This is a genomic window from Pseudomonas sp. NPDC089401 (assembly GCF_044749485.1).
Taxonomy (GTDB): domain Bacteria; phylum Pseudomonadota; class Gammaproteobacteria; order Pseudomonadales; family Pseudomonadaceae; genus Aquipseudomonas.
Map to the genome: position 1 here is coordinate 28,797 of NZ_JBIVIA010000015.1, position 57,671 is coordinate 86,467.

The 57,671-nt window shown below is 65.1% G+C and carries 46 protein-coding genes and 1 pseudogene (1 of these 47 only partly in view); 21 read left to right on the forward strand and 26 right to left on the reverse strand.

Annotated elements, in window-relative coordinates; genetic code table 11:
- Positions 1-292 precede the first annotated feature (292 nt).
- Positions 293-1,630 carry a DUF1329 domain-containing protein gene (locus ACIP21_RS25615; protein WP_400693769.1) on the reverse strand — a complete coding sequence of 446 codons (1,338 nt, stop codon included), beginning with the start codon at positions 1,628-1,630 and terminating at the stop codon, positions 293-295.
- Positions 1,631-1,778: 148 nt separating this feature from the next.
- Between ACIP21_RS25615 and ACIP21_RS25620 the strand changes: the two genes are divergently transcribed.
- Complete coding sequence (locus ACIP21_RS25620) at positions 1,779-2,744, forward strand: LysR family transcriptional regulator (protein WP_400693771.1); 966 nt, start codon at positions 1,779-1,781, stop codon at positions 2,742-2,744.
- Positions 2,745-2,864: 120 nt separating this feature from the next.
- On the opposite strand, the gene ACIP21_RS25625 is transcribed toward ACIP21_RS25620, so the two are convergent.
- The 8 genes from ACIP21_RS25625 to codB form a co-directional block, all read right to left on the reverse strand.
- On the reverse strand, positions 2,865-4,169 hold the full coding sequence (locus ACIP21_RS25625) for an MFS transporter (protein ID WP_400693773.1): 1,305 nt from the start codon (positions 4,167-4,169) through the stop codon (positions 2,865-2,867).
- Positions 4,170-4,320: 151 nt separating this feature from the next.
- Complete coding sequence (locus ACIP21_RS25630; RefSeq protein WP_400693777.1) at positions 4,321-5,484, reverse strand: acyl-CoA dehydrogenase family protein; 1,164 nt, start codon at positions 5,482-5,484, stop codon at positions 4,321-4,323.
- A 14-nt stretch (positions 5,485-5,498) separates the two neighbouring features.
- A complete protein-coding gene (locus ACIP21_RS25635) occupies positions 5,499-7,046 on the reverse strand; it encodes an AMP-binding protein (RefSeq protein ID WP_400693779.1) in 1,548 nt (515 codons plus the stop codon).
- Positions 7,047-7,261: 215 nt separating this feature from the next.
- The gene (locus ACIP21_RS25640; protein WP_400693781.1) at positions 7,262-7,987 is read right to left on the reverse strand and encodes a hypothetical protein; all 726 of its coding nucleotides are present in this window, start codon (positions 7,985-7,987) and stop codon (positions 7,262-7,264) included.
- Between the two features lie 79 nt (positions 7,988-8,066).
- A complete protein-coding gene (locus ACIP21_RS25645) occupies positions 8,067-8,810 on the reverse strand; it encodes a sulfite exporter TauE/SafE family protein (RefSeq protein ID WP_400693783.1) in 744 nt (247 codons plus the stop codon).
- A 152-nt stretch (positions 8,811-8,962) separates the two neighbouring features.
- Positions 8,963-10,201 carry a cytosine deaminase gene (codA, locus tag ACIP21_RS25650; RefSeq protein WP_400693786.1) on the reverse strand — a complete coding sequence of 413 codons (1,239 nt, stop codon included), beginning with the start codon at positions 10,199-10,201 and terminating at the stop codon, positions 8,963-8,965.
- Between the two features lie 6 nt (positions 10,202-10,207).
- Positions 10,208-11,425 carry a PucR family transcriptional regulator gene (locus ACIP21_RS25655; protein WP_400693788.1) on the reverse strand — a complete coding sequence of 406 codons (1,218 nt, stop codon included), beginning with the start codon at positions 11,423-11,425 and terminating at the stop codon, positions 10,208-10,210.
- Positions 11,422-12,687, reverse strand: coding sequence for a cytosine permease (gene codB, locus ACIP21_RS25660; protein ID WP_400693791.1), 1,266 nt, complete (start codon positions 12,685-12,687; stop codon positions 11,422-11,424). Before codB ends, ACIP21_RS25655 begins: the two co-directional genes overlap by 4 nt.
- Positions 12,688-13,178: 491 nt before the next feature.
- Here codB and ACIP21_RS25665 point away from each other — a divergent pair, with 491 nt between their 5' ends.
- The 5 genes from ACIP21_RS25665 to ACIP21_RS25685 all read left to right on the forward strand — a co-directional run bounded on the left by ACIP21_RS25665 (position 13,179) and on the right by ACIP21_RS25685 (position 18,321).
- On the forward strand, positions 13,179-14,570 hold the full coding sequence (locus ACIP21_RS25665) for an amino acid permease (RefSeq protein ID WP_400693793.1): 1,392 nt from the start codon (positions 13,179-13,181) through the stop codon (positions 14,568-14,570).
- Positions 14,571-14,699: 129 nt separating this feature from the next.
- Positions 14,700-15,236 carry a 2,4'-dihydroxyacetophenone dioxygenase family protein gene (locus ACIP21_RS25670; RefSeq protein ID WP_400693796.1) on the forward strand — a complete coding sequence of 179 codons (537 nt, stop codon included), beginning with the start codon at positions 14,700-14,702 and terminating at the stop codon, positions 15,234-15,236.
- 59 nt (positions 15,237-15,295) lie between these two features.
- Positions 15,296-16,201 (forward strand): LysR family transcriptional regulator, encoded by a 906-nt coding sequence (locus tag ACIP21_RS25675; RefSeq protein WP_400693799.1) that lies wholly within the window; start codon positions 15,296-15,298, stop codon positions 16,199-16,201.
- A gap of 34 nt (positions 16,202-16,235) precedes the next feature.
- Positions 16,236-17,483, forward strand: coding sequence for an aspartate aminotransferase family protein (locus tag ACIP21_RS25680; RefSeq protein WP_400693801.1), 1,248 nt, complete (start codon positions 16,236-16,238; stop codon positions 17,481-17,483).
- 214 nt (positions 17,484-17,697) lie between these two features.
- Complete coding sequence (locus tag ACIP21_RS25685) at positions 17,698-18,321, forward strand: glutathione S-transferase family protein (RefSeq protein ID WP_400693804.1); 624 nt, start codon at positions 17,698-17,700, stop codon at positions 18,319-18,321.
- Here ACIP21_RS25685 and ACIP21_RS25690 read toward each other — a convergent pair.
- From ACIP21_RS25690 to ACIP21_RS25715, 6 genes are all read right to left on the reverse strand, one after another.
- The gene (locus ACIP21_RS25690) at positions 18,318-19,616 is read right to left on the reverse strand and encodes a serine hydrolase domain-containing protein (protein ID WP_400693807.1); all 1,299 of its coding nucleotides are present in this window, start codon (positions 19,614-19,616) and stop codon (positions 18,318-18,320) included. The genes ACIP21_RS25685 and ACIP21_RS25690 overlap by 4 nt on opposite strands.
- A 21-nt stretch (positions 19,617-19,637) precedes the next feature.
- Positions 19,638-21,470, reverse strand: coding sequence for a DUF1302 domain-containing protein (locus tag ACIP21_RS25695; protein WP_400693810.1), 1,833 nt, complete (start codon positions 21,468-21,470; stop codon positions 19,638-19,640).
- Positions 21,471-21,732: 262 nt separating this feature from the next.
- On the reverse strand, positions 21,733-24,120 hold the full coding sequence (locus ACIP21_RS25700; protein ID WP_400693813.1) for a TonB-dependent siderophore receptor: 2,388 nt from the start codon (positions 24,118-24,120) through the stop codon (positions 21,733-21,735).
- A gap of 65 nt (positions 24,121-24,185) precedes the next feature.
- Positions 24,186-25,130, reverse strand: coding sequence for a FecR domain-containing protein (locus tag ACIP21_RS25705; RefSeq protein ID WP_400693816.1), 945 nt, complete (start codon positions 25,128-25,130; stop codon positions 24,186-24,188).
- A complete protein-coding gene (locus ACIP21_RS25710) occupies positions 25,130-25,606 on the reverse strand; it encodes a sigma-70 family RNA polymerase sigma factor (RefSeq protein ID WP_400693992.1) in 477 nt (158 codons plus the stop codon). The genes ACIP21_RS25705 and ACIP21_RS25710 overlap by 1 nt, the downstream gene beginning before the upstream one ends.
- 74 nt (positions 25,607-25,680) lie before the next feature.
- Complete coding sequence (locus ACIP21_RS25715; protein WP_400693819.1) at positions 25,681-26,850, reverse strand: MFS transporter; 1,170 nt, start codon at positions 26,848-26,850, stop codon at positions 25,681-25,683.
- A gap of 96 nt (positions 26,851-26,946) precedes the next feature.
- On the opposite strand from ACIP21_RS25715, the gene ACIP21_RS25720 reads away from it, so the two are divergent.
- The gene (locus tag ACIP21_RS25720; protein ID WP_400693821.1) at positions 26,947-27,861 is read left to right on the forward strand and encodes a LysR family transcriptional regulator; all 915 of its coding nucleotides are present in this window, start codon (positions 26,947-26,949) and stop codon (positions 27,859-27,861) included.
- Positions 27,862-27,994: 133 nt separating this feature from the next.
- On the opposite strand, the gene ACIP21_RS25725 is transcribed toward ACIP21_RS25720, so the two are convergent.
- The gene (locus ACIP21_RS25725; protein WP_400693824.1) at positions 27,995-28,615 is read right to left on the reverse strand and encodes a TetR/AcrR family transcriptional regulator; all 621 of its coding nucleotides are present in this window, start codon (positions 28,613-28,615) and stop codon (positions 27,995-27,997) included.
- Positions 28,616-28,740: 125 nt separating this feature from the next.
- Between ACIP21_RS25725 and ACIP21_RS25730 the strand changes: the two genes are divergently transcribed.
- Both ACIP21_RS25730 and ACIP21_RS25735 read left to right on the forward strand, forming a co-directional pair.
- Entirely contained in the window at positions 28,741-30,420 is a 1,680-nt protein-coding gene (locus ACIP21_RS25730) for an amidohydrolase (RefSeq protein WP_400693827.1), read from the forward strand.
- 23 nt (positions 30,421-30,443) lie between these two features.
- Complete coding sequence (locus tag ACIP21_RS25735) at positions 30,444-31,595, forward strand: MFS transporter (RefSeq protein ID WP_400693830.1); 1,152 nt, start codon at positions 30,444-30,446, stop codon at positions 31,593-31,595.
- Between the two features lie 152 nt (positions 31,596-31,747).
- Here ACIP21_RS25735 and ACIP21_RS25740 read toward each other — a convergent pair whose 3' ends face one another.
- Positions 31,748-33,121, reverse strand: a complete 1,374-nt coding sequence (locus ACIP21_RS25740) for a spinster family MFS transporter (RefSeq protein WP_400693833.1) — start codon at positions 33,119-33,121, stop codon at positions 31,748-31,750.
- A gap of 143 nt (positions 33,122-33,264) precedes the next feature.
- Here ACIP21_RS25740 and ACIP21_RS25745 point away from each other — a divergent pair, with 143 nt between their 5' ends.
- The 5 genes from ACIP21_RS25745 to ACIP21_RS25765 all read left to right on the forward strand — a co-directional run bounded on the left by ACIP21_RS25745 (position 33,265) and on the right by ACIP21_RS25765 (position 38,728).
- Positions 33,265-34,242: a D-2-hydroxyacid dehydrogenase family protein gene (locus tag ACIP21_RS25745; protein WP_400693836.1), complete on the forward strand. Its 978-nt coding sequence runs from the start codon at positions 33,265-33,267 to the stop codon at positions 34,240-34,242.
- Positions 34,243-34,313: 71 nt separating this feature from the next.
- Positions 34,314-34,814, forward strand: a complete 501-nt coding sequence (locus ACIP21_RS25750; protein WP_400693839.1) for a sigma-70 family RNA polymerase sigma factor — start codon at positions 34,314-34,316, stop codon at positions 34,812-34,814.
- A gap of 5 nt (positions 34,815-34,819) precedes the next feature.
- Complete coding sequence (locus ACIP21_RS25755) at positions 34,820-35,755, forward strand: FecR domain-containing protein (protein ID WP_400693995.1); 936 nt, start codon at positions 34,820-34,822, stop codon at positions 35,753-35,755.
- Between the two features lie 110 nt (positions 35,756-35,865).
- A complete protein-coding gene (locus ACIP21_RS25760; RefSeq protein WP_400693841.1) occupies positions 35,866-38,352 on the forward strand; it encodes a TonB-dependent siderophore receptor in 2,487 nt (828 codons plus the stop codon).
- Positions 38,353-38,422: 70 nt separating this feature from the next.
- The gene (locus ACIP21_RS25765; protein ID WP_400693844.1) at positions 38,423-38,728 is read left to right on the forward strand and encodes an NIPSNAP family protein; all 306 of its coding nucleotides are present in this window, start codon (positions 38,423-38,425) and stop codon (positions 38,726-38,728) included.
- A 14-nt stretch (positions 38,729-38,742) separates the two neighbouring features.
- On the opposite strand, the gene ACIP21_RS25770 is transcribed toward ACIP21_RS25765, so the two are convergent.
- The 3 genes from ACIP21_RS25770 to ACIP21_RS25780 all read right to left on the reverse strand — a co-directional run bounded on the left by ACIP21_RS25770 (position 38,743) and on the right by ACIP21_RS25780 (position 44,607).
- Entirely contained in the window at positions 38,743-39,531 is a 789-nt protein-coding gene (locus ACIP21_RS25770) for a formate/nitrite transporter family protein (protein ID WP_400693847.1), read from the reverse strand.
- A 267-nt stretch (positions 39,532-39,798) separates the two neighbouring features.
- On the reverse strand, positions 39,799-43,080 hold the full coding sequence (locus tag ACIP21_RS25775; protein WP_400693850.1) for a patatin-like phospholipase family protein: 3,282 nt from the start codon (positions 43,078-43,080) through the stop codon (positions 39,799-39,801).
- 69 nt (positions 43,081-43,149) lie between these two features.
- Positions 43,150-44,607 (reverse strand): phospholipase effector Tle1 domain-containing protein, encoded by a 1,458-nt coding sequence (locus ACIP21_RS25780; protein WP_400693853.1) that lies wholly within the window; start codon positions 44,605-44,607, stop codon positions 43,150-43,152.
- Positions 44,608-44,846: 239 nt separating this feature from the next.
- Here ACIP21_RS25780 and ACIP21_RS25785 point away from each other — a divergent pair, with 239 nt between their 5' ends.
- The 6 genes and pseudogenes from ACIP21_RS25785 to ACIP21_RS25810 all read left to right on the forward strand — a co-directional run bounded on the left by ACIP21_RS25785 (position 44,847) and on the right by ACIP21_RS25810 (position 50,755).
- Positions 44,847-45,989: an MBL fold metallo-hydrolase gene (locus tag ACIP21_RS25785; protein WP_400693856.1), complete on the forward strand. Its 1,143-nt coding sequence runs from the start codon at positions 44,847-44,849 to the stop codon at positions 45,987-45,989.
- A 234-nt stretch (positions 45,990-46,223) separates the two neighbouring features.
- Positions 46,224-46,964 (forward strand): hypothetical protein, encoded by a 741-nt coding sequence (locus ACIP21_RS25790; protein WP_400693858.1) that lies wholly within the window; start codon positions 46,224-46,226, stop codon positions 46,962-46,964.
- A gap of 17 nt (positions 46,965-46,981) precedes the next feature.
- On the forward strand, positions 46,982-47,347 hold the full coding sequence (locus tag ACIP21_RS25795) for a hypothetical protein (protein ID WP_400693861.1): 366 nt from the start codon (positions 46,982-46,984) through the stop codon (positions 47,345-47,347).
- Between the two features lie 79 nt (positions 47,348-47,426).
- Positions 47,427-47,615: pseudogene (locus tag ACIP21_RS25800) on the forward strand (5'-nucleotidase); the annotation flags it as partial.
- 370 nt (positions 47,616-47,985) lie between these two features.
- Positions 47,986-49,602 (forward strand): ATP-dependent nuclease, encoded by a 1,617-nt coding sequence (locus ACIP21_RS25805; protein WP_400693864.1) that lies wholly within the window; start codon positions 47,986-47,988, stop codon positions 49,600-49,602.
- Between the two features lie 151 nt (positions 49,603-49,753).
- A complete protein-coding gene (locus tag ACIP21_RS25810; protein ID WP_400693867.1) occupies positions 49,754-50,755 on the forward strand; it encodes a 5'-nucleotidase in 1,002 nt (333 codons plus the stop codon).
- On the opposite strand, the gene ACIP21_RS25815 is transcribed toward ACIP21_RS25810, so the two are convergent.
- The gene (locus ACIP21_RS25815; protein WP_400693870.1) at positions 50,724-51,917 is read right to left on the reverse strand and encodes an ATP-binding protein; all 1,194 of its coding nucleotides are present in this window, start codon (positions 51,915-51,917) and stop codon (positions 50,724-50,726) included. The genes ACIP21_RS25810 and ACIP21_RS25815 overlap by 32 nt on opposite strands.
- 365 nt (positions 51,918-52,282) lie before the next feature.
- On the opposite strand from ACIP21_RS25815, the gene ACIP21_RS25820 reads away from it, so the two are divergent.
- The gene (locus tag ACIP21_RS25820; RefSeq protein WP_400693873.1) at positions 52,283-53,053 is read left to right on the forward strand and encodes an SDR family NAD(P)-dependent oxidoreductase; all 771 of its coding nucleotides are present in this window, start codon (positions 52,283-52,285) and stop codon (positions 53,051-53,053) included.
- Between the two features lie 7 nt (positions 53,054-53,060).
- Here ACIP21_RS25820 and ACIP21_RS25825 read toward each other — a convergent pair whose 3' ends face one another.
- The 5 genes in view from ACIP21_RS25825 to ACIP21_RS25845 are tightly spaced (at most 36 nt apart) and all read right to left on the reverse strand, a layout consistent with a single transcriptional unit that may run on beyond the window.
- On the reverse strand, positions 53,061-53,864 hold the full coding sequence (locus tag ACIP21_RS25825) for a cyclase family protein (RefSeq protein ID WP_400693876.1): 804 nt from the start codon (positions 53,862-53,864) through the stop codon (positions 53,061-53,063).
- Position 53,865: 1 nt separating this feature from the next.
- Positions 53,866-54,858, reverse strand: a complete 993-nt coding sequence (locus ACIP21_RS25830; protein WP_400693878.1) for a fumarylacetoacetate hydrolase family protein — start codon at positions 54,856-54,858, stop codon at positions 53,866-53,868.
- Positions 54,855-55,814 carry a VOC family protein gene (locus tag ACIP21_RS25835; protein ID WP_400693997.1) on the reverse strand — a complete coding sequence of 320 codons (960 nt, stop codon included), beginning with the start codon at positions 55,812-55,814 and terminating at the stop codon, positions 54,855-54,857. The genes ACIP21_RS25830 and ACIP21_RS25835 overlap by 4 nt, the downstream gene beginning before the upstream one ends.
- Before the next feature lie 27 nt (positions 55,815-55,841).
- Positions 55,842-56,999 (reverse strand): alpha/beta hydrolase family protein, encoded by a 1,158-nt coding sequence (locus tag ACIP21_RS25840; RefSeq protein ID WP_400693881.1) that lies wholly within the window; start codon positions 56,997-56,999, stop codon positions 55,842-55,844.
- 36 nt (positions 57,000-57,035) lie between these two features.
- Positions 57,036-57,671, reverse strand: partial view of a carbohydrate porin gene (locus ACIP21_RS25845; protein ID WP_400693884.1) — the 3' portion only. It continues 717 nt past the right edge of the window; 636 of the gene's 1,353 nt are visible here — the last part of the coding sequence; its start codon lies beyond the right edge, outside the window; the stop codon is at positions 57,036-57,038.

Below are 57,671 nucleotides of genomic sequence, written 5' to 3' on the forward strand. Positions count from 1 at the left end.
CCCTGAGGCCAATGCAGTACCTGTGGGAGCACAGGAAATGCACAACCCCTGAGGCCAATGCAGTACCTGGGGGAGCACAGGAAATGCACTACCCCTGAGGCCAATGCAGTACCTGGGGGAGCACAGGAAATGCACAACCCCTGAGGCCAATGCAGTACCTGTGGGAGCACAGGAAATGCACAACCCCTGAGGCCAATGCAGTACCTGTGGGAGCACAGGAAATGCACTACCCCTGAGGCCAATGCAGTACCTGTGGGAGCGGGTTTACCCGCGAAGAAGCACACGCCGGTCTTCAGCGAACACTGCGGCTGCGAAGCGCCCCGGGCGAGAAGTACGACGCCGTGACCGGCACGTTGAACTCGAACGGCCGCGCCTGCTGGTTGGTCAGCCCCGACACCTGGTAGCGCCCGTTGCGCAGGTCGTAGATCACTTCCATGGCATTCACCGCCGCCTCACCCACCACATGGTAATAACTATGCGCCTGCGCCGTGCGCCACAGCTTGCCCTGGGCATCGAAGAAGTCCGCCTCGAGGATCGCCCAGCTGTCTTCGTCCACGTAGTAGCGCCGGCTGGCATACACATGGGCCATGCCCGGCTTCAGCGTGCCGAGCACTTCCCAGACCCGGTGCAGCTCGTAGCGGGTCGGCGCCGGCTGCACATGCCCAGGGCCGATCAGCGCGCCATAGGCCAGCATCGGCGAGGCCAGCCGGTAGCTGTTGTAGGGCACGTACAGCTCGCGCTTGCCCACCAGCGTCCAGTCATAGCGATCCGGCGCGCCATTGAACATGTCGCGGCTGTCGGCGGTGCGCAGGCCGGCGGTGCCCGGGGTGATGCTGTCGTAGTCGATGCCCGGGGCGCGCCGGACCCGGCGCTGGCCGGTGCTGTACAGCCACGACAGGCGCGGCTCGGCGACCTGGTCGAGGGTTTCGTGCATCACCAGCGCTTCGCCGGCGACCCGGGCCGGCGCGGTCATCTGGTGGCTGAAGTAGTACAGCACGTTGCCCGACGCCCCCGGCTGCCAGCCCGGCAGCGCATCGGGGCGGGCGAAGGCCTGGCGCACGCTGCTCTGCACGTAGCGGCCATTGCCGCGCGGGGTCAGGCTGTCCGAGGCCTGGTTGAAGCTGGCGTTGCGTGGCCGGGTGAGGTGGTTCCAAAGCACTTCGAGGCCGTTGCGCGGCTGCGGGAAGGCCACCACGCCAGCGAAGCCTTCGACGCGGTTGCCGTCGTGCGCCAGGTGCGCACGCCCGGCATTCTGGCGCGCCCACTCGGCCACCTTGGCCGGCACCGCGATGCTGCGGTGACTGGGGTAGACCGGCAGCTGGTAGGTCTTGGGGAAGCGTTCGAGCAAGGCCACCTGCCCTGCCGTGAGCTGGCCCCGATAGCGTTCGAGGTTGGCGGCGCTGATGACCCGCAGCGGCTGTTCGTCGGCATAGGGATCGAGCGGCGTACCATTGGGCGCCAGCGACACCTGCGCCGCCGTCAAGCCACCGTTCCAGGCGGGGATCTGCCCGTCGGGGCTGGCACCGCGCTCGGCGCCCAGCGGCGTCAACGGGGCGGGTTCGCCGGCGGCGAACAGGGTTGGGGCGATGGCCAAGGTGCAGGCGGCGAGCAGCGAGATGGGCAGGTGCATGGCAAGTCCTCGAAGACCTTCTTCTTGTTGTGCGACAGGCTTGCCTGTCGGCGCCGGTCCCGGGTGATACTAGGCGCCACGCGCCGGGGCCGACCAATAGCGAGTTCCGATGCGCGCCATAACGACACGGCATAGCCTGGATGCAGCCATGACCCTGAAACAGCTACGTTACCTGATCGCCATCGTCGAGGCCGGCAGCTTCTCCAGCGCCGCCCGCCGCTCATACATCGCCCAGCCCGCCTTGAGCCGGCAGATGGGGCTGCTGGAAAGCGAGCTGGAGATGCAGCTGCTGGACCGCCAGCACGACGGCATCGCCCTCACCGACGCCGGCCGCCAGCTGTACGAGGTGGCGCGCCAGGTGGTGCAGAAGCTCGATTCGGTGAAGGACGAACTCAAGTCCAGCCGCGGCAACCCCAAGGGCCATGTGGCGATCTCCATTCCCGCCACCGCCGCCAACCTGCTGCTGCCGGAGATCCTGCGCCGGGCCGAGCAGCGCTTCCCCGGGGTGACCCTGACCGTGTGGGACGGCCTGAGCCGCGAAGGTGGCCAGGCCATCGAGCTGGGCAAGGTGGACTTCGGCGTGGTGCCCAACGCCGAGGAGCTCGAGTACGTCGAAGCCGAGCCGATCCTCAGAGAGGCGCTGTACTGGGTGAGCCTGGCGGCCCCGGGCACGGCGGACACCATCACCCTCGCCGAGGCCGCCGCCACGCGGCTGGTGCTGCCACCCAAGGCCCTGCACCTGCGCCGGCGCATCGAGCAGGCGGCGATGGAGGCCGGGGTGACGCTCAACGTGGCCTACGAACAGCAGTCCGCGCCGGGTATCACCAGCCTGGTGCGCGGCGGGCTGGCGGCGACCATCAGCAACTGGCCGCCCTTGAGCGACCGGCTGGACCCGACGGCGGCGCGGCGCATCGTCGAGCCGGAGATCAGCCGCACCATCGCCCTGGCGCATTCGCGGCACAAGCCGCTGTCGTTTGCCGCAGCGTGCATGCGCGACCTGGTGCGTGGGGTGGTGGTGGAGCTGGTGCGCAGTGGGCAATGGCAGGGGGAGTTGATTGTCGATGAGGCCGCTGAGCCATCGAGCCGCAATGAGGGCTTGCGGTTTGCCTGGTAGACCGCATCGCCTGATTCGCGGGCAAGCCCGCTCCCACAGCGACCGCACGGGCTTCGAAACCGGTGCAGTACCTGTGGGAGCGGGCTTGCCCGCGAAGAGGCCTGCCCAGACAACACAGGGCTAATGGTTCAACACTGCCCTGGCATCATCAGCCAAAGGGTCCTGAAGTCGCGCCAAAGTCCGCTGCGGGTTCAACACTTTCAGCCCGACCACCCCCGCTGCCACCAGCACCACCCCGCACACCAGGAACCCCTGGGCATACCCCGCCGGGTGCCCGGCCCCGGCCCCCTGCACCAGCACCCCGGTCACCACCGGCGCTGCCAGCCCCGCCAGCGAAGCGATGGCATTGCCGATCGCCAGCACCCCGCCGCGCTGGCGGCTGGGGGTGAACTCGCCGAGCATTGCCGGCCCCACCGAATACATCACCAGCGCCAGGCCACCGCTGAAGGTCAGCGCCAGCACCCGCTCGACCGTGCCCAGCCCGGGCAGGATCAACGCCGCCGAAAGCAACCCGCTGAGCATCAGGCAGACCGAGACGAACACCCCGCGCGCCACCCGCGACGACCAGCCACGGCGCATCAGCCGTTGCGACCACCAGGCCATGAACAGGCTCAGCGGCGTGGTCACCACCACGAACAGCACGAACAGCCGGCCGGTGGTGAGCGGGTCCAGGCCGAGGCCGACCTGCAGGTAGCTGGGCACCCAGGTCAGGGTCAGTGCCAGCGACCAGTTGGCGGCGAAATGGCACAGGTAGTTGCCCAGCACGGTCGGGTCGAGCAGCAGGCGCCGGTAAGGCACTGCCGGTTCGTCCGCCGGCAGCTGGGTGGCGCGCAGGCGGTCCAGGCTGCCTTCCTGGCCCAGGCGCCACCACAACAGGCACCACACCGCACCGATCGCGGCCAGGACGATGAAATTCATGCGCCAGCCGTAGTGCACGCTGATCCACGGGATCATCGCCCCGGCCACCAGCAGGCCCATGGCGCTGCCGCCGTGCAGCAACGCCACCGGCAGGCTGCGGCGGTCGTTGGGGAACCACTTGTACAGGGCATGGGTGGCCACTGGCGAGGCCGGGCCTTCGCCGATGCCCAGCAGCACGCGGCAGGCGACCACTGCCCACAGCGAGGTGACGAACAGCATCGGCAGCTGGATCAGTGCCCAGAACAGGCCCATGCCCAGCAGCAGGGTACGGGTCGGGCGGCGGTTGGCCATGAAGCCGCCGACCACGGCGGAGACCGCGAAGAACCAGTGCAGGGCACCGCCGACCAGGCCGAACTCGGTGGGGCTGAGGCCCAGTTCGGCGCTCATGGGCACGGCGACCAGGCCGATGACCACCTTGTCGAGGAAGTTGACCAGCATCAGCAGGGCCAGCAGCAGGGCGATGAGCCAGGCGGTGCGGGGGTTGGGCAGTGAGGGTGAGTTGGACATCGTGGTATTCCCTTATTGTTCTTGTCTGGGAGTTCTCTATTTGCAGGCCTGGCCTCTTCGCGGGTGAACCCGCTCCCACACAGGCCTGCGGTAATCCCTGTGGGAGCGGGTTTATCGAGGCGTCGAACCGCCGCGAAGAAGCCAGCACCGATCAGCCAGGCATCAAGATCCCCTTGGCGATGGTATTACGCTGGATCTCGCTGGTCCCGGTGAGGATGCGCATCATCCGCGTGGCGCGGAAGATCCACTCCACCGGGTGTCCCTGCATCAGCCCGGCCCCGCCATGCACCTGCACCGCCTTGTCGGCGATGCGGAACGCCGCCTCCGAGACGAACAGCTTGCACATCGGCGCCTGGGTGCGGATGTCGCCACCGGCATCGTTCAGCGCCGCCGTGGCATACACCATGCTGCGCGCCGCGTGCAGCTCGGTGGCCATGTCGGCGATCTGGTGGCTGACCGCCTGGAACATGGCGATCGGCTGGCCGAACTGGGTGCGCGTGCGCACATGCTCGATCGACAGGTTCAGCGCGTGGCCGGCCATGCCCAGCAGGGTCGGGCAATGCAGCAGGCGGTTGAGGGTGATGCGCCCCATCGCCAGCTTGAAGCCCAAGCCCTCCTCGCCGATCAGGTTGGCCGCCGGCACACGCACTTCATCGAGGTAGATATCGCCGTGGGCACCACCGCCGGACATCACCGAGTAGTCGCTCTCGACGCGCACGCCAGGCGCCCGGAGGTCGACGAAGAATGCCGAGATGCCCTGGGCGCCACGGCCCGGGCCGGTGACCGCGAGCAGCACGGCGAGGTCGGCGTAGCTGGCGCCGGAGATGTAGCGCTTGCAGCCACTGAGCACATAGTCGTCGCCGTCGCGGCGCGCCACGGTCTTGATCGCGCTGGCATCGGAGCCGGCCTCGGCTTCGGTCAGGGCGAAGCACACCGCCTGCTCGGCGCGGCACACCGGCTGCAGGAAAGCTTCGACCTGATACGCGCTGGCCACCTTGAACAGGTGCCCGACCCGCGGCGGCCCGGACAGCTCGCCGAGCACGTGGGGCGCCAGCATCGAGCCGGTCAGGTGGGTGGCCTCCTTGACCGCGCACAGGTCGGCGACATTGAGGCCGGCGCCGCCCAACGGCTCAGGCAGCATCAGGGTATACAGGCCCTGCTCGCTGGCACGGCGCCACACCTCGCGCAGCACCGGCAACGGGTGCGGGCGTGCCCAGCTGAGATTTTCGCCCTGCTCCAGGGGTTTGACCTGGTCACGCACGAAGCCGTCGATGGCTTCGATGATCTGGCTGGCTTTGGCACTGGGTTGGTACATGTGTGTTCTCCTGGTCAGATCCGACGTTCGCTGTGTTGCCAGTAGGCGTCGCGCACCAGGCGCCGGACCACCTTGCCATTGGGGTTCTTCGGCAGTTCCTCGACGAAGTCCACCGCCCGCGGTTTCTTGAAGCCGGCCAGGGCGCGGCCGCAACGCTCGATCACTTCGGCCTCGCTCAATTGCATGCCCGGCTTGAGCACCACCACCGCGCGCACCGCTTCGCCCCACTGCTCGTCGGGCACGCCGACCACGGCCGCCTCGAACACCTCGGGCAGGCTGTAGAGCACCTGTTCGACCTCGCTCGGGTACACGTTGAAACCGCCGGAAATGATCATTTCCTTCTTGCGATCGACGATGAACACGTAGCCCTGGGCATCGACCGTGGCCAGGTCGCCGGTGAGGTAGTAGCCGTCGCGCATCACCTCGGCGGTGAGCTCGGGGGCGCGCCAGTAGCCCTGCATGATGTCCGGGCCCTTGACCACGATCTCGCCGACCTGGCCGGGGCCGACATCCTCGAAGGCCTCGTCCACCACCCGCAGGTCGGTCTCGAAATAGCAACGGCCACAGGACGCCAGGCGCTGGTAGTCGCCGTCCTCGACCAGGTGATCCTGCTCGGTCAGCACGGTCACCAGCGAGCAGGTTTCACCGGCGCCATAGCCTTGCGCGAGGATCGGCCCGAACAGTGCGATGGCTTTTTTCACCAGTGCCGGGGCCATGGGCGCGGCACCGTACATCACCAGGCGCAGGCTCGACAGGTCGAAGCGCTCGACGCCGGGGTAGTTGACCAGCCGATTGATCATCGCCGGCACCAGGAACAGCCGGGTGACCCGCTCGCGCTGGATGGTCTCGAGCAGCAGGCGATCGTCGTAGCGGTCGAGCAGCAGGTTGCAGGCCCCGACTGCCAGCAGCGGCATGACCTGCATGCCGCTGGCATGGGTGATCGGCCCGACATGGGCCATCACGTCGCCGGGCGCGGCGCGGCGGGTGGGGCTGGCGATGCTCTTGCGGATCAGCGCCTTGCGGTTGCCGAAGCTGAGCATGGCGGCCTTGAGCACGCCGGAGCTGCCGGAGGTGTAGTGCAGCACGGCCAGGGCGTCGTCGGCCGGGTCCTGGCACGGCCAGGCTTCACTGGCATCGGCCAGCAGCGCGGGGTAGGCGATATCGCCCGCCTCGCCTTCCAGCGCCAGCACATGGCGCAGCAGCGGCAGCTCGCCACGGCGCCCGGCCAGCGCGGCGGCGAAGCTGGCGTCGGTGATCAGGGCCACGCTGCACGAGTCCTGCAGGACACTGACCACCTCGTCCACGGACAACCGGGCGTTGATCGGCACCTTGACCAGCGCCGCCTTGTAGAAGGCCACTTCCGCCTCCACCAGCTCGACGCGGTTGGCGGCCAGGATCGCCACGTGCTCGCCGCTGGCGACGCCCAGGCTGGAAAGGCCCGAGGCCAGGCGATTGCTGCGGGCTTCGAGCTGGGCGAAGGTGATGCGGGTGTTGGCATCCGCCACGGCGGTGCGCGCGGGCCAGTAGCGGGCACTGCGACTGATGATCTTTCCGAGGTTCACGTTGTTGTTCTCGTCGACAGGAAGACCTGGACGATGCTAATCAGCCTCGGCGGGGGTGGCGTAATACCAGATGTGGATGCGCGCCATAACGAAATTGGCTGGGGGGAGTCGTGCCAGCCTGCACCGGCCTCTTCGCGGGTAAACCCGCTCCCACAAGGGAACTGCATACCCCTGTGGGAGCGGGTTTACCCGCGAAGAGGCCGGTGCAGGTCAAGTCAGACCAGGGACCGGCGCCGGCTCAGGCAGGCATACCCCAAGCCCAGCAGCGCGACCGCCAGCAGCCCCAGCAAGCCCACCAGCTCACGGCTGTAGCGCGCCACCAGCGCCGGGAACCCGGTGAACTCGCGCAACACCCGCACATCCGCGGTGCCGCCGTCGAAGCTGACACTGAAGCCACCCTGACGGATCTGCGAATAGTCCGCGTCGAAGTACACCCAGACCTTGCACGCCCTGCCCGCCTCGACAACCGGGATCTCCACCTGCGAAGTGGCCGTCTCGATGATGCGGTCGTTGCCGGCGGCGTCCCGGACCTGCACCAGGCCCTTGGCCGGCAGGCGGATCTTCACTTCGCGCACGTCGCTGTCGCCGCTGTTCTGCAGGTCGATGAGCAGGCCGGTACGATGATCCACCAGCCCCGCTTCGAACGGCTTGGCGAACAGTTGCGCATACGGCGCCTGGGCCAGTTCGATCAGCTTGTCGACCTGGTACTGGCTCAACGCGCCCTCGCCGATGTGGTTGATGCGTGGCTGCAACTGCTCGTACTTGAGCTGCTCGCTGGCCTGGCTGATACGTTCGCTGAACTGGCTCGGGTAGGTCAGGTAGGCATAGGTCAGGGTCGCCTCGAGACGTGGGTTGTCCTTGAGCGCCACGTAGCCCACCAGCAAGGCCATGATGCCCAGCAGCAAGGCCACGAGCAGTTTGCCGACTTTTTCCCAACTCAACGGTACGGTTCCTTCTGTTGCGCCACGGAAGATCGAAGGGGCTCAAAGGGTGCCAAGTTCGAGGCCGTCAGGCAAGCGCTCAGCGACTCAGCAGTACAGGCAACGACGCCAACAGCATCGCCACGCCGGACGCGGTCAGCAGGCTCAGCACCACCCGGCGAAACGCCAGCTCGCTGATGCCCAGGTATACCCGCGTGCCCACCAGCGCCGGCACGGCCATGGCCAGCAGCACCACGGCAAGCGACGGCAGCATGTCGCGGGTCACCACGCCTGTGCCCAGGTAGGTGAGCAGGGTCACCAGCAGCATCGACAGGTTGAAGTTCTGGATCACCGCACGCTGGGTGTCGCGCTCGAAGCCGCGCAAGGTACACCAGAGTGTAGGCACTGTGCCGGTAAAGCCGCCGATACCGCCCAGGGCCCCGCCGATCATCCCCACCGTGCCATCGGCCAGGCGGTTGCCCGGCAGCCGAGGCAGACGCGGCGCCAGCAGCATCAGCGGGCACCACAGCACCAGCAGCGTGCCGAACACGGCCTTGAACCAGAGCATGTCGAGGTACGGCAACACCCACACACCCAGCGGGATGCCGGCCAGGCCGCCGAACACGAACGGCCACAGCAGCGCCCAGCTGAAGCCGCGGCGCACGCTGAACACGGCAATGAGCTGGCCGCAGAGGCTGCCGAACACGGTCAGCGAGGCGGCCAGGCGCGGCTCCAGGCCCCAGGCCCAGAACGACATGGCGACCATGCCGAAGGCGAAGCCAGAGAGGCCCTGGACGAAACCGGCGACGACGGCGCCGAGGGCGATGAGGTAGATGCTATCCATGGGGGCTACCTTGCCAGAGCCTTGAATCGATGTCTGCATCGGGGGCTGCTGTGCAGCCCTTTCGCGACACAAGGCCGCTCCTACAAGCACCGCGATGTCCTGTAGGAGCGGCCTTGTGTCGCGAAAGGGCCGCAAAGCGGCCCCCTACGATATCAGCCGAAACGCTCGACCTTGGCCGGCGTACGCTGCATCAGCACCTTCCCACCCCGGATCGAAACCAGCGCATGCCCCTGGCTGCGGATCATCTCGTAGTCGTCCGGCGCCGACAGCACCAGCAGGTTGGCCGGGCGGCCGACTTCGATGCCATAGCGCTCGCCCAGGTTCATGGTGCGTGCGCTGTTATCGGTGATCAGGTCCAGCGAACGCTGGATGTCTTCGTAGCCGAGCATGTGGCAGATGTGCAGCCCCGCCTCCAGCACACGCAGGATGTTGCCGTTGCCCAGCGGGTACCACGGGTCGACGATCGAGTCCTGGCCGAAGCACACGTTGATGCCGGCACGGTCCAGCTCGCCCACGCGGGTCACGCCGCGGCGCTTCGGCCAGGTGTCGAAACGGCCCTGCAGGTGGATGCTCTCGGTCGGGCAGGAAACGAAGTTGATGCCCGAGCGCTTGAGCAGGCGGAACAGCTTGGAGCAGTAGGCGTTGTCGTAGGACCCCATGGCCACGGTGTGGCTGGCGGTGACCCGCTCGCCCATGCCGCGCACGCGGGCTTCCTCGGCCAGCACTTCGAGGAAGCGCGACTGCGGGTCGTCGGTCTCGTCGCAGTGCACGTCCACCAGGCAACCGGTGCGCTCGGCCAGGTCCATGAGGAACTTGATCGACGACACGCCCTGGTCGCGGGTGTTCTCGAAGTGCGGGATGCCGCCGACCACGTCGGCGCCCAGGGCCACCGCCTCGGTCATCAGTTCGCGGCCGTTGTCGTAGCTTTCGATGCCTTCCTGCGGGAAGGCGACGATCTGCAGGTCGACCAGGTGGCGCACTTCCTCGCGCACCTCGACCATGGCCTTGAGCGCGACCAGGGTCGGGTCGGTGACGTCGACGTGGGTGCGCACGTGCTGGATGCCGTGGTCGACCAGCATGCCGATGGTCTTCTTGGCGCGGGTCTTGATGTCCTCGTGGGTGGTCATGGCCTTGCGCTCGGCCCAGCGCTCGATGCCTTCGAACAGGGTGCCACTCATGTTCCAGGCCGGCTCGCCGGCGGTAAGGGTGGCGTCGAGGTGGATGTGCGGCTCCACGAACGGTGCGGTGACCAGGTTCTGGCCGGCGTCGATGTCGCCGGCGCTGGCGGCCACCACTTCGGCCTGGGCGTGGATCGCGGCGATGCGCTCCCCGGCCAGTTCGATGCGGTGCAGGCCGGGTTTGCCGCGCAGGCGGGCGTTGACGATGTTCATCAGGCGTTACTCCTTGTTATTGGCTTCGGACATGCGCCAGATCAGCAATGCGACCGAGGCGTTCATGCGAAACAGGGGGTCGTCGAGCGACAGGCCGCTCAGTTGTTCGATGCGTTGCATGCGCTGGTTGATGGTGTTGCGGTGCAGGCCCAGGCGCTGGGCGGCGCGCTGGGCATTGCCGTTTTCACCGAGCAGCGCGTCGAGGGTGTGCAGCAGGGCGTGAGGGTGCTTGCGCCCGGTTTCGATCAGGGAGCCGAGGGTCTGGGTGACGAAGGCATCGATCACCGCGCGGTCGCCGATGCCTTGCAGCAGGCGCAGCACGCCCAGCTCGCTGAAGTCGCATAGGCCCGTGGCCGGGCGCAGGTTGTGCGCCACGTCCAGCGCCTGGCGCGCTTCGTTGAGGGCCTGGCGGTAGTGCGCGCAGTCGTGCACGGTGGTCGACAGGCCCATGAACAGGTCCAGCTCGCCGGCAGGCTCGGCCAGCTTGCTGTACAGCTGCGCCAGCGCCTCGCGCAGGTCGCCCCGGGCGGGCAGCAGGAGCACGAACAGCTCGCCCGGCAGCACCGCGTGCATGGCGCCGGGCAAACGCCGGCACCAGGCTTCGAGGTGCTCTTCGAGGGCCTGGCGGGCCCGCTGCCAGAGGCGCTCGCCCTGCTCCGCGCCGTGCCGGGCGAACAGCGCCTCGACCGCCGACAAGCGCAGCGCCACCAGGCGCTGCGGTTGGTCCAGCGGCAATTGCAGGTGGGCGGCGCGCTGGCGGGCGATGGCCAGGCTCGGGTAGTCGCCGGTGAGCAACTGGCCGAGCAGGTCATGCCGCGAGCGGCGCACCTGGCCCATCTGCACCAGGGCGGTACCGATCAGGTGGGTGACCAGCACCATCTTCAGCGCATAGGGCTGTTCGATCAGTGGCAGGCCGAGCTGTTCGGCGCGGGCGATCACTGCAGCCGGTATTTCATGGATGTAGCCGCCGCCGGTGAGGATCACCAGCCCGGCGATGCCCACCGCGTCGCCGTCCTCGACCAGGCGCAGCAGGTTGGCCTCGTCGCGCGGGTGGTTGATGCCGGTGACGAACACCAGTTCGCCGCCCATCACCCATTCGGCGATGCCTTCGTTCTCCGCCACATAGGGCCAGCGCACGCTGCGCTGCAAGTTGCGGGCGCCAGCGCGCACGGCCATGACTTCAAGGCCGGGCAGGCTCAGCAGCGCCTCCAGTGCCAGGCTCACGACTCGGCCTGCCCCGCGGCGGCCAGCTTGCGCTTGCCGCTGAGTTCGAGCAGCACGATGTAGCACAGCGCCGAGGCGCCGATGCCCACCAGCGGCGCGACCCACGGCGAGCTGTAGGCCAGCACCGCACCCACGGCATAGGCCAGCAGGCCAAGAAGGTTGTAGCGCGGCAGGCTGACCGCGGCCAGCGCCGGGTATTTACCACGGTGGCGGTACCAGAAGTCGGCCATGATCACCCCGCCCACCGGCGGAATGATCGAGCCCAGCAACACCAGGAACGGGATCAGCATTTCATACATGCCGCCCACTGCCAGCACGATGCCTACCCCGGCGGCGGCCAGGGTCATGGTGCGCCGGCGCTCGCTGCGCAGCAGGTGGCAGGCCGCGGCCGAGACGTTGTAGATGGTCGGGCCCTGGATGGTCCAGAGGTTCAGGCAGAGCATCACCACGGCCGCGAACGACAGGCCCTGGAGCATCATCACTTCGACGATGTCGGCCTGCTGGTAGACCATCGCGCACCAGGCGCCGGCCACCACCATCAGGCCGTTGCCGAGCAGGAACGCGACCACGCTGGCGGTCACCGCCACCCGGCCGCTGCGCGACAGGCGCGTCCAGTTGGTGGCCTGGGTGGCGCCGCTGGCGAAGGTGCCGAAGACCATGGTCACCGCCGCCGAGAAGGTCATCGCCTCGTGCGGCACCAGCGCCGCCAGCTGTTCCAGGCCGCCGACATGGCGGGTGGCCAGGACCATGGAGACCACCAGCAAGCCGAACATCAGCGGCACCGAGACCCGCGACAGCAGGTCCAGGCCCTTGAAGCCGATGATCGCGGTGAGGCTGAAGCCCAGGCCGAACAGCACCATCAGCGGGACGGTGAAGCCTTCGGCCAGGCCGAGCATCTTCACCAGCACGATGGCCACGGTGGCCGTGCCCCAGGCGTACCAGCCCAGTTCCGCGAAGCCCAGCAGGAAGTCCGAGAGCCGGCTGCCTGCTTCGCCGAAGCAGAAGCGGCCCATCAGTACCGTGTTCAGCCCGCTGCGCGAGGCGATGAAGGCCAGCGCCGCGGCATACGCCGCCAGCAGGCTGTTGCCGATAGTGGCGATCCACAGCATGTCGACGAAGTTGAAGGCCATGCCGAGCTTGCCACCGGCGAACATGGTGCCGGTGAAGAAGGTGAAACTGAACAACACCATGGCGATGGGCAACAGGCCCTTGCGTGAGGACGGCGGGGCTTCGGACAGCGGGAATTCGCTGGGGGCGGTCATGGGTGGGGCTCCGAGGGTTGGTCGATGGCGCTCAGACAGCAAGATGCGGGCCGCTTCAGGCCTTTGGATTATTGGAAGAAAAGCGGGCAGCCGAAATAGGAAAACCTGTGCATGCTGCACAGTCTTCCAGTCATTACGGCTCTGAGCTGTGCATTATGACTTAACTTGAGGCGGGCATGCACCAAAGCGGGACGGCTGTAGGGATATTTCATCGTGGATCGCGCAGGCCTGCATATCTCCCTGTAGGAGCGGGTTTACCCGCGAACACCGGCGAAGCCGGTGCCAGATGCTGCAGTGCATGGCACCGGCTTTGCCGGTGTTCGCGGGTAAACCCGCTCCCACAAAGGTCGCGCACTGCTGTGAACCCTCGTCACACCCGCTATGCCGCCGCACTGTCTAATCCTCCGCCCGTTTGCCCCTTAAGGTTGCCATCAAGGCCTTCTCCACGACGGCCCATGACAAAAACAAGCGTGCAACCGAGGTGAAAGCCGATGCGTGGCGAACAACACACACAGAATGACAAGCTGGGCACCGGCCTGAAGGGCCGGCAAGTGACGATGATCTCGATCGGTGGCGTGATCGGCGCCGGGCTGTTCGTCGGCTCGAGCAACGCCATCGCCGCCGCCGGGCCGGCGGTGCTGGTGGCCTACGTGATCGCCGCGGCGATCGTGGTGCTGGTGATGCAGATGCTCGGCGAGATGGCCACGGCGCGGCCGGACACCGGTTCGTTCTCTTCCTACGCCGACCAGGCCCTGGGCCGTTGGGCCGGGTTTTCCATCGGCTGGCTGTACTGGTGGTTCTATGTGCTGGTGATCGCCATCGAGGCGATCGTCGCCGGCCACATCCTCGGCGACTGGCTGGGCCTGCCCCACGCCCTCACCGCCTTCGCCATCACCCTGGTGCTGATCGGCTGCAACAGCCTCAGCGTCGGCTCGTTCGGCACCCTGGAATACTGGCTGTCGCTGTTCAAGGTGGTGTCGATCGTCAGCTTCATCGGGCTCGGCGTGCTGGCCATCCTCGGCCTGCTGCCCGGCTCGTCGACCAGCGGCATCAGCAACCTGTGGGCCAACGGCGGCTTCGCGCCCAAGGGCAACGTGGCCATCGTCGCCGCGCTGCTGACCGCCATGTTCAGCTTCCAGGGCAGCGAGGTGGTGACCATCGCCGCCGCCGAGTCCCGCGACCCCAAGGCCAACATCAAGAAAGCCATCCGCGCCGTGGTGTGGCGCCTGGGCCTGTTCTACCTCGGCTCGATGTTCGTGGTGGTGTGCCTGATCCCGTGGAACGCGCCAGGCCTGGCCCAGGGTTCGTACCAGGCGGTGCTGAGCGCCATGAACATCCCCTGGGCGCCGGCGATCATGAGCATCGTGGTGCTGGTGGCGGTGACCAGCTGCCTGAACTCGGCGATCTACACTGCCTCGCGCATGGCCTACTCGCTGGCCCGCCGCGGCGACGCGCCGAACGCAGTGTCGCGCACCACGGCCAAAGGCGTGCCGCTGCTGGCGGTGGCGCTTACCGCCGGCGCCGCGCTGGCGGCCCTGGCGGCCAACTACCTGCTGCCCGCCGAGGTGTTCCAGTTTCTGCTGGCCACCAGCGGCGCCCTGGCCCTGCTGATGTACCTGGTGATCGCCGTGACCCAGTTGAGCATGCGCCGCAAGCTGGTGGCGCTGGGCAAGCCGCTGGAGGTGCGCATGTGGCTGTTCCCCTGGCTGACCTGGCTGACCATCGCCTTCATCGCCGGCGTGTTCGTGGTCATGGCCGCGTTCCCCGGGCAGCGCGCCGAACTGCTCGCGACCCTGGGCTTGACCGGCGTGCTGGTGTGCATCGGCGCCTACCTGCAAAAAAGCCAGCCGACCCTTTCGGCCCAGCGCGCCGCTTTCGCCTGAGCTGTGCCGCCGCGTCACAGCGGCTGTGCCCCGCAGGGCCTTTTTCCGCTGCCGGCGCAGCCCTAACCTGACTTCACTCCCGGGGCGCACCGCCCCGGGCATTCCAAGAAAACCAATGTGGAACTCCCCATGACCGTAGCCCGCAAACCCGACGAACTGGCCATCCCCTACCAACTGCCGCAAGTCCCCTTCATGTCGCCCGACATGGTCCACCCCGGCGTACTCGGCAAATGGCTCGAAGACGACCAGCTGTGGGTCCCGGTGACCGCCTCGGTGTCGTTCAAGCCGCTGCTGCTGAACGTCTCCGGTGGCTACTACATCAACCTGCTGCGGGTGCGCCAGAGCGGCGTGCTGTCGCGCCATCGCCACACTGGCGGCGTGCATGCCCTGGTGCTCAAGGGCCGCTGGTACTACCTGGAACACGACTGGGTCGCCGAGGAAGGTTCGTTCGCCTACGAGCCGCCGGGCGAGACCCACACCCTGTTCGTGCCGGAAGATGTCGAAGAGATGATCACCTGGTTCCACGTCCAGGGCGGCTACACCTACGTCGACCCGCAAGGCGTGGCGGTGGGCTACGAGGATGTGTTCACCAAGCTCGAAGCCGCCCGCGCCCACTACAAGGCGCTGGGCCTGGCCGACGACTACATCGAGCAGTTCATCCGCTGATCGGGTTGCCAGTGCACCGCTGCGCTGCCAGTCTTCCGCTCAATCAACGGAGGCAGGACATGGACAACTACACGCAACTGCTGGCGTTTCTCTGGGCTACCGAGCACGGCAACTTCTCTGCCGCCGCGCGGGCCTGCGGGATGACGCCCTCGGCCATCAGCAAACTGATTTCCCGGCTCGAGGACCGCCTGCAGGTGCGCCTGTTCCAGCGCGGCACGCGCAGCCTGACGCTGACCGAGGAAGGCAGCGCCTACCTGGTCAGCGCCCGCGCCGTGGTCAACGCCATGGCCGAGGCCGACTCGCTGGCCGAGGCCTTCCCGACCCGGGTCAGCGGCAGCCTGCGCGTGCACACCATGACCACCTTCGCCAAGCACCAGATCATCCCCTGGCTGCCGGAGTTTCTCGCCGCCTACCCCGGGCTGAGCGTGGACATCCAGGTCGGCGCGCAATTCGTCGACCAGTTCGACCAGGGCCTGGACGTGGCCATCCACAGCGGCGTGCTGCCCGACTCCACGCGCATCGCCCGCAAGATCGGCCAGAGCCGCTGGCTGCTGTGCGCCTCCCCTGGCTACCTGGCCCGCCACGGCACGCCCAGCCACCCTGCCGAGCTGCTGGCGCACACCTGCTTCTCGTTCGGGTTCAGCAGCGTGTGGAACACCTGGAGCTTCGTCGTCGATGGCCAGGCCATGACCGTGCCGGTGCTGCCCAAGGCCACCTTCGCCCAGGGCGACCTGCTGCGCGACCTGGCCCTGGGCGGCGCCGGCATCGTGCGCCTGGCCGAGTTCCATATCGGCCAGGACATCCAGGAAGGCCGCCTGGTGCCGTTGCTGGAGGCGTTCAGCAGCGACAGTGTCGAACCGATCTACCTGATCTACACCAATCGCAAGCACCTCAGCCCGCGTATCCGCGTGTTCCGTGACTTTCTCGAACACAAGCTCGCGCAGAGCCCGTGGAATACCCGCTGAGCCCAAGCCCCCGACCAGAACATTGAGGTACCCCATGCGCAATCTCGTAGGCGATGTTTCCAGCGCCGCCCGTATCCTGCCCGACCTCGACGGCCAGGCCCTGTTCATCCGCAACGGCAAGGGTGCGTACCTGCACGACGACCAGGGCCGCCGCTACATCGACACCGCGCTCGGCTTCGGCGCCGTGCTGCTCGGCCATGCCAACGACCGGGTCAACGCCGAGGTGGCCGCCGCCCTTGCCGACTCCGCCTCGCCATCCTGGGCCCATGTGCGCGAACACGCCGCCGCCACGGCCCTGGCCGCCCACACCGGCAACCTGAGCAAGGTGATCTTCACCAACTCCGGCAGCGAGGCGGTGCACCTGGCCTGCCGCGCCGCCCGCGCCCACACCGGGCGCGGGCGCATCGCCAAGATGGCGGCCGGTTTCGATGGCTGGTTCGATGACGTCAGCTTCGGCAACGTCGGCTCGGCCGAGGCCGGCTTCGCCGATGGCCAGCGCCCCGCCACGGCCCGTACCACGCTGCTGCGCTTCAACGATTTCGACGATGTCGAGCGGCTGTTCGCCGAGGACAGGGACATTGCCGCGGTGATCCTCGAACCGATGCTCGCCAACGCTGGCTGCCTGATGCCCGCGCCCGGCTACCTGCAACACGTGCAGGAGGTCGCCCGCCGCCACGGCGCGCTGGTGATCGCCGACGAGGTGCTGATGGGCTTTCGCCTGCACGCCGGGCTGGCCAGCCAGCTGGCGGGCCTCGACCCGGACATTGCCAGCGTCGGCAAGGCCATCGGCAACGGCGTGCCGGTGTCGGCGATCGTCGGCAAGCCCGAGGTGCTGGCCGCCTTCGAGCAGGGCAAGGTGCTGCGCGGCGGCACTTTCAGCGGCAACCCGCTGGCCTGCGCGGCAGTGCTGAGCACCCTGGCGCAGCTCGACCAGCACGACTATGCCGGCCTGATCGCCCGCGGCCAGCAGCTGCGCCAGGCCGTGGAAGCGATCTTCGAAGCCCGAGGCATCGTGGTCAGCACCAGTGGCTATGGCAACGTGTTCAGCCTGTGGCCGTCGCGCCAGGCACCGACGACCTACGAGCAGGCGCTGGCGGTGGGCAGTGCGGCGTTCAGCCAGGCGCTGCACCTGGCGCTGCGTGAGGCCGGGGTGCTGGTGATGCCTTCGCCGTATGGGCGGTTGTACCTGTCGTTCGAGCATGACGATGGGGTGGTCGAGGAGATGAAGACGGCCTTCGAGCGCGCTGCGGCCAAGCTGGCCCCACAATTCGCCAACCGCTAAAGCCTGCACGGCCCCTTGTAGGAGCGGCCTTGCGTCGCGAAAGGGCTGCGAAGCAGCCCCGGCAATCTGTGCATGAGTGCAGAAATCCTGGGGCTGCTTCGCAGCCCTTTCGCGACACAAGGCCGCTCCTACAGAACCCGCCACGCGAGTGTGGGCTTGACCGGGGGAAGTGCGGTCGGTGACGATCAGCGCTCACTCTGGCAAGGACGCAGGCATGATCCGGATACTGGGCAGGGCTTCTTCGATCAACGTGCGCAAGGTGCTCTGGGCCTGCGCCGAGTTCAACATTCCCTTCGCGCGCGAGGACTGGGGCATCGGTTTCCAGCCCACCGACGCACCCGCCTTCCTCGCACTCAACCCCAACGCCATGGTCCCGGTGATCCAGGACGGCGATTTCACCCTGTGGGAATCCAACAGCATCATCCGCTACCTGGCCAACCGCTATGGCGACCCGGCCCTCTACCCCACCGACGCCCAGGCACGGGCCCGCATCGACCAGTGGATCGACTGGCAGGCCTCGGACCTGAACCGCGCCTGGAGCTACCCGTTCATGGCGCTGGTGCGCCAGTCGCCCGCGCATCAGGAGGCCAAGGCCCTGGCCGCCGGTTGTGCGGAGTGGGCCCGCTACATGGGCATCCTCGAACAACAGTTGAACCAGACCGGCGCTTTCGTTGCCGGCGAGCATTTCACCCTGGCCGACATCCCCATCGGCCTGTCGGTGCAGCGTTGGTTCTCGACCCCGCTGGCGCACCCTGAATTGCCCGCCGTCAGCGCCTATTATGAACGCCTGAGCCAGCGCCCGGGGTACCTCGCCCACGGGCGCAACGGCCAGCCTTAACCAGGCAAGGCGCCGAGCAGTGCCTTGACCATGCCGCTGAACGCCGCCGGCGAGTCCACCGCCCGGGCCGTCTGCCGGGCGCTGCCATCGGCTTGGGTTGCGCGGCGGGCCTGGTCGAGGGTCGAGGACAGCTTGACGATCACCACTTCACGCTTGGGGTTGATGTAGATCTTCTGCCCGAAGCGCCCGCTGGCCTCGACCGAGCCGTCGCCATCGTTGCTCTGGTACCAGTAGTTGCGGTAGGCGTACCCAGGGCGGCCCGGGCCCATGTCGCCTTTGGCGAACAGCGCCGCGTCACCTGGCTCGAAGGTGCTGCGCACCGCCTGGTTGAAACTGTCGGCGCTGGGTGCGCGGGCCATTTCCAGGCGCACCAGCTCGGCGAAGCGGGCGCTGTCGCGCAGGTTGCTGCTGATGCCGCCGCTGGCCATCTCGGTGCCCAGTTCATCCACCTGCACGTAGGCATCGTCCTGGGCGAAGCGCGACCACAGGCGTTCGCTCACCAGCTGCGCCCAGTTCTGCCCGGAGACCCGCCGCAACGCCCAGGCCACCGCCTCGGCCGAGCCGTTCTGGTAGAAGAACAGCGGGCCGGCACCCGGCACCGGCTGCGCCACATGCAGGTAAGCGTAGATATCGGTGGGCATGTGCGCGGCCCGCGGAATGAGGCCTGCGGCGGCGAACAGGCCAAGGTCCGGCGGCACCTGTTCGGGGTAGGCCACGGCCACCTGCATGTCGAGGTTGGCCTGCAGCGTCGCCTCGCCGAACGGGGTACCGGCAAGCTCCGGCACGTAGGTCGACAGCCGCGCCTGCGGGTCGAGCCTGCCCTCGGCGATGAACTGGGCGGCCAGCAGGCCGGTCACCGACTTGGTCATCGAAGCCCAGATGTGCGGCTGGCCGGCCTCGAAACCATCCAGGTAACGCTCGTACACCACCTTGCCGCGGTGCAGCACGATCAGGCCGTCGGTGGTGCTTTCGCGCAGGTAACGCTCCAGGGTCAACGGCACTTCGCCCACGCTGAAAGCCAGCTGGTCCAGGGCCTGCACGGGTTCGCCCGGCAGTGCCAGCGGCACCTGGGCACGGCGGATATCGCGGGTCGGCGACACTTCGCGGGCATGGCGGATCGACCAGCGCAGGAACGGCGGCTGGAAGGCGTTGGCCTTGGTCACACGCAGTTCCGGCGCCGGCGGGAAGCCTTGCATCACCTCATCGGCGCCAAGCGCCGGTTGCAACGTGCCGGCCAGCAGCAGGCTCGCGCCCAGCACCAGGCTGGAGGTGGACGCTGTGGAGTGTTTTTTCATGCCATTTCCTTTGGGGCTGGGTCAGAAGGTGGCGCCGACGCCGAGGGACACGAAGTCGCGGTCGCCGCGTGTGCCGTAGTCGCCGTCGCGGTAATCGGTGTAGGCCAGGCTTAGCCAATACTGGCCGCCGAGCGAGGCGTCAAGGCCGACGCTGACGGCCCGCGAGCCTTGGTTGAAGGCCGAACCGTCGGTGGGGGAATAGCCCTTGACGTCGTGGGACCAGGACAGGTTGGGGCGCAGGTCGACGCCGGGCACCAGGTTGGGGTAGCTCCAGGTCGCGCGCAGCCGGTAGCCCCAGGCAAACGGCGTGACGAAGCCTTCGCCGTTGCAGTCGTCCGGGTCCCGGGCAATCGCCACGCACACGCTGTTGTCGGCCAGCTCGCCGCTGCCATAGGCGCCGGAGCGGCCGTAGCGCGGCCCGAACCGGCCTTCCAGGCCGCCGACGTAGGTGGCGCCGACCTCCCCCACCAGCAACAGCTGGTTGGCCCCCATGACCTGGCTGAAGGCGTGCATCGCCGACACCTGCAACTGGCTCACCTCCTTGCGCCGATAGCCGTTGAACAGGGTGCTGTCACTGGCCGGGCGCAGGCCGTCGGCGAGCAGTGGGCTGCGGCTGGCGTTGTTGAGCAGCGACTGCAGGATGTCGGTGCCGTTGAGCTGCACCGGCATGTTCGGCCGGTAGGTCAGCTCGCCCTGCACGGCGGTGCCGGTGCGCAGGGTGGTGGCGAACGTCAGGCCATACAGGCGGATGTCCTCGGGGTACTGGGCCTGGTATTGCGAGGTGCCCATGCGCAGCGCGCCGGCGATGGTCTGGCCGCTTTCGCTGGCGAGAAAGGCGCCACAGCGGCCCGCCGCCACGCCGATGTTGGCGCACAGCTGCGGGGCGAATGTGGTGTTGCTGAAATACGGGCTGCTGACCGTGCCCAGGTACGGCGAGCGGCTGTGGTAGTTGGCGGCGTAGATGCCGAACTCGGTGTCCAGCGGCGCCACGTACCAATGCAAGGCCATACCCCACTGGCCACTGTTGCGGGCATCCTGGTCACCCCCTCGTGGCACATGGATACCCTCTTCGTTCAGGGTCACGCCGAACGGCGCCAGGCCCTGGGCGATACGCGGGTCGCCGACCTGGCGCCCGCCGACGTCGAGGCCGCTGCAGCCGTCGGGCATGAAGTCGTTGCCGGAGAAGAAGGTGCCGCAGTTGTCCAGCTGGGTCTGCTCCCAGTCCAGCTGGTAGAAGGCGTCCAGCGACACCGCTTGGTTGAGGTTCTGGGTCATATAGAACAGGTTCACCGGCACCAGCGCGTCCTTCACCTCTGCCCCCGGGCGGCGCAGCGCGGCCTGGTTGAACGGGTTGAGCACGTTCAGCCCGCCCTGGATGAACAGGCTTTCGCCCCAGTTGACCACCTGCTTGCCCAGGCGCGCCGAGCCCGGTTCGCCATGGATGTCGTAGAAGTAGTAGGCGAAGGCGTCGAGCAGCTCTGCGCCGGCGGTCTTGGCCGAGGCCTTGCGGTTGCGGTCGTCGATGGGCTTGAAGCGCTGGTCGTGGTCGCGCTGGGCGGTGTCGTACCAGTAGGTGCCGCGCAGGAACACGCCGACATCGCCGTGACGCAGTTCCAGGTCGTGGGTGCCCTTGAAGATTGCCGAGAACACGTCGCCGGCACGGTAGTTGCGCCGGCCGTCGTTGCCGTTGGCGGCTTGCAGCTGCTTGGCATTGGGGTTGGACGTGGAGATGCCAAGGCCAAGGGCCAGGCTGGTGTCGAACTGGCCGTCGATGGAGCCGACCTGGAAATCTGCGGCGTAAAGGGGTGTGGCGAACAGTAGCAGCGGCAGGCCGCGGGCAAGGGAATGGGCCACGTTGAACCTCTTTTCTGGTTATTGGAGGTGAGGTCTGGCCGATGGTAGGGAGGTGTGTGGCGGGCCACAAATAGCGTCTTCGGATTGCGGCCATAACGGTTTGGCATGGCTTGCTCCCACAGATATGTGCTGTATTTGAAGCCAGTAATGTGGGAGCGGGTTTACCCGCGAAACAGGCGCTGCGGTGGATGGCACGGGCTTCGCCCGTGTTCGCGGGTAAACCCGCTCCCACAGGGCGTTGTGCCCGGCTTGCTGTTGATGATCAGAAGCCGAGGGTCGCCGACAGCAGGTAGGTGCGCGGGGTGGACAGGGTCAGCCCCGGCTCGCTGTCGTCCGAGGCCCCGGCCGAGGCCCAGTAACGGTCATCCAGCACGTTCTCGACACTGGCGCGCAGGGTCACCTCGGTGCTGTCGACCTTGAAGGCATAGCGCGCGCCCAGGTCGAAGCGTTCCCAGCCGTCGATCTGCTTGCTGTTGTCCTGGTCCAGGTACTGCGAGCTGGAGTGAATGCCGCGCGCCGTCAGGGTCAAGCCGTTGACCCCGGGGATGTCCCACTCGGCGCCCAGGTTGACGTTGTACTCGGGCGTGGCCGGCGCGCGGTTGCCGTCGAAAGCGCCGTTGACGGTGTCGGTCAGCTCGCTGTCGATGTACATCACCCCGCCCAGCACGCGCACGCCATCGAGCGGCTCGCCGAACAGGCTGAGCTCGATGCCACGGTTGTCGCGCTTGCCGTTGGCGCCGAACACCCGCGAGGTGGCGTTGGTCTCGTAGGCCGGCTGGCGGATGCGGAAGGCGCTGGCGGTGACGGCGACGCGGCCGAAGTCGTACTTGGCGCCGACCTCGACCTGGCGGCTGGTGAACGGCGGGAAGATCTGGTCCTCGTTGACCGAGGTCGACGGGGCGATCTTGCCCTGGCTCAGGCCTTCCATGTAGTTGGCGTACAGCGACAGCTGGTCGGTGACCTTGAGCAGCACGCCAGCCGAGGGCGAGACCTTTTCCTCGTCATAAGCCGTGTCGCCTTTCACGCCATTGCTCCAGTCATCGACCTGGACCCGCTGCCAGCGAGCTCCGAGGGTCAGCAGCAGGCGGTCGTCGAAGAACCCCAGGGTATCGGCCAGGGCGACGCCGGAAAAGCGGTTCTCGGTGTACACCTCGGCATCAGTGCGGGTCGGCGTGCCCGGCGTCGGCGTCGGCAGCGGGCGGTAGAGGTTGCTTGGCGCCGAGGCGTAGCGGGCGCCACCATTGGTGAAGTCCATGTAGAAATAGCTGGCGGCCAGGTTCACTTCGTGGCTGACCGGCCCGCTGTGGAACCAGCTGCGCAGCCCGGCCATGGCGGTGCGCACCGACTCGTCGCGGGTGAAGTCGCGCGGCTGCACGGTGAAGTCGCCGGCGTCGTTGACGATCGACACGTTGTGGCGGAGGAAGTCATGGTTGCTCTTGCGCGCACCGACCGCGCCGTAGGCCATCAGCGAATCGCTGAGGTCGTACTCGGCGTTCAGTGCGCCGAAGGTGTCCTCGGTACGCGCCTGGCTCCAGGCCTGGGCGTAGTTGTGGCGCACGTGGTTGGCGCTCGGTACCTGGGCGTTGGCGCCGACCAGCACACGTTCCTGCGGGGCATCGGTGTCGCGCTGGGTGTGCCCCAGGTCGGCGGACAGGCGCAGGCGTTCACCCCGAAAGTCCAGGCCGAGCACGGCCATTTCACGGTCGACGCGCTGGTGATCCCACTCGGTATCGCCGGACTGCTTCACGCCATTGAAGCGCAGGCCGAACTGCTCGCCTTCGCCAAAGCGTCGGCCGATGTCCACCGCGCCGCCAACCTGGCTGCCCGAGGCGTAGCTGCCGGTGAACTCGGTGATCGGCTTGTCACCGGCACGCTTGGGCACCACGTTGATGCCGCCACCGACGCTGCCGCGTGGCGAGATGCCGTTGATCAGCTGGCTGGGGCCCTTGATGATGTCGACGCGGTCGGCCATTTCCATGTCGATGGAATAGGTCGGCAGGATGCCGTACAGGCCGTTGTAGGAGACATCGCTGTTGAACAGGCTGAAGCCGCGAATGGTGAACTGCTCGAAGCGCCCTCCGGCCGGGTTGGTAGCGCGTACCGATGGGTCGCTGCCGATCAGGTCGCCGAGGGTGCGGGCCTGCTGGTTCTTCACCAGGTCGCTGGTGTAGGTGGTAATGCTGAACGGTGTTTCCATGAAATCCCGCGAGCCGAGCAAGCCCTGCGAGCCCTTGCGGGCGACCTGGCCACCGGCGTAGGGCTGGGCCTCGCTGCCCGAGGGCTGGCCACCGACGATGGTGGTCGGGGCGATCTCCAGGGCATCGGCGCCCTGGGGGGCGGGCACCAGGGTAAAGGCGCCCTCGCCCACCGGCTGCAAGCGCAGGCCGCTGCCGCGCAGCAGTTGCAGGAAGCCTTCGTCGACGCTGTAGCTGCCGGACAGGCCGCCGCTCTGCCGGCCGCTGACCAGCGCCGGGTCCAGCGACAGGCTGACGCCGGCCTGGTCGGCGAAGCGGGTCAGCGCGGCACCCAGGCTGCCGGCAGGGACTTCATAGCTGCGGCGGGCTTGCGCTTCGGCCCAGGCAGGCACGTTCAGCAACAGGCTCATGGCGAACCCGAGCGGGATCAGGCGGTATGGCGTTACGGCTGGCATTGAAACAGGCTCCCTTTGTGTTCTCTTACCGGTAATGACCGGTGAGGGAAAAAAAGGGGACAGCCTCAGGCACGCTTTTCTCGCGGCGCCAACGTCACCCAGTAACGGGTGCGGGCATGCACCTCCAGCGGCAGGCTGGCGGCGAGCAGCGCCAGCACACGGTCGCTGTCGTCGAGGCGGAAGGTGCCGGTGACCCGCAGGGCTTCCAGTTCCGGCGCCCAGCGCAGCAGGCCGGGGCGATAGCGGCGCAGCTCGTGCAGCAGGTCGCCGAGGGGGCGATCGTCCAGGCGCAGCACGCCCTCGCGCCAACCGAGCAGCAGGTCGTCCACGGCCGTGACCGGCCCCAGGCCAGTTGCCCGCAAACTGGCCTGCTGGCGAGCCTTCAGGGTAATTGCAGCACCGCGTAGCGGCTGCAAGGTCGCGGCCCCGCTGGCGACCGATACACGGCAGTAATCATCGTAAAGGCGCATGCACACCTCGGCAGCGCTGACTGCCACCTGGCCATAGGGGACGCGAATATTGAGCTCGACCGCTTCGGGAACCTTGACCGCCACTTCCCCACGCACGAGCACGATGCGCCCTGTCCTGAGGTCGATGTTGACGGCGCTGTCGGTGTTCAGTTGCAAGGTGGTGCCGTCGCTCAGGGTCAACTGCCTGCGCTCGCCGACGGCGGTGTGCACATCGGCGGCCCAGGCGTCCAACGGCAACTGCCGGCTGAGCAGCCAGGCCGTCGGCACCAGCGCGGCGATGCCCAGGGCTTGCTTGAGCAAGGCGCGGCGGCCGCTATCCGGGCGGTCGAGGGTGGCCATGGCCAGTTCGCCGGGCAGTTGCGAGAACCGCTGGCGCAGCAGCTGCGCCTTTTGCCAGGCGCTTTCGTGCAGGCTGCTGCTGGCACGCCATTGCGCCAGGCGCTGGAGGTCGGCTGGGCTGGCCTGGCCGGACTCCAGCAGTGCCAGCCAGCGGGCGGCGGCGCGCACCACTGCGCGCGCCTCGAGGGAATGCGCAGGCATCAGAGGTCCGCCAGCAGGCAGTGCTCATAGGCCTGGGCCATGTAGCGTTTGACGGTGCGTTCGGAGATGTCGAGACGCCGGGCGATTTCGGCGTAGCCCAGGCCTTCCAGCTGGCTCCAGAGAAACGCCTTGCGCACGGGGGCCTTGAGGCCGTCGAGCAACTCATCCAGGGCTTGCAGGGTTTCCAGCAGGATCCAGCGCTGTTCGGGGGATGGCAGGCTCTGCTCGGGCAGTTGCGCCAGGGCGTCGAGGTAGGCCTGCTCGAGGCTGCGGCGCTGGTGGAAGTTGCTCAACAGGCGCTTGCCCACGGTCAGCAGGTAGGCCCGCGGCTCGCGGATCTCCGCCAGCGGCTGGGCGCTGGCGAGTACGCGCAGGAAGGTGTCCTGGCTGAGGTCGGCGGCATCCCAGGCGTTGCCCAGGCGCCGGCGCAGCCAGGCTTCCAGCCAGTTGCGGTGCTCGCGGTAGAGCGCGGGCAGGCTGGGCTCCGGGGGCGGCGCTCGATCTCACAGGCGCTACCACCCTGTCGCCATACCCCAACAGCCCAACGCGGTCACGCCGCCGCCTGCTGCGCAGGCACCACCGGCCGCGTCCGCCAGGCGATGGTCAGCACCAGCCCCAGCACTGCCATCCCTGCCCCGGCATACGACACCGCCGGGTACCCCAGCCCCGCATTGATCACCGCGCCGCCCAGCGCCGCGCCAATCGCGTTGCCCAGGTTGAAGGCGCCGATGTTCACCGCCGACGCCAGGTTCGGCGCGTCCTTGGCGGCTTCCATCACGCGCATCTGCAAAGGCGGCACCAGGGCGAAGCTGGCAATGCCCCAGACCAGGATCGCCACGGCGGTCGGCAGCGACCAACCCAAGGTGGCCGGGAACACCAGCAGCACCGCGATCAGCACCGCCAGCGACACCAGCAAGGTCCGCTCGATGGAGCGGTCCGCCGCCTTGCCACCCCACAGGTTGCCCAAGGTCAGGCCGATGCCGAACAACACCAGCATGGCCGTGATGAAGCTCGTCGAGGCCTGTGCCTGGGCGTGCAGGATCGGCGCGATGTAGGTGAACACGGTGAACATTGCACTGGAGCCGACCACGGTCAGCGCCAGCGCCGACAGTACCGGCCCGCGGCCAAGCACGCGGATCTCGGCCATCGCCCCGCCGCTTTTCGGCAGCGGCAGGTCGGGCAGCGCGAACCACAGCGAGACCATCGCCACCAGGCCAAGGCCGGCAATGCCCCAGAACGCCGTGCGCCAGCCCAGCAGTTCACCGAACCAGGTGGCCAGCGGCACGCCGCCGATGGTCGCCAGGGTCAGCCCCATGAACATCGCTGCCACCGCGCCGGCGCGCTTCTCCGGTGGCACCACGCTGGCCGCGACCACCGAGCCGACGCCGAAGAACGCGCCGTGGTTGAGCGAGGTGACGATGCGCGCGAGCATCAGGCTCTGGTAATCGGTGGCCAGCGCCGACAGCAGGTTGCCCAGGGTAAAGATCGCCATCAGCCCGATCAGCAGGTAGCGCCGCGGGACCTTGCCGGTGGCCAGGGTCATCAGTGGCGCGCCGAGCAGCACGCCGACCGCGTAGGCGCTGACCAGCAGCCCGGCGGCAGGGATCGACACGCCGAGGTCGGCGGCGATGCTGGGCAACATGCCCATGGGGGCGAACTCGGTGACACCGATGCCGAAGGCACCGATGGCCAGTGCCACGAGGGGTGGATTGATACGCATGGGGAAGGCTCCTTATCTATGCCGCAAATGCTACGATCAGCGCTTTCAATGCACTAGACCGCATTTTCGGCAATCACCTTTGCGCAGGAGGCACAGATGGACTTCAACGGCCGCTCCGGCGAGATGGAAGTGTTCACCCGCGTGGTGGACGAAGGCAGCCTGTCTGCGGCGGCCCGTGAGCTGGGCCTGACGCCTTCCGCAGTGAGCCGCATCATTGCCCGCGCCGAGCAGCGCCTGGGCACCCGCCTGCTGCTGCGCACGACACGGGCAATCACCCTGACCACCGAGGGCGAGGCCTATTTGCGCGGGGCGCGCAGGATCCTGGCGGACCTGGTCGAGGTCGAAGAGGCGATCACCGACCAGGGCGTGCCGCGCGGGCGGCTGCGGGTCAGCGCGGCACTGGGCCATGGCCGGATGACCCTGGTGCCGCTGCTCACCCAGTTCAGCAAGCTGTACCCGCAGGTGCTGGTGGACCTGACCCTGAGCGACGAGATCGTCGATATCCATGGCGGCCAGGCCGACGTCGCGCTGCGCTTCGGCCCCCTGCCCGACAGCTCGCTGAGCGCACGCTGCATCGGCCATACCGGGCAGGTGGTGGTGGCCTCGCCCGAGTACCTGCAGCGCTGCGGCACGCCGCAGGTGCCGGAAGACCTGGCGCGGCACAACTGCCTGCGCTTCAACTTCCGCCGGGCGGCGATGGATTGGCCGTTCAGGCGTGAGGGCCAGGTGTTTTCGCTGAAGGTGGCGGGAAATATCGAGTGCAGCAGTGGCGAGGCGCTGGCGCAGCTGGCCAGGCTGGGGGCCGGGGTGGCGCGGATCGGGACCTTCACTGTTGCCGAGGAACTGAAGAACGGGCAACTGGTGGCATTGCTGGAGGACTTCAACCCCGGGGACCAGGAGCCGTTGCATGCGGTGTTCGTCGGGGGGCCGGCGATGCCGGCCCGGGTGCGGGTGTTTGTGGACTTTCTGGTGGAGCATCACCAGGGGTGGCCGATGAATCAGAGTTACTGAAGCTCCGGCCGCTTGCGCGATACCTCTGGGAGCGGGTTTACCCGCGAAGCAGGCAACGCGCAGGATGGCACGCGCTTCGCGCGTGTTCGCGGGTAAACCCGCTCCCACAGGGGGCTATTGTGGTGTCGGATAATCAGGGTTGCATGCCCGCCAGCAGCAAGCCCATGAACCGCCGCACTTCCTCGCGGTGCCCGGCGAGGTCCAGCGGCTCGGCACTGCACAGGCGCAACAGCTGCAAGTGCCCATAGTCGTTGATCAGGAATGCCGCGTAATCCACATCCAGCCCGGCGCGCAGCCGGCCGCTGTCGCACAGGTCCTGCAGCAGCCGCGTCAGCTCCGCCACCAACGCATCGTTGACCCGCTTGTACGCCTCGGGCACGTCTTGCTGCCGAGGCCCCAGCAGTGGCAGCAACGGCGGCAGGATCTCGCGCCACAACGGCGCCGGCAGCACCTCGAACGCATACTCGGTCAGGTGCCTTTCGTAACAGCACAGGGCATCCAGCGCATCGTCGAATTCCGGCAAGCGCCGACGCGCCTCGGCCACCGCGCGGTGGTCGGCCTCGCGCAGCTTCTCCAGGAGGATCTCCTGCTTGCTGCCGAAATAGGCGAACACCGTCGGCACCGACACCGCCGCCAGCCGCGCGATCTGCTCCATGGTGGTGGTCTGGAAGCCCTGGGCCTCGAACAGGCCAAGCGCCGTGCGGCTGATCGTTTCCCGGCGCATCGCCTTCTGCTGCTCGCGCAATCCGCTCACTGCACTCCCCTTTTTCAAGACTGGCGGCCAGCATAGCGCGCAAAGCCAAGTCGCAAAAATATTTTATTGACTAAAACTTTTTACCGACACAACACTAGCGCGGCATTTTGACCCAGGGAGCCGCCATGCATACCGCTGCAGACCTCATCATTCACAACGCCCGCATCTACACCGTGGACCCGCACCGGCCCTGGGCCGACGCCGTGGCCATCCACGGCGAACGCATCCTCTGCGTCGGCGACCACGCCAGCGTCATGGCCCATGCAGGCGCCGCCACGCGCCTGATCGACGCCGGCGGCAAGCTGGTATTGCCCGGCTTCGTCGAGTCGCACTGGCATTTCTCCAGCACCGCCTTCGCCTTCCAGGCGTTGGTCAACCACGAAGACCCCCACCAGGTGCTGGCCCTGCTGCAGCGCTACGTCGACGCCAACCCCACGGAAAAGGCCATCACCGGCATGGGCTGGATCCAGCCGCTGATGCCGCCGGAAATGCTGCGCCGTGAAGTGCTCGACGCCATCTGCCCGGACAAGCCGGTATGCCTGCTGTCCACCGACTACCACACCATGTGGGTCAACTCCTGTGCGCTGAACGCCGCCGGCATCGACCGCGACACCCCGCCCGTGGAAGAAGGCGCCAGCTGGTTCGAGAAAGACCCGCTCACCGGCGAGCCCACCGGCGTGATCATCGACTGCGCCGCCTATTCGCTGCTGATGCAACGCCTGAGCGAAGCCGGTTACCTGCCCACCGGCATCGACCTGTACCTGCGTTCGATCCCCTTCTGGCAGGAAAAACTGGTGGCCGCCGGCATCACCACGGTGTTCGACGCAGGCTTCCTCGACCCTGCAGGCGACCAGACGCTGCTGTACGAAACCCTGCAGCAGCTGGAACGCGAAGAGCGCCTGAAACTGCGCGTGGTCGGCAGCTACATCAACATGGGCACCGAGGACGACCCGCTGCCCATCCTGCAGGCCATGCGCCGCCGTTACGACTCACCGCTGGTCAAGGCGCAGACCCTGAAACTGATGCTCGACGGCACCGAACTGAACCACACCGCGTTTCTGCTCGAGCCCTACTGCGACAAACCCCATTGCGGTTCGACGACCATGCCCGAGGCGGTGTTCGAGCGCCATGTGCGCGAGGCCGACGCGGCTGGCATCGACGTGATGGTGCATGCCGTGGGTGACGGCGCCGTGCGCATGGCGCTGGATGTGTTCGAACGGGTGTTCGCCAGCAACCCGCCGCGCGACCGCCGCCACGTGATCACCCACGCCTTCCTCACCCACGCCGACGACATCCCGCGCTTTCGCCGCATCGGCGTGATGGCCAACACCCAGCTGCAATGGGGCGTGGTCGACGCCTATGCCGAGGCGATCCAGCAGTCGTACGGTTTCAAGCGCTGGGCCTCGATGTACAAGTTCCGCACCTTCATCGACCAGGGCGTGACCGTGTCGATCGGCATGGACGGCCTGGTCTGCCAGTGCCGCTGCCAGCACAAGCCGGTGGAGCACATCGAGTCGGGGCATACCCGCCAGCTCAGCGGCGAGCCGAATGCACCGGTGATGCCGGACGCCGACGAGCGCCTGAGCATCCCGCAGCTGATCGCCGCCTATACCCTCAACGGCGCCTACCAGCTGGGGCTGGAGCAGGAAATCGGCTCGATCACCGCCGGCAAGCGCGCCGACATCATCATCCTCGAGCAGGACCTGTTCGAGCTCGACCGCTACCAGATCGGCAAGACCGAGGTGGCGCTGACCCTGATGAACGGCCGCATCACCCACGACGCAGGCAGCCTCCCCCACGCCTGACCTGCCGCACCCGGGAAACTCCAATGCACAACAATAACAATACCCTGCTGTTGCGTGCCGCCTTGATCTACATCGCCGCCACGGCGCTGATCATCATCGGCGTACAACCGATCTTCATCGGCCTGGTGGCCGAACGGCTCGGGCTGGACCTGAGCCAGCAAGGCTGGATCCTCTCCAGCGAAATGGCCGGCACCCTGCTCGGCAGCCTGTTGCTGCCACTGCTGGGCCGGCGCTTTGGCGGGCGCGGCCTGTACCTGGTTGCGGCGTTTGCCGCCCTGCTGTTCAACCTGCTCAGCGCCACCCTGGGCACACTGCAAGCGCTGGTGCTGTGCCGCCTGGCCTGCGGCGTGGCGGCGGGCGTGCTGTATGCCGGAGCGATCAGCGGGCTCGGCCGGCTGCCGGGGCAGGACCGCTCCTACGGCTTGTCGCTGCTGATCCAGACCGCCGTGTTCGCTGTCTACGCCACCTGCATGCCGCAACTGGCCGAGCTGTTCGGCAGCCGCGGCGCGGTGGCAACGATCGGGTTCTGGTTCGTGCTGATCGCCCTGGCGGCACTGGCCATTCCTCCGAAGCTTCACCGCGAGGCACCGGCGCAGGTGGCCTGCAGCGGGCTCGGTTCGGCGACACTCGGGCGCCATGCCTTGCTGGGGATGCTGTGCCTGCAACTGGCGATCTATTGCATCTGGGGGTTCGTCGACCAACTGGCCCGCGAACGGGGCATCGAGGCGGCGGATGTGGGCTGGGCGTTCGGCCTGGGGATTCTCGGTGGGCTGCCGGGCGGGGCCCTGCCCAGCGTGCTGGGCGCGCGGGTGCGCCGGGGGCCGATGATCGGCTTCGGCTCGCTGGTGGTGCTGGTGTCGATCGTGATGCTGGCGCGCTTCAGCCCCGATGCACAGTGGCTGTGCCTGGCGCTGCTGCTGATGAACTTCGGCTGGGTGCTGGCACTGACCTACTACATGGGGGCGATCGCCAGCAATGACCCACGGGGGACGTTGACACCGTGGGTGAGCATCCTGCAGGTGGCGGCGGCAGCGCTGGCACCGGCGTTCGTGGCGCTGCAGCAGCAGAGCGCCGGGCGCGAGACGATCTTCGTCAGCGCCGGGGTGGCGGTGGTGCTGGGGTTCCTGCTCAAGTGCATGGCCGGGGTGAGGCAGCGGCGGGCCAGCGCGGCCTGACGGCACTGCGGCGCATGGCACGGGCTGCGCCCGTGTTCGCGGGTAAACCCGCTCCCACCGGGAACCGTGCAAGCTTCAAGGCGTGAGTCAGCCTGCGTCATCTCAGGTATGGCACAGCACTCAAGTGCTGCGCTGTACCTGTGGCAGCGGGTTTACCCGCGAACACGGGCGCAGCCCGTGCCATGCAACGCCGCCTTGGGCAAGTCGTTGTCCACCATCATTCCTTCGCGCATCCGCTGGGCATCGCGCTGGTAACACCGCGAGGCCAACAGCAGAAACACCAGGGTCAACACCAGCGCCGCCGGGATCAGGTACATCGCATCATGCAAGCCTTCGGCCTTGAAAGCTTCGTTCATCTGCACCTGCCCCGCCGCCGCCATCGCCGAGCGGGCGAAATGGTCCGACAGCCCACCGACCACCACCGGCCCCAGACCACCGCCCAGCAGGTACAACCCGGCGAAGTACAAGGCCATCGCCGTGGCCCGCAGGCGTGGCTGCACCACATCCTGGATCGCGGTGTAGACGCAGGTGTAGAAGTTGTACGAGAACAGCCAGCCGACCCCGAACACCACCACGAACAGCCCGAGCTCGACACGCCCCGCGTGCAACGCCCAGCCGGTGGCCACGGTGGCGACCAGCATGCTCAGCGAGGCGAACAGCAGACGGCCATTGGCGAAACGCTGGTGCACCTTGTCGGCCACCCAGCCGCCCAGGGTCAGGCCCACCAGCCCGGTCAGCCCGACGATCACCCCGGTGGCCACCGCCGCCTGTTGCAGCGGCAGTTGGTAATAGCGCTGCAGCATCGGCACCATGAACGAGTTGCAGGCGTAGGAAGCGAAGTTGAAGGTCAAGCCGGCCAGCACCAGCCAGCCGAAGGTCGGCACGCTCAGCACCCGCCGCAGTGGCCGGTCCAGCGCCACCTGTGCGCTGGCCACCGGCTCCGCCGCGCCACGTGCCGGCTCGCGGATCATCAACACCAGCAGCGCCAGCAACAGCCCCGGCACTGCAGCGATGAAGAACGGCGCGCGCCAGCTGCCGAAGGCCTGGACCATGGCGCCGATGGTGAAGAACGCCAGCAGCAGCCCCAGCGGCAAGCCGAGCATGAAGATGCCCATCGCCCGCGCCCGCCGCGCTGGCGGGAACAGGTCGCCGATCAGCGAGTTGGCCGCCGGCGCGTAGCTGGCCTCGCCGATGCCCACCCCCATGCGCACCAGCAGGAAGCTCCAGAAGCTGCCGACCATGCCGTTGACGGCGGTCAGCCCGCTCCACACCGCCAGCCCCCAGCCCATCACCTTGGCCCGCGAGCCGTTGTCGGCCAGGCGTGCCAGGGGCAGGCCGGCGATGGCATAGACCAGGGTGAAGGCGGTGCCGATCAGGCCGAGCTGGAAGTCGCTGAGGTGCCACTCCAGGCGGATCGGCTCGATGATGATGGCCGGGATGGTGCGGTCGAAGAAGTTGAACAGGTTGGCGAGAAACAGCAGGAACAGGATTCGCCAGGCATTCGAGGCTTGGGTGGAGGTGTGCATCGATGAGTCCCTTTTCTTATTGTTCGGGGCTTCCGGCTTGCCTGATGAATCTAGAAGTGGAGTTGGCCGTTGTCTGCCATCATTGACCTCGCTGATACCGCCCAACAGTCACCCCCCTCCCTCCACCGCCAAGGCCGACCACCATGCGTATTGCCATCCCCGACGACTACCAGGACGTGATCCGCGCCCTCGACTGCTTCGCCAAGCTGGCCGGGCACGACGTCAGTGTCTTCCATGAGCCCCAGCCCGCATCGCTGGAGGTACTGGCGGCCCGTTTCGCCGGCGCCGACGCCCTGGTACTGACCCGCGAACGCACGCGCATCGATGCGGCGCTGCTGGACCGGCTGCCAAACCTCAAGCTGATCAGCCAGACCGGCAAGGTTTCCAGCCACCTCGACCTGGACGCCTGCACCGCCCGCGGCATCGTCGTGACCGAGGGGCGCGGCTCGCCGGTGGCGCCGGCGGAGCTGGCCTGGACGCTGATCCTCAATGCCCGGCGCCAGCTGGTGCCGGCAATCGACGCCTTCCGCCAGGGCCAATGGCAGGTCAACCTGGGCCATGCCGTGGCCGGCCAGGTACTGGGCATCTGGGGCTACGGCAAGATCGGCCAGCGCCTGGCGCGCTATGCCCAGGCATTCGACATGCCGGTGCTGGTGTGGGGCAGCGAAGCCAGCCGCGCCCGGGCCGAGGCGGATGGCCACCGGGCGGCTGCGTCGCGGGAGGCGTTCTTTGCCGAGGCGGATATCGTCACCCTCAACCTGCGGCTTGCCGACAGCACCCGGCATGGGGTCACCTTCGATGACCTGAGCCGGATGAAAACCGATGCCTTGCTGGTGAATGTCAGCCGCGCCGAACTGATCGCGCCGGGTGCCCTGCTGCAGGCGCTCGACGCCGGGCGCCCAGGGTATGCGGCGGTGGACGTCTACGAGCAGGAGCCCGTGCTCGACCCCGGCCACCCGCTGCTGCGCCACCCCCGCGTGCTGTGCACACCGCACCTGGGGTATGTGGAAAAGAACGGCTACGAGCTGTACTTCGGCGATGCGTTCGACAATGTGCTGGCGTTCTTCGCCGGTGCGCCGGTCAATCTCGCCAACCCACAGGCCTTGAAAGCAGCGCGCTGATCGCGCTTGCAATTGACTTCGTGCACCGCAACAATGCGATCAATTCCCATTAATATTACGGATTGACGCCTATGTCGGTGCTCGATGACGCGGCCCTTCACCGGCTGTACAGCGAAAACAGCGGCTGGTTGAAGCACTGGTTGCGGGTGCGTCTGGGCAATGCCGCCGATGCCTGCGACCTGGCCCACGACACCTTCCTGCGCGTGATGACCGCGCGCAGCCAGATGCCGATTCGTGAACCGCGCAGCTACCTCAGCGCCATCGCCCGTTCGCTGCTGATCGACAAGGCCCGCCGTCGCTCCATCGAACAGGCCTACCTGCAGGCGCTGGCATTGCGCCCGGAACCGGTGGAGGTGTCGCCGGAGGTACGGCTGTCGATCATCGAGATGCTGGTTGCGGTCGATAGCCTGCTCGACGAACTGGGCGCGCGCACCCGTGACATCTTCCTCGCGGTGCAGCTCGAAGGCCTGACCTATGCCGCCGTCGCCGAGCGCTACGAGGTGTCGGTGACCACGGTGAAGAACCACCTGATCCGTGCCATGACCCGCTGCCTGGTGGTGCTCGAACCGTGAGCACCTTGGACCACGCCACGCTCGAAGCCGCCGCCACCTGGTACGTCCAGCTCAACGAGGCGCCCCCCAGCGCCGCCCTTGCCCAAGCCTGGGAGCAGTGGCTGCAAGCCAGCCCGCAACATGCCGCGGCCTGGGCGCGGGTGGAGCGGTTGCAGCAGCAATGGAGGCTGGTGCCGCGCCAAGCCGCGCTGTCCAGCCTGGGCGCCGCACAGGCGCAACGGCGCGACGTGCTCAAGGTGCTGGGCCTGCTGCTGGCCATGGGCGCTGGCACCTGGCTGGCCGCCGAGCAGTTGCCTGGCCGCGCCCTGCTCGCCCAGCAGCGTACCGGCAGCGGGGAGCGGCGCTCGCTGCAACTGGATGACGGCACGCAACTGGAACTGAACGTCGACACCGCACTTGACGTTCGTTTCGATCAGAAACTGCGGGCGCTGGAACTGTACCGTGGGGAAATCCTGGTGACGGCCAGCGTCGACGCACAGCGCCGGCCCTTCGTGGTGCACACCGATGACGGCAGCATCCTGTCCCGGGGCGGGGTCTTCAGCGTGCGCAAACTGGCGTCCCAGACACGTGTCGGGGTATTGCAGGCTGCCGTCGAGGTGCGGCCGCAGCGCCATGTGCAGCAGGTGCTGCAGGTGCAGGCCGGGCAACAGCTCAGCTTCGATCGCGACGAACTGGACACGCCTCGGCCCCTGCCCGTCGACTCGACCGCCTGGGTTCACGGCATGTTGAGCGTGAACGACTGGCGCCTGGGCGATTTCATCGAAGCCCTGGGGCGCTACCGGCCCGGCGTGCTGCGCTGCGCCCGGTCGATTCAGGCACTGAGCATCTCCGGCGCGTTCCATATCGACGACACCGACGTGGCCCTGGCCAACCTGGACAAAACCCTGCCAGTGAAGGTGCGCTACCTGAGCCGTTACTGGGTGAGCGTGGAACCGGCCTGAGGCTCGGGCAACATTTTTCGCGCTGAAGCTTGCTGATTTCGATTCTCGTCCGTCCCTGACACAAGCCGCGACGACAGCGACTTTCTGCCACGACTCGGAAGGATCACGCAATGCCTCATCTTCTCCACACCCCCGCCACCCCACTGCGCCAGGCCGTGCGCCGGGTAGCGCTTGGCCTCTCGTTGGCCGGCGCCCCGGCCCTGCTGCTGGCGGCACAGGCCCAGGCGCAGAGTCAGGCCAGCTACCATGTGGCCGCAGGCCCCCTGGGCAACGCCCTCACCCAGCTAGGGGTGCAGGCCGGCGTGAGCATTTCGTTCGACACCGAACAGACCCGGCGCCTGAACAGCAACGGGCTCGACGGCAGCTACAGCTTCGAAGAAGCCCTCGCACGCCTGCTGCAGGGCAGTGGCCTGCAGGCACAGCGTCAGGGCAATGGCGGCTTCGTACTGGTGCCGGCGAGCAGCGGCGCGGCAATGGAACTGGGCGCCTTGAACATCGACGCCAGGCGCCTGGACGCGACCAGCGAAGGCACCCAGTCCTACGCCGCGCGCGCGGTAACCATCGGCAAGGGCGTGCACACCCTGAAAGAGACGCCGCAAGCGGTCACCGTGATGACCCGCAAGATGCTCGACGACCAGAACCTCAACACCCTGGAGCAGGTGCTCGACAAGACCCCGGGCATCACCGTGTACGACTCGCCCATGGGCGGCAAGTATTTCTACTCGCGCGGCTTCAACCTCGACGGCCAGTACCAGTACGACGGCGTGCCGCTGGACGTGGGCGGCAACTACGTGCAGGCCAACAGCTTCTCCAGCGACATGGGCTTCTACGACCGGGTCGAGATTCTCAAGGGCGCGGGCGGCATGATGAAGGGCTCCGGCTCCTCGGCCGGCGGCGTCAACTTCGTGCGCAAGCGCGGCCAGGACAAACCCACCACCACCCTGAGCCTGTCCGCCGGCACCTGGGACAACTACCGCAGCCAGGTCGACGTGGGCGGCCCGCTGAACGATGCCGGCACCCTGCGCGGCCGCGCGGTGGCCGCCGTGCAGGACCGCCAGTACTTCTACGACCACGCCAAGCGCCAGGACCAGGTGTACTACGGTGCCCTGGACTGGGACATCAGCCCCGACACCACCCTGGGCGTGGGCCTGGCCTATGAGGATGTCGACGCCTCGCCCTGCTACCACGGCCTGCCGCGCTACGCCGACGGCAGCGACCTCAAGCTGTCGCGCTCCACCTGCCTGGGCGCCAGCTGGAACACCCAGCAGAGCCAGCGGGTGACCGGCTTCGCCGACCTGAAGCACCGCTTCAGCGAAGACTGGTCGCTGAACTTCGCCTCGGTCTACACCCACAACGACCAGGACATCGAATACGGCTACTCCGAAGGCTCGGTGCCGGTCGCTGCCAGCAGCGCCAGCATGCGCCGCTACGCCGGCAAGTTCGACTACGACCAGAGCGATTACGGCTTCGATACCTACCTGGACGGCAAGTTCGAGGCGTTCGGCCTGGAGCACGAGGTGATCATCGGCGCCAATGCCAGCCGCCAGAAGACCCACGACTACTTCGCGCTGATGTCACTGAGCGGCAGCCAGAACCCGTTCGCACCGTCGGCGGCCTTCCCACGCCCGTCCTCGGCAGACTACCTGGCCAACCCGATTCGCGGTGGCAGCGAGCCGACCGACTCCACCACCACCCAGTACGGCACCTACGCCAACCTGCGCCTGAAACTGGCCGAGCCGCTGACCCTGGTGCTCGGCGGCCGGGTGAGCTGGTACCGCAACAAAAGCGACTCCTACACCCAGGCCTACGACTACTGGGTGCACAACCGCAGCCAGGAGAACGGCCAGGTCACGCCCTTCGCCGCCGTGCTCTACGACCTGACAAGCGAGTGGACCGCCTACGCCAGCTACGCCGAGATCTTCCAGCCCCAGAGCAACCTGGTGAATGCCCAGGGCCAGGCCCTGCAACCGAAGACCGGCAAGAACTACGAGCTGGGCATCAAGGGCGAACTGCTCGACGGCGCGCTCAACGCCTCGTTCAACCTGTTCCAGGGCATCGAGGAGCACCGTGCGGAAACCGACTATGCCGACACCTGCCTCGGCTCGGGTGACCAGTACTGCTACACCGACAGCGGCAAGGTCCGCGCCCAGGGCTTCGAGGCCGAGGTCAGCGGCTCACCGGTCGAGCGCCTGCAGCTGCTGGCGGGCTATACCTACACCCAGACCAAGTACCTGAAGACCATCAACGACACCGACCCGACCGAACTGACCTTCACTTCCAGCTTCATTCCGCGGCACATGCTCAAGGTGTGGGGCGACTACCAGCTCGATGGCGCGCTGGAACGCTGGAACGTGGGCGCGGGGCTGAACAGCCAGAGCGAGAACTTCCGCAAGACCGGCAGCACCAAGGTGGTACAGCCGGGGTACACGGTGTGGAACGGGCGGGTGCAGTACCGCATCGACCCGCACTGGAGCGTGGCGCTCAATGGCAACAACCTGTTCGACAAGAAGTACTACGCCACCATCGGGGCGCCGGCGTGGGGCAACTTCTATGGGGAGCCGCGCAATTTCACGGTGACCTTGCAGGGCGCGTTCTGACCCCCTTGCCACAGGCCTTCATTGAATCGGTAGAATGCCAGCACTTTTCTACCGTCAAAGGACTGATGCAATGATTACCTGCCACCTGAAGTACGTGATCGATCCCTACCAGCTGGACGCCTTCGAACGCTATTCGAAGGCGTGGATCGCCATCGTCAACCGCATGGGCGGCCAGCACCACGGGTACTTCCTGCCGTCCGAGGGGGCGAACAACATCGCCTACGCGCTGTTCAGCTTCCCCAGCCTGGCCGCCTACGAGCGCTATCGCCAGGCGTCCACCGAGGATGAGGCGTGCATCGAGCTGTTCGCCGATGCCGCGCGGTTGAAGTTCATCCTCAGCTACGAACGCAGCTTCCTGCGGCCCCTGCTCGCCTGAAAACCGAGCCGGGCTTACTGCGCGGTGGCCTGCTCCTGGGCCGCTGCGCCGTACGAAACGTAATACGCCAGCCCGACGAAGATCGCCCCGCCCACGGCATTGCCGAGAAACACTGCGGCCAGGTTGTGCAGCAACTGCCCCCAGCTCAGGTAGCCGGCAAAGATCGCCGCCGGGATCAGGAACATGTTGGCCACCACGTGCTGGAAGCCGATGGCGACGAAGGCCATGATCGGGAACCAGATGCCGAGGATCTTGCCGCTCATTTCACGGCTGGCATAGGCCAGCCACACCGCCAGGCACACCAGCCAGTTGCAGCCGATGCCGGAAACGAACGCATGCGCGAAGTCGGCGCTGGCCTTGCTGGTGGCCGCGGCCACGGTCTTGCTCAGATAGGCGCCCTCGGTGAGGCCGAGCATATGGCCGAAGAAATACGCCACGAACAGCGCGCCCAGCAGGTTGGCCAGGGTCACCAGCAGCCAGTTGCGCGCCACCGCCCCCACACCGATACGCCCGGCGAACATCGCCAGTGGCAGGCTCATCATGTTGCCGGTCAGCAGCTCGCCGCCCGCCAGGATCACCAGGATCAGGCCGATGGGGAACACCGCGGCGCCGAGCAGGTTGCCAAGCGAGGCCCATTGCCCGGGGATCATGGCGCTGACGTGGATGGCCAGGATGAAGCCCATGGAGATGAAGCCACCGGCGAGGAAGCCGAGGATCAGCAGCGCACGGGTGGACAGTTGGGCTTTCTTGGCGCCGGCCTCGATGACGAGCTCGGTGATGCGGGAAGGGGCATTGACGGACATTTCAGCAACTCGAACACAGGGACGACGGCCACGCCCGGAGGCATGCCGCAAGTCGGGAATTTAAAGATTGCAGGGGCACGGCGGAGGAGGTTCAGGAGGACGGCAAAACGGGCGGTCTCGGGGCTACATCGAAGAGCGGCGCACGTTACTGAGGCAGAATGTCGCAGTCAAATTGATAGGGTGGATGGGGTGATAGATGGGGTCGATGATGGGCCGCGGGCCGGCCTGATCGCAGGAGTGCCAGCCCAACGGTATGCGCTGTGCAACCTATGGCAATTTCCCTTGGCGGAACCAGCGTTCGCAGAACGCGTGGGTGATGCACGGAATCATCAGCACGAGCAGTACAGAGCAAAGTGCAAAGCCCCAGAATTTTAGGAGGCTCGCGACTGCCAGCGCTTCGGTCACCGTGTGCACCCGGCTGAGTGACAAGAAGTTCTCGGCATAATCACACAGCGCGGTGGCCACCGGTAAGATAACCGCAAGCCATATCCCGTTATTTTTTCCAAGCGCTGTTTTGTACCCAAGGATGAACGTCACCATGTACAAGAGGACAAACACATTATCAAGCATCAGCCTGGGCGCCGGATTATCTAACTGTTCTTCCGCATTGGCGGCACAGCTTGTCAGCGTCCAGCAGAAGTGGCTGAAAGTCTTGAAAACCGTCAAATCTAAAAGTTGCATCAACACACTGAAGACAATGGTAAGCATCAACATCTCAATAAACAGATCTACCAGAGAGCCGTCACGCCCGGGGCGCTCCGCCTGCGGACGAGCCAGCATCCACCCTATCAAGTTGGTCACGTGGCTACGGCCTTCTTCTCGCTGATCGCTCTTCTTCTGCAGCGGTGCCGGCGCACGCTCTTCCAGCAGGTTCAAGATACTCGGAACCGATAGGCATGCATCGCCAATCCCCTTTCCCAGTCGGCGAAAACTCTCGAATTGGCTTTCGTCAAAGAACTGATCCACCGTCGTTTGATGCGGAAACGTCGAGTTCTGAATGGCATAGTTCAGTACATCCGCCGGCTCATCGTGTCGTGTTGCCAAGCTGGGCTTGATCAGCACCAGCACACCGGGCGGGGCGGCACCGTAGCGTACGGTGCCGATGATGAAACCTCGCGAACACCGTTGATGATCATCACCACGAAAATCATTCAGTTGATCAAAGGTTATATCGACCCCCAGATCGATCCGACACTTGCGAATCGTATCGGCCAAGTCAGTCATCTCGCGCTTCTCGTCGGCACTGGCATCGACCGCCAGGATCACACCACACTGACGTCTCACCAACTCGTACAGACCCAAGTTGTCAAAATGGCCGCCGTCGGAAAGGTAGACGTAAGCACTGCGTTCGTCGCTCAAACCGAGCAACTCGCTGAGCAACGCCAGCAAGCCGAATGATGGGCTGGGCGACGTCCAGCGCGATTGTGCCGGATTGGCACTCCAGCGCCCCAGTCGAATATTGAACAGCGTCAACACAAACGCCAGCATGGGCATGCTGGCCCGTCCCATGTTCGGACTGACGGCGGCACCGGAGGTGGCAAGCGCCATGCCCAGGGTGAAGCCTTTTTCTTCCTGATCGCTGGCGGCATAGCGTGTGGTCCGACGGTAAGCTCGAAAGGCGTCATCGCCAGTGCTTGTCTCACCGTCTAATGGAGTCGAGTCGCCTTGGGTTCGCGCCAGCGAGTATCCGCAGTGCAATGGCGTGAACACGAACGAGGCGGCCTTGCGCTCTTGCCATGCCAGGTTAGCGCCTTGGGTAATGTTCAGCGTTGCATTGATGATATGGAACGGCTGTTGAGGGGCCGGGCGATCTTGAGGGCCACCCAGTTCGTGGAGTGCGAAATCATCCTCCTCATCCAGCCCGACGAAAGGCTGCTCATTGCGCTTGGTCTGATTGCTCGCCCCCAGGTAGCACCTGACCAGACGATTCTTGTACATGTTGTGCAGCGAGAATTTATTGATATCCACCCGCCATGCAAACAGCAGGGTCACGGCACAGAGCAGGACGATCACCGTGACAAGGACAGGTACCTGTTCGTCCCTGTAGACCAACAGGCTTTCCAAAGACTGCATCTTTTCAAGGAACATATCCCACAGGTATGCCATCGCTGCCGGCGTGCCATCATCCGCAACAACCATCAGCAACGCCTTCTGCGTGAGCGCAGCAATGACCACCAGCAATCCCACAACAAAAATCGTCGCTGCGATGTTCAAAACCTGTTCGATACGCAGTTGCTTCTTCATCGAAGCCGATTCGGGGCGCCGCAAGAAAAGGGAGGCCAGCAACGTCCCAAGCCAACCAGTCCCCAGCAGACTGATCCAACCGTCAAGGCTCGCATTCATCCACTCGAGCAACGATAAGGAAAAGAACGACAACAGGCACCAGATGGCCCAACCGAAGGCAATCGTGATCAACCACGCATTGAGACGACTCCACCACTCCCGGCTGCGCTCATAATAAGCCCGGCCTACGATGCCCGTGTAAACAGTCGTCGTGATACCCAGCACGGCGAGAAATACCGGGACACCCAGGCTAAGTAACAGCATTCGATAGTGGAGAGGCGCCCAGGTTATTTCGCTCGGGCATAGACGGCTCACCATTATCAACAGCAAGGCACCGGTCACCAGCGCAACACCGCCCGCCAGCGTTTGAATGAATGCATCCGATAAAATCTGGCGTTTGTGCTTGTTGCTGAACCACTCGACGGTCATCCAGAGAACCTGCAAAACCATCAACAAAGCTGCCAGGTAGCTTACCGTGACCAGTATCGCCTGCTGATCGAGCTTTGACTGGCTCCACCAGACCACCGCGCACATCACCGCCAGGATGCCCGGCACTACTACCGTCAGGATGACACCTTGAGTCGAAATGACCCAGTTGCGCCTTCGGTTGATTGCCAACCCTTGGTGCCACAGGTTATAGCCAATGCAGAAGACAAAGAACATGCCTCCCCAGGCCGCTGCCTGGCCTAATGCAACGTGATAGTTCATCGCCGCATTCAAACCGATAATAAGCGCATACGGCAGCGTGAAAATCAGCGCAAAGAATGCGAGGAGCACAATCAAGTTCAGCACAACATTGCGCAACCACGTAGCCAGCAATGTCAATGTGTCCATCGAGAACATCCCGACGCGTGGCGTCAGGTAATTGCTGTATCGGCGAAGCCAGACCACTTCCGCCGGTTCGGACGACGCAGGCGCACCATCACTTACGGTATTGGCAGACTGGGCCAATTGCTCCTGCACTTTATCCAGGCCTTGCCGATGAATCCATGCACTCAGCCAGCTTCCGATGTAGCCGCCCCCCGAAACGGTCGAGAGGTAGTCGAACGAAGCGAGCCTTTTCTTTTCGGCCAATGCCTGCAGCACACCCAACGAGAACGTGGCGCTGCGAATGCCACCTCCGGAAAGCGCCAGCCCTACCACAGTACGTTTACGGGTGCCCTGCAAGCCCAACGCCTCGTGCTCGGCGCGCAGCACCTGAGACAACGACAGCTCTTTGGAGTCATCATCTTGTGCACGACTGTTGGTATTTTTTTTTGTGCGCATGACATGCCCCTCTCAACGCCTCACCCGAACCCGCTGCCCTTTGCCTGAAAAACTCACGCCGCCCAGACCTCACGGACATCGATAATCAGGGGACACGGGCAGGAACTGGAACTGATGCTGAAGCTCCGGCTCAGCCCCCAGATTGGCAGGCACATAGCGCCCATCAGGCTCGCGCTCGGGATGACGTACGGGTTCGGCAATAAGCAGGTGCATTCGACACAGCACGCTTTTGTGCACCTGATCGCCAGTCACCGGGTGACGTTTGATCAAGCCGGAAATTCGAAACACACGCTTCCTGATCCCAGAGCTATCAAGAAACTCGTCGTGCAAGCGCCCATTCAGGCACTCCGGCCAAGGCGCAGCCGGGAAGATGCCGTCGTCATCGAAGTTGGCCAGCATCCATCGCAACGGTGTGGCCTCCAGACCGATCGGTTGCTGATTGGCTGGCAACCCAGGACGCGGCGGGCAGCGGCTCAGGGCCGGCGATCCATATCCTCCCCCCACATCGGCATGCACACCGGCAAACCAAACCTCCTGCAATGTCTGGCCTTTGCTCAACGGCGCAAAAAACCGCAGCAGACGAAAATCGTCTCGCTGCTCATCCAGCGACATGGCGTGGTAACCACGCCTGGCGTATAACGCCAGTCGATGGTCATCAGGCTCCTCATCGCGTACCAGGCCAATGGCCGGTACCGTGTCGAAAACCCCGATGGCTTCAACCTGCACGTGGCGCACGGGTAATTGCTTGTCGACGACGAAACGGCGCAATTGCTCACGCAAGATTGGCTCGAACCTGGCCGCGCCGGTATCCCGGCTGAAATAGATGTCGTAGAGGTCATCGGTGGCGCGGTGCAGGTGACTCAGGCCGAGCCAGAACGGAAGATCATCGCCCCAGTCCTTGGCAAGCGCTTGATCGTTGATCAAGCCGGCAAATTCGATGAACCCATTGAGGGACCGGGCAGTGAATGCCCCCCGACTGAAGCCGAACAGGTAAATGCGGTCGCCTGGCCTGTAGGTCTGCGCCAAAAACCGGTACGCCTGGCGGATGTTCAAGCTGACACCCGAGCCAAACAGGTTGCCTGACACTTTGGACAACTTGTCGTTGCCGACCCCTTGATCGTAGTAAGGGACGATGCGCGAACCGCTGTCAGCAGCGGTCAACGCCAAATCGTACAGTCGCCAGATATTGGTGCTGGACTTCTTGTTGTTGGCCGTACCGTCGAGAAACACCAGCAGACTACGTGAAGGCGGATCGGCGTAACGGCAATTCAGTTGCTGCCAGCGCGTCTTGACCTTGTAGTAATTATCGTCTGGCTCACCATTGGAAAGGTCAATGTCATCGGGCTTGATGCAGTGCGCGGGAATACTCAGGGCGCCTCCCACTTGCGCGGTTTGGCTGTCAGGCAACAGCGGGGCGGCGGCCGTCTTGGCGGGGCTGGAATGCGTGCACGCCGAAAGCCAGGCCGCCAGCAGCAGTAACCCGATATGACTCAAGCGCTTGAAAGGGACGCAGACCAGGAAGCGCATAGGTATCTCGCTTGGCTGAAGACCCGATTGGCGGCATCGTTTCCACCACAGCGCACAAACAAACATCGCACTTGAATCTGATGCCCTGATATTGGGATGCTAGCGCAGATTCCCACGTGTGCCTGTCCATTTGTTCAATACGCTCGCCACCTTCGATAACAAGCGAACCGAATTCTGGTGCGTTTTCACCTATTCTTGATCGAACGCTGTCCCCCCAAACCTCCTGCGAGGTGAGCAGCATGTCCAGGGTCTTCTGCTTGGCTGTTCTGTTGCTGCTCAATGCCTGCCTGGTACAGGCGCAAGATGAACAACTGGACCCCTGGTGGGCGCACGACCTGCCTGAACCCAAGATCCAGTATCTGGGCGTGGGTGGCTGGCTCATGCACTGGCGAGGAGAAGGGTTCATGCTCGCCCCGTCCTTCAGCAATCCCGAGGGCCTGTTCAAGCATTGGCCACCGTTCTGGGTGGCTGCCGACAAGAAACGCATCGACGCCTACATGCGGCAACTTCCCGCGTGCGACGTCACGCTCCTGCTGGTAGGCCATGGGCATTACGATCACCTGCTCGATGTGCCCTGGATCATGCGCAGATACGCCCCCAACGCTGAGGTCTATGGCTCGGATACCGTGGTCCACATCCTCCATGCGATGAAAGACCCTACCAGGAAGGAAGATGCCCACTGGACGTGGGTAGACCCCGACCGGGTCAAGAGCGCGAAGGGATACATGGCCACCGTTCCGGGTTGCAACGGCGCTCCCGGCCCTGCCAAGCCCGGGTACTGGATCACCTCCAAGGGCGGCGCCATCAGAGCCATGCCCATCCAGAGCATGCATGCTCCGCACGTCCTGGGCTATACGTTTGGCCACGGCAGTTACAACGAAGACCTCGCCGAGGTGCCGGCCTCTGTACTCTCATGGAAACAAGGCCAGTCCATGGCCTGGCTGATCGACCTGCTCGATGAAGGGGGCCAACCGCGATACCGCATTCACTTTCAAGACAGTGCAGCATCCGCACCCTGCGGGATCATGCCCTCTCTCCCCGATAGCACACAGGTCGATGTGGAAATACTCAGCGTCGGCTCATGGCGCAAAGCCGCCAATTACCCCGAGCAAGTGCTCAAGGCCCACAATCCCAGGTTGGTGCTGCTGGGCCACTGGGAGAATTTCTTCGGGAACAACCCCAACGAACCTGAGCCGCTGAGAGGGCAAGAGGTCGGTAGAATGGTAGATACCGTAAAGATGATACTCAAGGATCAAGGCTCACCGGCGCGGGTATATCTGCCAGCGCCATTTGCGGAAATACCCGTTCGCCGAGTCAATGATACTGCCCCTTACACGCCACTAGAGCCAGCATCCTGTAAGTTGGGCGTCAGTGAACAATGAGCGAAGATGCACCGCGCCTCCCACCGATCGACTGCGGAGCATGACGCCGGCGCGGTGGCGACTGATTTCGAGGGGCGATATCGGGCATTGTGCGATGATGTCGACTTCAACTGACTGTAAGGCGCCTTCATTCCTGATCGCACGCCTGAAAAACTGGCTGAGTATTGCCAGCAAAACTGAATGATCAAGCCCGACAAGGCATCAACTGCTGCCCAAGATATAAGGACATATCCCATGACCGACGCCCTCAAACCCGACTACCGCACCCCGCCCGCCGGCATGCTGCCTTTCCCCGACGCCGATGCCGTGTTCGTCCCCGACCAGCTCGACCTGGCCCACCACCTGCACCCGTTGTTCAGCCTCGACATCAGCCAGGTCAACCCCGCCTGGTCCGGCACCCTGCACATGCTCAGCCCGCTGGAGCCCGCCGAGTGCCTGGTCGGCGACCTCACCGAAGGCAGTGGCCACCACACCGACTTGCTGAAAACCAACTGGATCGGTTTCCAGCTCGAGAACGGCCGCTACCGCCTCTGCGGCGACCCGCGCTACTTCTTCCTGCACCCAGGCAACGCCGCCCTGCCCGACCCTCACCCCGGGGCCAGGGCCGACCTCGAGCAGCACTACGCCGAACAGCACGCCAGCTTCGCCGCCACCGTCGATGCCTACAGAAACAGCGGTGTACTGGCCCGCCCCGACTTCGACCGTGGTCAACCAGTGGAATTCGTGGACGAACTGGGCGGCGACGTCGACGCGCGAGCCAACTGGGTGGAGACTGTCGAGTTCCCCATGGAATACGTCGAGCTCGACGACGATGAGGACACGACCCTTGCCTACCCGCTGAGCCCGGCGGGCAACCGCTTCTACCACGTCGCAAGCGTGCCAGGCTGGCACTACCGTTCGGCCGGTGCGGACGCCATCGTCATGCTCTACGAACCAGTCGAAGGGCTGGTGCTGTTCTCCTTCGACTACAGCTGAGACCCGAGCAAGGCGACATGGACAGGTTGCTGAGTACTGTCATCTACCTTGGCGTGCTTTTCCTGGGGCTGATGCTCTGCTATGTGCAGGGACGCCAGCGTGAACGTTGGTGGGCGCGTATGGAGCGCACCTTCAGGGCGGACCTTGCGCACTTGCAACTCGAGGGCTTCGAGCTGCTGGTGGACAAGGTCAAGCCACCGGTGAGGGGCCGCGCGACACAAATCTACCGGATCCTGCGCGGGCACTGCGGGCGCTACTTCCTGTACATGAGTACCGACGATTGCCCTGCGGTCATCAAGCAACTGAGCGAGGAGCGGGCATTGCTGGCGGCTCGCCAGAGCGGTTATACGGTGCTGCCGATCAGTGGACGCCGCAGAACTTGAATGCGACCGGGGTAGGAAGTTCTATCCCACGTTGTGTAGCCTATGGCTGTCACCCCGGCCAGGACCGCCCGCCATGCTCTACCCCAAGGGCGTGGCCTTCCCGTTCATCCGCCGCTTCCTGAGCATCAACCAGGCCTTCCCCGAGCAACTGCCGGTGGAAGTGGTGCTGCTCTCGCTGAACACAAAGGAGGTGCGCCAAAGCGCCCTGAACAATGTCACATGCAAATTTAAAAGACACTCAACGCACATTAACACCCTTATTCGATAATCAAGCAATCACTGCGGCAGCGCTTTATTGCACCAAGGAAAAGCATCACGCATGGAAAATATAAAAAACTTCTTAACGCCCTGAATGACATGAGGCAGTATCGCCCCAAGAAAGGTTTCAACCGCTTCGAAAATGCAATTCAACGCGGCTGGAAATATGGATTAATCACTGCACCCGTGCCCTTAGGAGCGCTTTGTTCATTGGCGCTATGGCACACCTTCGTCAGCGTGATCTCAAAACCGTGGATTGAAGTTGCCGTCGGGTGCGGAGTAGCTTCACAACTCACCGCTACCTTGACCTTGATCTGCCCAATTCTACTAACGAGCCCATCGCACCGCCTTCGAAACCCGACACAAAAAGAATGCACCCCATGAAAATAGAGAAAATATGGATCACCAACATCCGCACTTTGCATCCCACTGAAGCTTGGGAACCTGGTGATGTACCGTGGGCGACTCATTTTGCGAGAATAAGAAACACCAAACCCGTGAATGTTCAAGGTGTAAATATTCTCATTGGAGAGAATGGTTCCGGGAAATCGACCCTCATCGACATCATCAGAGGCTTACGTGACAGGAACGTTCTAGCTTCTCTCCCGCGCGAGAACCCTGCTTATGGCACCTATCCCGCCTACTCGATACAATTTTCAGACGGAAGCCAGTGGACTTATTTATTCAGTACACCTACAGATCCATCCCTTGACCCCTTGGAATATGTGTACTGCCAACAGCGAATTGATCAGTTCGTCGATAGGTTTGGGCTTCACGGCCCTCAAGTAACGCTGACGGACAATACACTCTTGAGCAAACGTCCCCCTGCTACTGGCACTGCTGGCTTGCAGGATCTTCAAGGTGTTTACTACCTGAACGGCACCCCCATTGATTTAGCCCATGATCACACATTCACAAAAGCACTCAACAGCATCAGGCACTTGATACCCGGGATATTGACCCATAAAGACAGGCACGGTGAACCCGAAGAAATACTGGAGTCATTTGGACTATCTGATACTGGCTCCATCAATGTCTGGCTTGGGGTGGACAGCCTGATGCCAAACAACCTTCCTGCTGAATGGTTACCCTCAGGCTGGAGGGCTTATGCCAAAATCTTGCAATGGCTGGAAAGTTGCCCAACACATTCAATTTGCCTCATCGAGGAGCCCGAGCGGAGCTTGCACCCAAACTTGACCAGATCACTGACCCACGAAATACTGCGCACTTCAAAAGAAAAACAACAACAAATCTTCATCACCACGCATTGCGCCGCAATGATTGACGCGGCCACCCAAGCCAAGATCAATATATTACAGTGCAGTGGAACCTCAATAGAGGAGACCCCAAACCTGAAGCACGCACTAGACAGAATGGGATATCTTGCATCAGACCTTTTGATGAGCAACTGCATCATCTGGGTAGAGGGACCCTCAGACCGTATTTACATTAACTACTGGATCAAGGGTATTTCACCTACTCTGTTTGAGGGCGTGCACTATAGCATAATGTTTTATGGAGGACGCCTGCTCAGCCGCCTCACGATGAATGAGCATACGCAGGCTATGAACGATTTGATAAATCTCACTCACCTCAACCCTAAAGCCGCCGTCATTATCGATAGCGACAAGCGCTCGGAACACTGGAAAATCAATGAAACCAAACAGCGCTTGATCGGCGAGTTCTCCGGTAGCCCGTACAGAATGCACTGGGTCACAAAAGGGCGCGAAATCGAGAACTACTTGAACCCTGCCCACCTGTCATCATCTATAAAAGATCAGCACCCTCTGGCCCTCAAGCAGACGGAGTCAGGCCAGTGGGCAAATCTCATGAAATACAAGAAACGCTACGCTAGAAAATCCTCAGTGGCTAACAAAGTCGATGTCGCCGAGCGCTATACCATGACCCATGAGCCCGAGTACACTTTTCTCGACCTGAGCGACCGAATCAATGAGCTCTGCAACTTTATCAAAAGGTGTAACGGAAATCTGGCTTGAGCGCCATGCCCCTATTCCTTGGACCGACTCGCTTTCTACGAATGAACACCTAGTGCTGGTCTCCGTCGACAACAACTGACACGCGTAAACCGATCAACAGAGTGCTTAAATGGAACAAGCTTTGACCTGACGGCAACGGAGAACGCCAACCATGCCCTTCCCCATCCAGGACAAACTCGTCGTCGGCGTCGCATCCAGCGCCCTGTTCGACCTGACCGTCTCTGACGACATCTACCAGGCCGACGGCGTCGAAGCCTACCGCCTGCACCAGGAAGCCAACCTCGACGTGCCCTTCCCCAAGGGCGTGGCCTTCCCGTTCATCCGCCGTTTCCTGAGCATCAACCAGGCCTTCCCCGAGCAACTGCCGGTGGAAGTGGTGCTGCTCTCGCGCAACTCGCCGGAAACCGGCCTGCGGGTGTTCCGCTCGATCAACCACTACAACCTCGACATCACCCGCGCGGCGTTCATGTCCGGCCGCTCGCCCTATGAGTACATCCCCGCCTTCAATGCCTCGCTGTTCCTCAGCGCCCACGAAGGCGACGTGCAGCGCGCCATCGACGCCGACTACCCGGCCGGGCTGGTGCTGCCGACGCGCATCTACGACGACGAGATCGACACCGAGCTGCGCGTGGCCTTCGACTTCGACGGCGTGATCGCCGATGACGAGGCCGAGAGCGTGTACAAGCAGAACCTCAACCTCGACGACTTCCAGGCCCATGAGCGCGACCGCAAGGCCATCCCCCATCAGCCCGGCCCGTTGGCGGACCTGTACAAGAAGCTGTCGCTGATCCGTCAGCTCGAAGACCGCAAGCTGGCGCAGGACCCCGAATACAAGCGCATCCTGCGCATCGCCATCGTCACCGCGCGCAATGCGCCTGCGCACGAGCGGGTCGTGACGACGCTGAAGAACTGGGGGGTTTCGCCGGATGAGTCATTCTTCCTCGGTGGCATGGAGAAAGAACGGGTACTGCGGATTCTGAAACCGCACATGTTCTTCGATGACCAGCGCAGCCACCTGTACTCGGCGGCGGGGGATCTGCCGATGGTGCATGTGCCGTTCGGGGTGGCGAATAAAGGCAAGGGGCCGGAGGCTCCCTTGGTTTTGACTGCGGAGAGTGAAGCTACGCCGTCCGCCAATCCTCGCCGGGCATGATGCGGCGCATGAACTCATCGAACAACGGCACGGTGAACGCGGTATCGCCGTGGTTCGGGCTGTAGATCATCCCTTTTTCGATCAATGCACTGCGAAGCGGCGCCAGTGTGGAAACCTTGCGCTCCAGGCTGGCCGCAATATCGCCGGAACGGTGTGGACCAGGCCCAAGGTCCGACATACCGCGCAAGTACTTCTTTTCTGCAAGCGTCAGCCGATCGAAACGCACACGGAAGAAGCTTTCATCCAGCGTTGCGATCGTCTGCTCGGATGCCGTTTCCACGTCCGCTTTGGTGATGGGGCTCTGCTGCGCGACATCCCATGCGTGCTTGCCCCACTCCTGCAAGAAATACGGGTAGCCCTGGGAGTGCTCCAGCACACACGCCAGTGCCTCTTCTTCGAAGGCAACCCCTTCATCTTCGGCAGGCTGTGCAATCGCGAACCTTGCCGCCTCAGGCGCAAGCGGACCTATCTCAGGGAAATCGAACAACCGCTCGGCATAGGACTTCGCGTTGCCACACCGCGCTCTGAGCTGAGGCAGCCCCGCCCCAACCAGCGTGACGGGGAGCTGGCCCTGTGCGCAGCGGTGCAAAGCCGTGATCAGTGCAGCCAATTGTTCTTCGGCGACGTACTGCAGTTCGTCGATGAACATCACCAGTGCGGTGTCAGCGCGTTGCGCGGCCTTGCCGGCCTCCTCCAACAATGTCGCCAGGTCACCTTCGAGATCACCGTTGTCAGCCAACCCGGGCTCGGGCTCTAGATCCAGCCCTACTTCGATATCGGCGTAGGTGACCTTCAACGACCTGGCAAACCCGGCAAGGGCCCGCAGCCCTCGCTGCGCCATGTCTCGCGCAGCCTCCACCCGGCTCAGCCGAAGCAGCGCCAGCCTCAGTTGCGGCGCCAGCAGTGCCGGTAGCGAGCGGTTTTCCGGCGCCTCCATGCGAATGGCGTGGATGCCTTCGGCCTCGGCCTCGATGCGCATTTTCTCAAGCAGTACCGTTTTGCCCACACCGCGCAAACCGACCATCAATACGCTCTTCGCCGTTCGCCCACGACGAATGCGGGCGATCGCAATGCTGACCTGCTTGCGCAAGGCATCGCGGCCGGCCAATGCTGGCGGTGGTGCACCTGCGCCGGGGGAGTAGGGATTGGTGATCGGGTCCATGGTTATACCGAAATTAGCAGGTTTATCTATTTTAGATAAACTAGCTAACTTCACTTGATCTGACAACATCCCCCCTCCTCCACTTGAGCAAAGCGCCTTCGACGCTCACCTTCTGACTAGGAGCGCCATACAGTGGCGACGGCTAGCGAAGCTAGAGGGCAAATGCGCCAGTCGCAATCACCGAAAGCCCGGCGTTACAAGTTTCGGAATAGGACTACAGATTGAAGCTGTTCGCCGGAAAGTCGGGCCGCAAGTGCCTACGCTGCATCTACGTGGCAAGCGCGAAATCAGGGCGTTCGTTGCAGGGCTTGCCAACCCGGCAGCGCTGCTGAACGGCGCTTGATCGCCATTACGCGAGGTGCTGCATGAGCCTGATTCCCGAACTGAATGGCCGGGCCAATGCCCTGGTCTGCGGTGCCAGCCAAGGCATCGGCCTGGCCCTGTGCAGCGCACTGCTGGCGTGCGATGACGTCGCGCGACTGTGGGCGGTGTCGCGCCATGCCCGGAGCAATGACGCGCTGCTGGCGCTGGCGCAGATCCATGGCGAGCGCCTCACGCTGATCGACTGCGACGCCCGCGACGAGGCTGCACTGGCGGCGCTGGCCGCTGAGGTCGGGCGCAGTTGCGCTCACCTGCACCTGGTCATCAGCACCCTGGGCATCCTCCACCAGGACGGCGCCAAGGCCGAGAAGTCGCTGCTGCAGCTGGACCTGAGCGGGTTGCAGGCGAGTTTCGCGAGCAACGCCTTCGCACCGATCCTGCTGCTCAAGCACCTGCTGCCGCTGCTGCGCAAAGGGCCGACGACCTTCGCTGCATTGTCGGCCAGGGTCGGCTCGATCGGTGACAACCGTCTGGGTGGCTGGTACAGCTACCGGGCGAGCAAGGCAGCGCTGAACCAGCTGCTGCACACGGCGAGCATCGAGCTGAAACGGCTGAACCCGGCAGCGACGGTGCTGGCGTTGCATCCGGGGACCACCGACACCGCGCTGTCGCGCCCGTTTCAAGACAATGTGCCGGCGGGCAAGCTGTTCGAGCCGGCATTCGCGGCGCAGTGCCTGATCGGTCTGGTGGGCCGCTTCGGGCCCATGGACAGTGGCGGCTTCCGGGCCTGGGACGGGCAAGCGATCGAATGGTGAAGCCGGGCTAGCTGCCCGGCACCATCGCCACGGCACGGACAAAGCCCGCCGAAGCCGCGCGGATCTTGTAGGGGAAGCAGCTGACCCAGAAGCCTTTGTCAGGCAACGACTCGAGGTTGGCCAGCTTCTCCATCTGCCCGTAACCGATGTCGCGCCCGGCCTTGTGCCCCTCCCAGATGATCGACGGGTCCCCGGACTGCTCGAAGCGCGCACGGGTAAAGCTGAAAGGGGCGTCCCAGCTCCAGGCATCGGTGCCCACCACCCGCACCCCTCGCTCCAGCATCCACAAGGTCGCCTCACGCCCGATGCCCACGCCCGCATCGAGGTATCCGGGCTGGCCGAACAGGCTGCCGGCCCGGGTATTGATCAACACGATATCGAGCGGCTGCAGGGTGTGGCCGATGCGCTGCAGCGCCTGTTCGATTTCGTCCGGCTGGACCACATGGCCGTCCGCCAGGTGCCGAAAATCGAGTTTGACGCCGGGGCGCAAACACCACTCCAGCGGCAGTTCATCGATGCCGAACGCAGGCCGGGCGCCGTCGGCCAGTGCCTCGTCGGTGGTCGATGCGTAGTGCCAGGGCGCGTCCATGTGGGTGCCGCTGTGGGTGGTGATGCTCAGGCGCTCGGCGGCCCAGGACTCGTCACCCGGCAAGTCTTCCTTGCGCAGGCCGGGGAACATCGCCTGCATCTCCGGCCAGCCTTGCTGGTGATCCATGTAGTCGATGCGCGGCAGCAGCGGGGGTGGATCGGTGTGCGGGTTGTTGTCCAGGGTGACCGAAAGGTCGACCAGTCGGCATTGGCTGAAATCCATCTCATCTTCCCCCTTGTCCAGGCATGGCGGTGACAGTCTGTTCGATCACGCCGAACGGTGCTGCGCCCTGCTCGTCCACGGCGCGCATGCGCACCACGTCGCCGAATTGCAGGTAGTCCGTCAGCGCCCTGCCCTGGAGCTTGTCGACGGCGCGGCGCTCGGAAATACAGCTGAAGCCATCCTCTTCCCGCGCACTGGAAACGGTGCCGGAGCCGATGATCGTGCCCGCCCCCAGGCGCCGGGTCAGCGCCGCATGGGCGATCAACTGAGGGAAGCTGAAGTGCATCTGCCCGGCGTCGGGGTGGCCGAACCATTGGCCATTGAGCTGCGTGTGCAGGCGCAGCGCGACGCGACCGTCCTGCCAGCCTGCCCCCAACTCGTCCGGGGTGATCGCCACCGGTGCGAAGCTGGTCGAGGGCTTGGCATGGATGAAGCCGAAGCCGGTGGCCATCTCGCGCGGGGCCATCGCGCGCAGGCTGACGTCGTTGAGCTGGACGATCAGCTTGATATGGCTGCCTGCCTGGGCCGCGCTGCAGCCCATGGGCACATCGTCGAGCACCACGGCGAACTCGCCTTCGAAGTCGATGCCGTAGCCGGCATCCGCCACCTGGATCGGCGCGTGGGCGCCGCGGAAGTCATCGCCGGCGCCCTGGTACATCAGCGGGATCTTGTCGACATCGGCAATCGGTGGCAGGCCGAACGCCTGCTGCATGCGCTGGCCGTGCTGCAGGAAGGCCGAGCCATCGCACCATTGAAACGCCCGGGGCAAGGGCGCCATGGCCTGGCTGGGGTCGAAGGCGAACGCGCCTTCGGCCTGGCGCAGGTTGAGCCGCCGGTACAGGTCCGCCAGCGCAGGCGCGACCTGGTCCCAGCCCTCGATCGCCTCGCGCAGGGTCGCGGCATGCGGGCTGGCCGAGACCGCCAGGGCCAGGTCGCGGGACACCACCAGCAGGCAGCCATCGCGGCTGCCGTCACCCAGGGTCGCGAGCTTCATGCCACCGGCTCCGCAGCCTTGCCTTTGCCCGCTGGCGGGCCGCCTGGCGCCCACTTGGCCTGATGGGCGAAGAGGAAGTACTGCGAATTGTCCGCGCCGGGTGCAGCCTCACGCGCGGTCCAGTGGTCGTCATGCAGGTCCATGTCGGCGTCGTATTCGACGTTGCAGCCCAGCGGGCTCTTGAAATACCAGAACCAGTTCGAGCCGAGCTGATGACGCCCCGGCCCCCAGAACGAGGTGTAGCCTTTTTCCACGAAACGGCTGCCGGCCAGCATCACCTCGGTCGGCCCGCCCATGTGGAAGGTGAAGTGCTCGATGCCCTTCATGGCCGGCGGCGTCTGGATCAGGAACAGGGTGTGGTGGTCCTGGGTGCCCGCCGGCCGCATGAACGGCCCGACGCCAGTGAAACGGTCGGTGCAGACGAAGCCGATGCGCCGATAGAACGCCTCGGCCCGCGCGGCATCGGGCACGAAATACACCACGTGGGACAGGCTGCGCGGCAGCGCCACCTGGTTGGCGGTCAGCCCGAGCTGGTTGACCTGGCGCCGCACCACATCGCCAGGGGCGTTCACCGCTTCGGCCAGCAGCGCGATCGGGCGCCGCTGGGTCACCTGGAAGCCCAGTGCGAAGCCCATGTCGTCGACGCAGCGCAGCACGCCGTCGTCGCCCCGGCGAACGTCACGGTCCTTGCGCAGTTCGCGCTCGATGGCTTGCAGGTCGTCCTCGCCGGCGACGCCGTAGACGGTCTCGCGCAGCTGGGAGGCAGTGTCCATCGGCGCCGGCAAGCGGGCGTCGTCGCGCGCCCGGAGGATCACCGCCGTGCCGTCGAGTGCCTCGAACCGGCCGCCGGACTGATCGACGCCGATCGGCTCGAGGCCGTAGTCGGTCAGGTAGCGTGCGCAGGCGGCCAGGTCATCGACGCCGAACACGAGGTAGTCAGGGCCAAGAATCTTCATCATCGGTTCCTTGTGGGTCATCAGGGTTCAGGCCGTGCGGGCGCCCAGGGTTTCTGCCACCCAGTCGGCGATGTAGTGCCCGGCGTTGATCGAGTTGTCGAAGCTGGAGTGCTGCACCCCGCCTTCGCGCGGGGTGAACACCTTGAGTTCACGTTTGGGGCTGTTGACCAGTTGCGCGTAGGTGCGCTCGGCCCACTTCAAGGGGATCTGCGAGTCCTGTTCGCCGTGGGTGACCAGGAACGGCACACGGATGCGGTCGAGGATGCCGTCGAGGTGGACCTGTTCGGCGATGGTCATGAATTCATCGATGTCCTTGCCGCCCCAGACCCAGCGCACGTGCTCCCAGTAATGCGGCACCGGGAAGTCGCCTTCGCGCGCCAGGCGGCGCTTCTGCACCTCGCGCCAGTCATGGTTGGCGCCCCAGACCACGCCGCAGGCGAAGCGTGGCTCGAAGGCCACCGCGCGCGGGCAGTAGTAGCCGCCGAGCGACACCCCTTCCAGGCCGATGCGCCCGGGGTCGATGTCGGCGCGGGTTTCCAGGTAGTCCACCACCCGGCTCGCCCAGTGCTCGCTGTCGAAGCGCGCCTTGAGCCCCTGCAGGCGGATCGCCTCGCCCGTGCCGGGCTGGTCGACGATCAGCGAGGCGATGCCGCGTTTGGCCAACCAGGCGGGCAGCCCGACCCGGTACTTGAGTTCCTTGGTCGAATCGAGGCCGTTGACCTGCACCAGGATCGGCGCCGGGCCTTCGACGCCTTCGGCGCGCACGTACAACGCCGACAGGTGGGTGCCGGCATACGGGATCTCGACCCGCTCGCAGTTCTCATGGCTCAGCCGCAGGCCGCGGGCGAAGGTGTCGAGGAAGGTGCTGTACAGCGCGGCGCGACCGGGGGCGCCATGCCCCTGCAAGCGCTCGCAGGTCATGTAGTAGATGGCGGCGCGGTTGAGCTTTTCGCCCGCCGACAACAACCGGCCCTGGGCCTCGTCTTCCTGCGCCAGGGCGCAGAGTTTGTCGGCCATGGCCGACCAGCTGGCGCGGAAGGCGGCGCTCGCCTCGGCATCGGGTTGAGTGGAGGCGTTCAGCAGGGGGGCACACATCTGCTCGATTTCACCGATGCGCGCGCCCATTTCAATGGCCAGGTCGACGGACAAGTTCCATACGTAGTGCTTGGGGAAGTATCGAAACATGGAAAACCCTTTGCAGAATCCATTAACGGGTTGAACTCAGAAGTTCCAGTACATGCTGGTCTGCCACAAGAACGCGTCCCCGCGTTTGGGTACCAGCGTCGGGTTGTCCTGGTAAGTGAAACCGTTGATCCAGTAGATGCCTTTGGTGACCCGGAAGGCGTGGGAAAGTGAAACGGCCGTGATGGTGTCGGCCGGTTCCAGTCCCTGTTGGCCCAGGGCTTCACGGAAGTCCTTGCTGATGAACGAACGAGTGAAACCGAGTGAGGTCATGTCGCGTGGGCGCCCGGGGAACAGGCCGATGTCGTACAGCGTCGCCTGGATGTCGCCGTGGTAGGCGTTGCGGTCCTCCGGCGCCCAGCTCGCCTTGGTGTCCAGGTACAGCCCCTGCGGGGTGCCCGGGTTGGGCGTGGTCAGCTGCACGGTGTTGGCCACGTAAGCGCCGTAGTTGCTGTCGGTCGGCTGCTGGGTCTTGAAGTAGGTGTAGTGGGACGTGTTGTAGATCAGCCCTGCGCGAAACCAATGCGAGCGGCTGGTTGCAGTGGGCTGTACCTTGTAGCCGAACTCGTTGACGAAGATCGGGTTGGCGCCATCGACCCGCAGCTTCAGGCCGGAGGGGTTCTTCTGCACATCGGCCAGGAAGCCTTCCGGGGTCATGCTGCGGCTGATGGAGGA

Coding starts and splice junctions, on each gene's coding strand:
- ACIP21_RS25615 (WP_400693769.1), bottom strand. CDS start 1,630: ATGCACCTGCCCATCTCGCTGCTCGCCGCCTGCACCTTGGCCATCGCC.
- ACIP21_RS25620 (WP_400693771.1), top strand. CDS start 1,779: ATGACCCTGAAACAGCTACGTTACCTGATCGCCATCGTCGAGGCCGGC.
- ACIP21_RS25625 (WP_400693773.1), bottom strand. CDS start 4,169: ATGTCCAACTCACCCTCACTGCCCAACCCCCGCACCGCCTGGCTCATC.
- ACIP21_RS25630 (WP_400693777.1), bottom strand. CDS start 5,484: ATGTACCAACCCAGTGCCAAAGCCAGCCAGATCATCGAAGCCATCGAC.
- ACIP21_RS25645 (WP_400693783.1), bottom strand. CDS start 8,810: ATGGATAGCATCTACCTCATCGCCCTCGGCGCCGTCGTCGCCGGTTTC.
- codA (WP_400693786.1), bottom strand. CDS start 10,201: ATGAACATCGTCAACGCCCGCCTGCGCGGCAAACCCGGCCTGCACCGC.
- codB (WP_400693791.1), bottom strand. CDS start 12,687: ATGACCGCCCCCAGCGAATTCCCGCTGTCCGAAGCCCCGCCGTCCTCA.
- ACIP21_RS25665 (WP_400693793.1), top strand. CDS start 13,179: ATGCGTGGCGAACAACACACACAGAATGACAAGCTGGGCACCGGCCTG.
- ACIP21_RS25670 (WP_400693796.1), top strand. CDS start 14,700: ATGACCGTAGCCCGCAAACCCGACGAACTGGCCATCCCCTACCAACTG.
- ACIP21_RS25675 (WP_400693799.1), top strand. CDS start 15,296: ATGGACAACTACACGCAACTGCTGGCGTTTCTCTGGGCTACCGAGCAC.
- ACIP21_RS25680 (WP_400693801.1), top strand. CDS start 16,236: ATGCGCAATCTCGTAGGCGATGTTTCCAGCGCCGCCCGTATCCTGCCC.
- ACIP21_RS25685 (WP_400693804.1), top strand. CDS start 17,698: ATGATCCGGATACTGGGCAGGGCTTCTTCGATCAACGTGCGCAAGGTG.
- ACIP21_RS25690 (WP_400693807.1), bottom strand. CDS start 19,616: ATGAAAAAACACTCCACAGCGTCCACCTCCAGCCTGGTGCTGGGCGCG.
- ACIP21_RS25700 (WP_400693813.1), bottom strand. CDS start 24,120: ATGCCAGCCGTAACGCCATACCGCCTGATCCCGCTCGGGTTCGCCATG.
- ACIP21_RS25705 (WP_400693816.1), bottom strand. CDS start 25,130: ATGCCTGCGCATTCCCTCGAGGCGCGCGCAGTGGTGCGCGCCGCCGCC.
- ACIP21_RS25715 (WP_400693819.1), bottom strand. CDS start 26,850: ATGCGTATCAATCCACCCCTCGTGGCACTGGCCATCGGTGCCTTCGGC.
- ACIP21_RS25720 (WP_400693821.1), top strand. CDS start 26,947: ATGGACTTCAACGGCCGCTCCGGCGAGATGGAAGTGTTCACCCGCGTG.
- ACIP21_RS25730 (WP_400693827.1), top strand. CDS start 28,741: ATGCATACCGCTGCAGACCTCATCATTCACAACGCCCGCATCTACACC.
- ACIP21_RS25735 (WP_400693830.1), top strand. CDS start 30,444: ATGCACAACAATAACAATACCCTGCTGTTGCGTGCCGCCTTGATCTAC.
- ACIP21_RS25740 (WP_400693833.1), bottom strand. CDS start 33,121: ATGCACACCTCCACCCAAGCCTCGAATGCCTGGCGAATCCTGTTCCTG.
- ACIP21_RS25745 (WP_400693836.1), top strand. CDS start 33,265: ATGCGTATTGCCATCCCCGACGACTACCAGGACGTGATCCGCGCCCTC.
- ACIP21_RS25750 (WP_400693839.1), top strand. CDS start 34,314: ATGTCGGTGCTCGATGACGCGGCCCTTCACCGGCTGTACAGCGAAAAC.
- ACIP21_RS25760 (WP_400693841.1), top strand. CDS start 35,866: ATGCCTCATCTTCTCCACACCCCCGCCACCCCACTGCGCCAGGCCGTG.
- ACIP21_RS25765 (WP_400693844.1), top strand. CDS start 38,423: ATGATTACCTGCCACCTGAAGTACGTGATCGATCCCTACCAGCTGGAC.
- ACIP21_RS25770 (WP_400693847.1), bottom strand. CDS start 39,531: ATGTCCGTCAATGCCCCTTCCCGCATCACCGAGCTCGTCATCGAGGCC.
- ACIP21_RS25775 (WP_400693850.1), bottom strand. CDS start 43,080: ATGCGCACAAAAAAAAATACCAACAGTCGTGCACAAGATGATGACTCC.
- ACIP21_RS25780 (WP_400693853.1), bottom strand. CDS start 44,607: ATGCGCTTCCTGGTCTGCGTCCCTTTCAAGCGCTTGAGTCATATCGGG.
- ACIP21_RS25785 (WP_400693856.1), top strand. CDS start 44,847: ATGTCCAGGGTCTTCTGCTTGGCTGTTCTGTTGCTGCTCAATGCCTGC.
- ACIP21_RS25790 (WP_400693858.1), top strand. CDS start 46,224: ATGACCGACGCCCTCAAACCCGACTACCGCACCCCGCCCGCCGGCATG.
- ACIP21_RS25795 (WP_400693861.1), top strand. CDS start 46,982: ATGGACAGGTTGCTGAGTACTGTCATCTACCTTGGCGTGCTTTTCCTG.
- ACIP21_RS25805 (WP_400693864.1), top strand. CDS start 47,986: ATGAAAATAGAGAAAATATGGATCACCAACATCCGCACTTTGCATCCC.
- ACIP21_RS25810 (WP_400693867.1), top strand. CDS start 49,754: ATGCCCTTCCCCATCCAGGACAAACTCGTCGTCGGCGTCGCATCCAGC.
- ACIP21_RS25815 (WP_400693870.1), bottom strand. CDS start 51,917: ATGGACCCGATCACCAATCCCTACTCCCCCGGCGCAGGTGCACCACCG.
- ACIP21_RS25820 (WP_400693873.1), top strand. CDS start 52,283: ATGAGCCTGATTCCCGAACTGAATGGCCGGGCCAATGCCCTGGTCTGC.
- ACIP21_RS25825 (WP_400693876.1), bottom strand. CDS start 53,864: ATGGATTTCAGCCAATGCCGACTGGTCGACCTTTCGGTCACCCTGGAC.
- ACIP21_RS25830 (WP_400693878.1), bottom strand. CDS start 54,858: ATGAAGCTCGCGACCCTGGGTGACGGCAGCCGCGATGGCTGCCTGCTG.
- ACIP21_RS25835 (WP_400693997.1), bottom strand. CDS start 55,814: ATGAAGATTCTTGGCCCTGACTACCTCGTGTTCGGCGTCGATGACCTG.
- ACIP21_RS25840 (WP_400693881.1), bottom strand. CDS start 56,999: ATGTTTCGATACTTCCCCAAGCACTACGTATGGAACTTGTCCGTCGAC.